The organism is Paenibacillus sabuli, assembly GCF_014705605.1.
GTDB classification, from domain to species: Bacteria; Bacillota; Bacilli; order Paenibacillales; family Paenibacillaceae; genus Paenibacillus_D; species Paenibacillus_D sabuli.
On sequence record NZ_JACXIZ010000043.1, the window covers coordinates 1 to 57,671 of the forward strand.

52 protein-coding genes and 1 pseudogene (1 of these 53 running past the window's edge) are annotated in these 57,671 nt (G+C 62.3%); 13 read left to right on the forward strand and 40 right to left on the reverse strand.

The features are described from left to right. The 5 genes and pseudogenes from IDH44_RS20755 to IDH44_RS20775 form a co-directional block, all read right to left on the reverse strand. A pseudogene (locus tag IDH44_RS20755) lies at positions 1-756 on the reverse strand (spore surface glycoprotein BclB); the annotation flags it as partial. A 21-nt stretch (positions 757-777) separates the two neighbouring features. Next, positions 778-1,119 (reverse strand): hypothetical protein, encoded by a 342-nt coding sequence (locus tag IDH44_RS20760; RefSeq protein WP_190920736.1) that lies wholly within the window; start codon positions 1,117-1,119, stop codon positions 778-780. Continuing rightward, entirely contained in the window at positions 1,092-2,255 is a 1,164-nt protein-coding gene (locus IDH44_RS20765; protein WP_190920737.1) for a glycosyltransferase, read from the reverse strand. The genes IDH44_RS20760 and IDH44_RS20765 overlap by 28 nt, the downstream gene beginning before the upstream one ends. A 29-nt stretch (positions 2,256-2,284) precedes the next feature. Beyond that, entirely contained in the window at positions 2,285-2,947 is a 663-nt protein-coding gene (locus tag IDH44_RS20770) for a hypothetical protein (protein ID WP_190920738.1), read from the reverse strand. 5 nt (positions 2,948-2,952) lie between these two features. Next, on the reverse strand, positions 2,953-3,279 hold the full coding sequence (locus IDH44_RS20775; protein WP_190920739.1) for a hypothetical protein: 327 nt from the start codon (positions 3,277-3,279) through the stop codon (positions 2,953-2,955). Between the two features lie 225 nt (positions 3,280-3,504). Here IDH44_RS20775 and IDH44_RS20780 point away from each other — a divergent pair, with 225 nt between their 5' ends. The 4 genes from IDH44_RS20780 to IDH44_RS20795 are packed head-to-tail and all read left to right on the forward strand — an operon-like array spanning position 3,505 to position 8,620. Further along, complete coding sequence (locus IDH44_RS20780) at positions 3,505-4,617, forward strand: glycosyltransferase (protein ID WP_190920740.1); 1,113 nt, start codon at positions 3,505-3,507, stop codon at positions 4,615-4,617. Beyond that, positions 4,614-6,203: a glycosyltransferase family 2 protein gene (locus tag IDH44_RS20785; protein ID WP_190920741.1), complete on the forward strand. Its 1,590-nt coding sequence runs from the start codon at positions 4,614-4,616 to the stop codon at positions 6,201-6,203. Before IDH44_RS20780 ends, IDH44_RS20785 begins: the two co-directional genes overlap by 4 nt. A gap of 15 nt (positions 6,204-6,218) precedes the next feature. Next, positions 6,219-7,067 carry a hypothetical protein gene (locus IDH44_RS20790; protein ID WP_190920742.1) on the forward strand — a complete coding sequence of 283 codons (849 nt, stop codon included), beginning with the start codon at positions 6,219-6,221 and terminating at the stop codon, positions 7,065-7,067. Continuing rightward, positions 7,064-8,620 carry a methyltransferase domain-containing protein gene (locus tag IDH44_RS20795; RefSeq protein ID WP_190920743.1) on the forward strand — a complete coding sequence of 519 codons (1,557 nt, stop codon included), beginning with the start codon at positions 7,064-7,066 and terminating at the stop codon, positions 8,618-8,620. Before IDH44_RS20790 ends, IDH44_RS20795 begins: the two co-directional genes overlap by 4 nt. 13 nt (positions 8,621-8,633) lie before the next feature. Here the strand turns inward: IDH44_RS20795 and IDH44_RS20800 are convergent, their stop codons facing one another. After that, the gene (locus tag IDH44_RS20800) at positions 8,634-9,194 is read right to left on the reverse strand and encodes a DUF309 domain-containing protein (protein ID WP_190920744.1); all 561 of its coding nucleotides are present in this window, start codon (positions 9,192-9,194) and stop codon (positions 8,634-8,636) included. Positions 9,195-9,456: 262 nt separating this feature from the next. Between IDH44_RS20800 and IDH44_RS20805 the strand changes: the two genes are divergently transcribed. The 3 genes from IDH44_RS20805 to IDH44_RS20815 all read left to right on the forward strand — a co-directional run bounded on the left by IDH44_RS20805 (position 9,457) and on the right by IDH44_RS20815 (position 12,281). Beyond that, on the forward strand, positions 9,457-9,903 hold the full coding sequence (locus IDH44_RS20805) for a hypothetical protein (protein WP_190920745.1): 447 nt from the start codon (positions 9,457-9,459) through the stop codon (positions 9,901-9,903). A gap of 2 nt (positions 9,904-9,905) precedes the next feature. Beyond that, positions 9,906-10,184 (forward strand): YxcD family protein, encoded by a 279-nt coding sequence (locus IDH44_RS20810; protein WP_190920746.1) that lies wholly within the window; start codon positions 9,906-9,908, stop codon positions 10,182-10,184. A gap of 192 nt (positions 10,185-10,376) precedes the next feature. Further along, positions 10,377-12,281, forward strand: coding sequence for a glycosyl hydrolase family 18 protein (locus IDH44_RS20815; RefSeq protein WP_190920791.1), 1,905 nt, complete (start codon positions 10,377-10,379; stop codon positions 12,279-12,281). A 240-nt stretch (positions 12,282-12,521) separates the two neighbouring features. Here IDH44_RS20815 and IDH44_RS20820 read toward each other — a convergent pair whose 3' ends face one another. The 11 genes from IDH44_RS20820 to IDH44_RS20870 form a co-directional block, all read right to left on the reverse strand. After that, a complete protein-coding gene (locus tag IDH44_RS20820; RefSeq protein WP_190920747.1) occupies positions 12,522-13,859 on the reverse strand; it encodes a 6-phospho-beta-glucosidase in 1,338 nt (445 codons plus the stop codon). Between the two features lie 378 nt (positions 13,860-14,237). Beyond that, positions 14,238-15,206 carry an N-acetylglucosamine kinase gene (locus tag IDH44_RS20825; protein WP_190920748.1) on the reverse strand — a complete coding sequence of 323 codons (969 nt, stop codon included), beginning with the start codon at positions 15,204-15,206 and terminating at the stop codon, positions 14,238-14,240. A gap of 99 nt (positions 15,207-15,305) precedes the next feature. Continuing rightward, positions 15,306-16,175, reverse strand: a complete 870-nt coding sequence (locus IDH44_RS20830; protein ID WP_190920749.1) for a helix-turn-helix domain-containing protein — start codon at positions 16,173-16,175, stop codon at positions 15,306-15,308. A 34-nt stretch (positions 16,176-16,209) separates the two neighbouring features. Then, a complete protein-coding gene (locus tag IDH44_RS20835; protein WP_190920750.1) occupies positions 16,210-16,599 on the reverse strand; it encodes a winged helix-turn-helix transcriptional regulator in 390 nt (129 codons plus the stop codon). Positions 16,600-16,789: 190 nt separating this feature from the next. Further along, positions 16,790-17,338: a 6-phospho-3-hexuloisomerase gene (hxlB, locus tag IDH44_RS20840; protein ID WP_190920751.1), complete on the reverse strand. Its 549-nt coding sequence runs from the start codon at positions 17,336-17,338 to the stop codon at positions 16,790-16,792. Between the two features lie 2 nt (positions 17,339-17,340). Beyond that, on the reverse strand, positions 17,341-17,976 hold the full coding sequence (gene hxlA, locus IDH44_RS20845) for a 3-hexulose-6-phosphate synthase (RefSeq protein ID WP_190920752.1): 636 nt from the start codon (positions 17,974-17,976) through the stop codon (positions 17,341-17,343). 128 nt (positions 17,977-18,104) lie between these two features. Further along, positions 18,105-19,388 (reverse strand): proline--tRNA ligase, encoded by a 1,284-nt coding sequence (proS, locus tag IDH44_RS20850; protein ID WP_190920753.1) that lies wholly within the window; start codon positions 19,386-19,388, stop codon positions 18,105-18,107. Positions 19,389-19,751: 363 nt separating this feature from the next. Further along, positions 19,752-20,126, reverse strand: a complete 375-nt coding sequence (locus IDH44_RS20855; RefSeq protein WP_190920754.1) for a VOC family protein — start codon at positions 20,124-20,126, stop codon at positions 19,752-19,754. Between the two features lie 5 nt (positions 20,127-20,131). Beyond that, on the reverse strand, positions 20,132-20,593 hold the full coding sequence (locus IDH44_RS20860; RefSeq protein ID WP_190920755.1) for a MarR family winged helix-turn-helix transcriptional regulator: 462 nt from the start codon (positions 20,591-20,593) through the stop codon (positions 20,132-20,134). A gap of 115 nt (positions 20,594-20,708) precedes the next feature. Beyond that, entirely contained in the window at positions 20,709-22,313 is a 1,605-nt protein-coding gene (locus IDH44_RS20865) for an ABC transporter permease (protein WP_190920756.1), read from the reverse strand. After that, positions 22,313-23,209 carry an ABC transporter ATP-binding protein gene (locus tag IDH44_RS20870; protein WP_190920757.1) on the reverse strand — a complete coding sequence of 299 codons (897 nt, stop codon included), beginning with the start codon at positions 23,207-23,209 and terminating at the stop codon, positions 22,313-22,315. The genes IDH44_RS20865 and IDH44_RS20870 overlap by 1 nt, the downstream gene beginning before the upstream one ends. A 146-nt stretch (positions 23,210-23,355) precedes the next feature. Between IDH44_RS20870 and IDH44_RS20875 the strand changes: the two genes are divergently transcribed. Then, positions 23,356-23,955: a TetR/AcrR family transcriptional regulator gene (locus IDH44_RS20875; RefSeq protein ID WP_190920758.1), complete on the forward strand. Its 600-nt coding sequence runs from the start codon at positions 23,356-23,358 to the stop codon at positions 23,953-23,955. Here the strand turns inward: IDH44_RS20875 and IDH44_RS20880 are convergent. Continuing rightward, on the reverse strand, positions 23,952-26,291 hold the full coding sequence (locus IDH44_RS20880; RefSeq protein ID WP_190920759.1) for a hypothetical protein: 2,340 nt from the start codon (positions 26,289-26,291) through the stop codon (positions 23,952-23,954). The two genes, IDH44_RS20875 and IDH44_RS20880, sit on opposite strands and share 4 nt — an antisense overlap. 161 nt (positions 26,292-26,452) lie before the next feature. Here IDH44_RS20880 and IDH44_RS20885 point away from each other — a divergent pair, with 161 nt between their 5' ends. Next, the gene (locus IDH44_RS20885; protein ID WP_190920760.1) at positions 26,453-27,223 is read left to right on the forward strand and encodes an AraC family transcriptional regulator; all 771 of its coding nucleotides are present in this window, start codon (positions 26,453-26,455) and stop codon (positions 27,221-27,223) included. A 76-nt stretch (positions 27,224-27,299) separates the two neighbouring features. On the opposite strand, the gene IDH44_RS20890 is transcribed toward IDH44_RS20885, so the two are convergent. Beyond that, positions 27,300-27,953, reverse strand: a complete 654-nt coding sequence (locus IDH44_RS20890) for a restriction endonuclease (RefSeq protein ID WP_190920761.1) — start codon at positions 27,951-27,953, stop codon at positions 27,300-27,302. Between the two features lie 321 nt (positions 27,954-28,274). Here IDH44_RS20890 and IDH44_RS20895 point away from each other — a divergent pair, with 321 nt between their 5' ends. Beyond that, entirely contained in the window at positions 28,275-28,949 is a 675-nt protein-coding gene (locus IDH44_RS20895) for a polysaccharide deacetylase family protein (RefSeq protein WP_317890228.1), read from the forward strand. Here the strand turns inward: IDH44_RS20895 and IDH44_RS20900 are convergent. From IDH44_RS20900 to IDH44_RS20920, 5 genes are all read right to left on the reverse strand, one after another. Next, entirely contained in the window at positions 28,939-30,018 is a 1,080-nt protein-coding gene (locus IDH44_RS20900; protein WP_223869892.1) for an ABC transporter substrate-binding protein, read from the reverse strand. The two genes, IDH44_RS20895 and IDH44_RS20900, sit on opposite strands and share 11 nt — an antisense overlap. Before the next feature lie 165 nt (positions 30,019-30,183). Then, the gene (locus tag IDH44_RS20905) at positions 30,184-31,293 is read right to left on the reverse strand and encodes an AraC family transcriptional regulator (RefSeq protein WP_190920763.1); all 1,110 of its coding nucleotides are present in this window, start codon (positions 31,291-31,293) and stop codon (positions 30,184-30,186) included. 29 nt (positions 31,294-31,322) lie between these two features. Further along, the gene (locus tag IDH44_RS20910; protein ID WP_397326817.1) at positions 31,323-32,426 is read right to left on the reverse strand and encodes a PAS domain S-box protein; all 1,104 of its coding nucleotides are present in this window, start codon (positions 32,424-32,426) and stop codon (positions 31,323-31,325) included. Further along, positions 32,419-33,069, reverse strand: a complete 651-nt coding sequence (locus IDH44_RS20915) for a response regulator transcription factor (RefSeq protein WP_190920765.1) — start codon at positions 33,067-33,069, stop codon at positions 32,419-32,421. The genes IDH44_RS20910 and IDH44_RS20915 overlap by 8 nt, the downstream gene beginning before the upstream one ends. A 76-nt stretch (positions 33,070-33,145) precedes the next feature. Further along, a complete protein-coding gene (locus IDH44_RS20920; RefSeq protein ID WP_190920766.1) occupies positions 33,146-33,619 on the reverse strand; it encodes a hypothetical protein in 474 nt (157 codons plus the stop codon). A gap of 223 nt (positions 33,620-33,842) precedes the next feature. Here IDH44_RS20920 and IDH44_RS20925 point away from each other — a divergent pair, with 223 nt between their 5' ends. Both IDH44_RS20925 and IDH44_RS20930 read left to right on the forward strand, forming a co-directional pair. Continuing rightward, positions 33,843-34,031 (forward strand): hypothetical protein, encoded by a 189-nt coding sequence (locus IDH44_RS20925; protein ID WP_190920767.1) that lies wholly within the window; start codon positions 33,843-33,845, stop codon positions 34,029-34,031. 95 nt (positions 34,032-34,126) lie between these two features. Next, the gene (locus IDH44_RS20930; protein ID WP_190920768.1) at positions 34,127-34,675 is read left to right on the forward strand and encodes a DoxX family protein; all 549 of its coding nucleotides are present in this window, start codon (positions 34,127-34,129) and stop codon (positions 34,673-34,675) included. A 219-nt stretch (positions 34,676-34,894) separates the two neighbouring features. On the opposite strand, the gene IDH44_RS20935 is transcribed toward IDH44_RS20930, so the two are convergent. Next, complete coding sequence (locus IDH44_RS20935; protein WP_190920769.1) at positions 34,895-35,881, reverse strand: phosphotransferase; 987 nt, start codon at positions 35,879-35,881, stop codon at positions 34,895-34,897. A 198-nt stretch (positions 35,882-36,079) separates the two neighbouring features. On the opposite strand from IDH44_RS20935, the gene IDH44_RS20940 reads away from it, so the two are divergent. After that, the gene (locus IDH44_RS20940) at positions 36,080-36,667 is read left to right on the forward strand and encodes a GntR family transcriptional regulator (protein ID WP_223869900.1); all 588 of its coding nucleotides are present in this window, start codon (positions 36,080-36,082) and stop codon (positions 36,665-36,667) included. 265 nt (positions 36,668-36,932) lie between these two features. Here IDH44_RS20940 and IDH44_RS20945 read toward each other — a convergent pair whose 3' ends face one another. From IDH44_RS20945 to IDH44_RS21015, 15 genes are all read right to left on the reverse strand, one after another. Continuing rightward, positions 36,933-40,394, reverse strand: coding sequence for a golvesin C-terminal-like domain-containing protein (locus IDH44_RS20945; RefSeq protein ID WP_190920771.1), 3,462 nt, complete (start codon positions 40,392-40,394; stop codon positions 36,933-36,935). Positions 40,395-40,399: 5 nt separating this feature from the next. Then, on the reverse strand, positions 40,400-41,872 hold the full coding sequence (locus IDH44_RS20950) for a sulfatase-like hydrolase/transferase (RefSeq protein ID WP_190920772.1): 1,473 nt from the start codon (positions 41,870-41,872) through the stop codon (positions 40,400-40,402). 16 nt (positions 41,873-41,888) lie between these two features. Next, positions 41,889-43,037: an alpha-L-fucosidase gene (locus tag IDH44_RS20955; RefSeq protein ID WP_190920773.1), complete on the reverse strand. Its 1,149-nt coding sequence runs from the start codon at positions 43,035-43,037 to the stop codon at positions 41,889-41,891. Next, complete coding sequence (locus tag IDH44_RS20960; RefSeq protein WP_190920774.1) at positions 43,034-44,050, reverse strand: sulfatase-like hydrolase/transferase; 1,017 nt, start codon at positions 44,048-44,050, stop codon at positions 43,034-43,036. The genes IDH44_RS20955 and IDH44_RS20960 overlap by 4 nt, the downstream gene beginning before the upstream one ends. A gap of 91 nt (positions 44,051-44,141) precedes the next feature. Further along, on the reverse strand, positions 44,142-45,716 hold the full coding sequence (locus IDH44_RS20965; protein ID WP_190920775.1) for a response regulator: 1,575 nt from the start codon (positions 45,714-45,716) through the stop codon (positions 44,142-44,144). 23 nt (positions 45,717-45,739) lie between these two features. Beyond that, positions 45,740-47,506, reverse strand: coding sequence for a cache domain-containing sensor histidine kinase (locus IDH44_RS20970; protein WP_190920776.1), 1,767 nt, complete (start codon positions 47,504-47,506; stop codon positions 45,740-45,742). A gap of 51 nt (positions 47,507-47,557) precedes the next feature. Continuing rightward, positions 47,558-49,150 carry a type 2 periplasmic-binding domain-containing protein gene (locus IDH44_RS20975; protein WP_190920777.1) on the reverse strand — a complete coding sequence of 531 codons (1,593 nt, stop codon included), beginning with the start codon at positions 49,148-49,150 and terminating at the stop codon, positions 47,558-47,560. Positions 49,151-49,246: 96 nt separating this feature from the next. Further along, positions 49,247-50,119, reverse strand: a complete 873-nt coding sequence (locus tag IDH44_RS20980) for a carbohydrate ABC transporter permease (protein WP_190920778.1) — start codon at positions 50,117-50,119, stop codon at positions 49,247-49,249. Between the two features lie 12 nt (positions 50,120-50,131). Then, the gene (locus tag IDH44_RS20985) at positions 50,132-51,022 is read right to left on the reverse strand and encodes an ABC transporter permease (protein ID WP_223869894.1); all 891 of its coding nucleotides are present in this window, start codon (positions 51,020-51,022) and stop codon (positions 50,132-50,134) included. 94 nt (positions 51,023-51,116) lie between these two features. Further along, positions 51,117-52,364 carry a staphylopine family metallophore export MFS transporter CntE gene (gene cntE / locus IDH44_RS20990; RefSeq protein WP_190920780.1) on the reverse strand — a complete coding sequence of 416 codons (1,248 nt, stop codon included), beginning with the start codon at positions 52,362-52,364 and terminating at the stop codon, positions 51,117-51,119. Beyond that, positions 52,361-53,488 (reverse strand): PLP-dependent cysteine synthase family protein, encoded by a 1,128-nt coding sequence (locus IDH44_RS20995; protein WP_190920781.1) that lies wholly within the window; start codon positions 53,486-53,488, stop codon positions 52,361-52,363. Before IDH44_RS20995 ends, cntE begins: the two co-directional genes overlap by 4 nt. Before the next feature lie 26 nt (positions 53,489-53,514). Further along, complete coding sequence (locus IDH44_RS21000) at positions 53,515-55,116, reverse strand: ABC transporter ATP-binding protein (RefSeq protein ID WP_190920782.1); 1,602 nt, start codon at positions 55,114-55,116, stop codon at positions 53,515-53,517. A 162-nt stretch (positions 55,117-55,278) separates the two neighbouring features. Next, a complete protein-coding gene (locus IDH44_RS21005) occupies positions 55,279-56,172 on the reverse strand; it encodes an ABC transporter permease (protein ID WP_190920783.1) in 894 nt (297 codons plus the stop codon). Further along, positions 56,159-57,130, reverse strand: a complete 972-nt coding sequence (locus IDH44_RS21010) for an ABC transporter permease (RefSeq protein WP_190920784.1) — start codon at positions 57,128-57,130, stop codon at positions 56,159-56,161. The genes IDH44_RS21005 and IDH44_RS21010 overlap by 14 nt, the downstream gene beginning before the upstream one ends. A gap of 7 nt (positions 57,131-57,137) precedes the next feature. Beyond that, a protein-coding gene (locus IDH44_RS21015) for an ABC transporter substrate-binding protein (RefSeq protein WP_190920785.1) crosses the window boundary here: on the reverse strand, positions 57,138-57,671 show its 3' end. The gene runs 1,086 nt beyond the window's last position; 534 of the gene's 1,620 nt are visible here — the last part of the coding sequence; its start codon lies beyond the right edge, outside the window; the stop codon is at positions 57,138-57,140.

Sequence of the window (57,671 nt, forward strand, 5' to 3'; positions counted from 1 at the left end):
TCCCGTCGCTCCCGTCGCTCCTGCCGGTCCTGTCGCTCCGTCGGCTCCCGTCGCTCCGTCGGCTCCCGTCGCTCCCGTCGCTCCTGTCGCGCCCGCTGGCCCCGTCGCTCCTGTCGGGCCAAGAGCGCCTGGAGCATCGATCGTCACAATAGCCGAGCCCGGCGTCACAAAAATATCCAGCGTGCTCGTCTCGAATGTCAGATCCTCGCCCAAGGCAACAGTCGCAGTACCGGTCGGGCCGATTACGTTGAACAGCGCTTCTTCGGGATCAAACGTACCAGTTGGCCCGGTTGCGCCAGTGGCTCCTGCGGGTCCGGTAGCTCCGGTAGCTCCGGTCGCCCCGGTGTCCCCGGTCGGGCCTGTTGCCCCGGCGGCGCCGGTTGCCCCAGTCGCACCTGTTGGACCGGGCGGTCCGCCCGACGGCCCTGTCGGGCCAGTCGCTCCCGTCGGCCCGATCGAGATCGGGGTTGAGAGAATGCTCTCCAACTTTGTCTGGAGCAGCCATTCTTTTTTGGTCAGATCGCGAATCGTGTCTCTGACACTCGAATTGACGGTCAGGATATCGCTGATCGTCGCAGCCGGACCTGACAGCCCGGGCAGCGTGCCCAACACGTATTGCAGCTTTTCTCCTTCGGCGTTGATAATATGGCTGAGTCCCAGTTCCTCCAGTGCGATCGAGGAGAGCAACAGATTGACGGCGTCATCCCTCGTGATCGTTATGACCGGGGTGATATTGGGGATGTTCGATTGTGACATCGATAACCTCCTGTTCGTTGGCTAGACCAGTCCGCCTTTTCCCGGCGTATGATTTCCCTCATGCAACAGCTCCAACACATGCTCGAATTTCATATAAAGTAATATTTCCTTCAGCACGACATCTTGCAGCGTTTTGCGAACCGAGGCGTTTACCGCCAGCAATTGATCATGTCTGAGTGCCGCCGGACCCGTCGTTCTGGTATCAAGCGTGCCCAATACAAACTGCAGCTTCTCAGCTTCGGCATTCATGATATGCGCGAGCGCCATTTCTTCCAGCGCGATGGAAGAAAGCAGCATCGTCGCGCTCTCGTCTCTCGTTACGGATATTATCGGGGTTATGTTCGGAATATTGGCTTGCGACATCCAGCCCCACCTCCATCAGTCGATGATCGCTCTCCCGACTCCAGGCGGGCGAGCGCTTCCTCAAGCTGCGGATAACCGTCCAGAGCACGTATATAAGCCCTTCTGGCCGCATCCGACTCGCCGCTATGCTCATGACAGAGTCCGATGTAATATTCCGCCAGGAAGCTGCCAGCACCCGCTGTCGTCAGGTGAACCGAATACCCCTCGCCCAATCGAAGACAAGTCTCAAAAGCCGCGAGCGCTGCTGCACTGTCTCCGCGCGCGAGTTGAACGATCCCGCAGTAAAAATGAAGATCGACATAGTCGGGATAGAGCTCGATCGCACGCTCAATCGCCGGCCACACGCTTCTCCAACTCCCCGATTCGAGCAGAGAGGCGTATTTCAACTTGTATAGCAAAGACGGCGGGATCTGCCCGAGGCTCAAAAAACCACGCATCGCGGCATTCACTTGTTCGAATGCGCTCCGATAATCGCCCACACGATACAGCTCTCCCGCCAGATGAAAGTCGATCCAGGGATCGTCGTTCCTCCTTTCCTTCTCGCCGCGCAGCAACGCCATGTTCCGTAGATGTTTTTGCTTGCCGGTCACTGCTTCGTCCATATAGCCGAAATGATGGACGCGGACCTCGGCCTCGCCGACCCGGATGTCGCCGGGCATCACCTCCCCGAAATCCAGTTGCTCGTGAATCCGGCCTTTGAACCGCAACCCGAGTCCGTTGCGCAATAGCCGATGGTGAAGCAGCTTGTGCGCGCGGTACGGGTCAGGCGGCTGAGCCCCATAATAGTTAATCAGCTCGACGAGCATGACGGTCTCCTCGCTTGTTCGCAGTGCATCGCGCAGCCGCGCGCAATCTTCGACCTGCAAGGTCTCGTCTGCATCAAGCCATAGCACCCATCGCCCGCTCGCCTCCTTCAGCCCGTGATTGCGTGCCTCTGCGAAGTTGTTTTGCCAGGGAAAGTGCAGCACTTTGGCACCGGCTGCCGCGCACATTTGCGGTGTGCGGTCCGTCGACCCCGTATCGACGACGATCATCTCATCCACTGCCGCTCTGGCGCTTTTCAGACACCTGGCGATCGTCGCCTCTTCGTTTTTTACGATCATGCACAGTGACAGCAGCCGTTCTTGAGCTTTCACGCCACACCTCCACAGAGTTCCGCCTTCTGTTACTCCCGTTTTTTCGAGCTGCGGCGCCGGGGCTTGCGGAGCTTGGCGCCTTTCCCGGTGAGCCGCACCGCCTCATCGGCGGCCCGATCGGCGCGCTCATATGCGCGCCGGGGCCGACCCGCGCCGTTCGAATTGCGCCGCGGACGCCAGACCGCGCTTTTTGTTGCAACCGGCGTCCAGATCCGCGCCGGGGCCGGCGACGCCGATGTTTTGACTGCTGCGCCCTGCAGATCCGTCGCCTTGCGATACACACGGCGTTTTGTGGGCCCGCGCAGTGGGATTGTGCGAAGTGCGCGCATATCCGGATCGCGATCGGGACGCTTGCCGGCTGCGATGAGCACGCGCTGCAATTCCAAGCCCAAGCCCCGTGCCCGACGCGCATCGGCAGCACGCGCGCGCAGCACATCATCGGCTCGGTTCGAAGCCGCATAGGCTGCACGGCAATGCTCGTTTTTACGTGCGTAGTCCTCCAGCAGCCGCTCTAGCGGTTGCTGGAGTTGGCGCACCCGATGGCCGGCGTTGCGCGGCAATCTGACTTCCATGCCGCGCAAAAGGTCTGTTAGCGCGCGCATATAATGAAGGTACGCCTCGTACACGTCCGGCCACACCTGTTCGTCCAGATGCTCGATCTCCGCCAGCCAATCATCCTGCCGCGCCGCCATGCCCGCTACTCCTCTTCCTCGCAGTGATGTTCGTGGCCATGCGGCTCGCAGAGCTCCAGCGCGGCCTCCAGCTTGCGCAGCAGCAGCCACTCCTTCATGACGATCACATCAAGCAGCTTGAAGGTCTGATTGCCAATCTTCATCATTTCCACCGTGGAAGGATGGGAAGGAAATTGCAATCGCTCACCTACGAACGCCTGGATCTTCTCCGCCTCCGCATTCATCAGGTGAGAGAGTGCGGTCTCTTCCATCGCGATCGACTTGAGCAGATCGATGGCGACCTCGTGTCGGCTAGGCCGGTGGAGCTCCTCCGGTATATTGGGCATGCTCATGGACTGGGGCCTCCTTAGCTCATACTCTGCTTGGATGGACTTACGCGGGAATTCCCTGATTATCACTTCTAGCTATACGTACGGCGCACCAATTCGCATTATGCATGTCCGCTATATTTTTCGAATTCAGATTGTGGACTTCGCCTTCAATCTGTCATGTTGACAGCCGCGCTGAATATATATCGGGTAAGACAGCACCATGAAAGGATGGGGGAGCCAATAGCAGTGATAAGCATTAGCCTGTGCATGATTGTCAAAAACGAAGAGGCCGTGCTGGAACGTTGCCTGTCGTCGGTTAAGGAGGCCGTAGACGAGATCATCGTGGTCGATACGGGGTCCGGGGATCGTACCAAAACGATTGCCGAGCAGCATGGCGCCCACGTGTACGACTTTGAATGGATCGACGATTTTGCCGCCGCGCGCAACACCGCCTTTGCCAAAGCGACCTCTACATACATCCTGTGGCTGGACGCGGACGACGTGCTCGAAGCGGACGACCTCGCCAAGCTACAGTCGCTCAAACGCACGCTCGATCCATCCGTCGACTCGGTCACGATGCGCTACGATCTGAGTCACGACGAATTCGGCAATGTCACCTTCAGCCTGCGTCGCAACCGGCTGGTGAAGCGTAGCCGCGGCTTCCGCTGGATCGGCGCGGTGCACGAGTATCTGGAGGTCGGCGGCCACATTATCAATAGCGATATCGCCGTCAAGCACCGCAGCGCCGGCAAGGAGAAGGATCCCGGCCGTAATCTTAAGATTTATGAGCGCCGGCTCGTAAAGGGCGACGCCCTCACGCCCCGCGATCAATACTACTATGCCAATGAGTTGAAGGATCACGGCAGGCACAGCGAGGCCATCTCCTATTACGACCGCTTCATCGGCGGCGGAGCGGGCTGGATCGAGGATGTCATTTCGGCATGCGGCAAGCTCGCCGACTGTTATCATGCGCTGGGGGACCGGCAGGCTGAGCTGGAGGCGTCGCTGCGCGCCTTGCAATACGGCGCGCCGCGCGCCGAATTTTGCTGTCGCATCGGCTACGCCTTCATGCAGCGCAAGGACTACGAGGCCGCGAGCGTCTGGTACCGACTGGCGACCACGCTCGTGCCGCCCGCCGAGCACCTGGGCTTTCACAATCCTGCCTGCCACACCTGGCTCCCGCGCCTGCAACTGGCCGTCTGTCTGGACCGGCTCGGACGAATCGCGGAGGCCAGTGTCTGGAACGAGCAGGCGCTGAGCTATCGGCCCGAGGACGCGGCGATGCTCGGCAACCGGACTTACTTCCTCAAGCGGCTGCAAGAGGAAGAAGCCGCGGCCGCTAGCGGCGGGCAGTCATGACCGAGCGGCGGCTGCGCATCCTCGTCGGCAGTCCGGTCTGCCAGAAGCCGCAGATTCTCGCCCGTTTCCTGACCGGGCTGGCGCGGCTGCGCCAGCAGCGCGTCGCGCTCGATTTTTATCTGATCGACGACAATGAGGACCCCGCGTCGAGCGAGCAGTTGCAGGCATTCGCGCGCGCACAGGAGCGCGCTTCCATACTGCCTGCCGCCAGACAAGACCGCTACGTTCGCGATGAGCACACCCACTACTGGAATGAGCGGCTCGTCTGGAAGGTCGCGGCCTTCAAGGATGCCATCATCGCGCGCGCGCGCGAGCTGGATTACGATCATCTGCTGCTGATCGACTCCGATCTGCTGCTGCATCCCGATGCCGTCGAACGGCTGGCGGATACGGGCAAGGCGATCATATCCGAGCTGTTCTGGACGCGCTGGCAGCCGGATGCACAGCCGCAGCCGCAGGTCTGGCTGCAAGACGAATATACGCAGTGGGAGCAGCAGCGCGGCGAGACGCTGACCGCCGAGGAGCAGGGCGCGCGCTATGCCGAATTTATTGCCAGGCTCAATCAGCCCGGCGTCTATCCGGTCGGCGGACTCGGGGCTTGTACCCTGATCAGCCGCGGCGCGCTCCAAGCAGGCGTCAGCTTCAGGATGATTCCGAATCTGTCATTCTGGGGAGAAGATCGGCACTTCTGCATTCGCGCGGCGGCGCTCGGCCTGGAACTGTACGTAGATACCCGGGCCCCCGCCTATCATATCTATCGCGACAGCGATCTGGAAGGGGCCGACGATTATCTGCAACGTACGGAGGCTTCCGGTGGAGCAGATTCGGCGGACACGGCCGGGAGTATCCTCCGCCCCTCCTTGATCCGTGAGCGCCCGACACTCACGCTGTCGATGATCGTGCGCGATGAATGCGGCCGCTATCTCGAGCGCGCGCTTGCGCGGCATCGCCGCTATGTCGATCAGGCGGTCATCATTGACGACGGCAGCTCGGACGAGACGGCGCGCTTATGCATGGAGGCGCTAGGCGAGGTGCCGGTCACTCTGATACGCAATACGAACTCCCGCTTCGCCGACGAAGTGCGGCTGCGGCAGCAACAGTGGCAGGCCACCGTACGCGCCGGACCCGGATGGATGCTTAATCTGGATGCCGACGAATGGTTCGAGGACCGCTTTGCGGACGAGATACGCGCGATGCTGCTGCGTGACGACGTCGATCTGTACTGCTTCCGCTTGTATGACATGTGGAGCGAGACGCACTACCGGGAGGATGCATGCTGGCAGGCCCATCGGAGCTATCGTCCCTTCCTGCTGCGTCATCGGCCGGCATTCGACTATCGCTGGAAGGAGACGGCCCAGCACTGCGGCCGCTTCCCGGACAATATCTTCGAGCTGCCGCACGCGCTCTCCGAGCTGCGTCTCAAGCATTACGGCTGGGCGCGTGCAGCGGACCGCGAGGCCAAGGCCGCACGCTACCAGGCACTTGATCCGCAAGCGCTCTTCGGCTGGCAGGCGCAATACGATTCCATCCTTGACGCGCAGCCGAATCTGCTGCCCTGGCAAGAAGAGCCGTCCGCCCTATTCTGAGGAGGTGAACCCGTCATGAAGGTCGTTCATACGCTGCCGCTCCTCATTCGCGAGCAACATCGGCAATTCGATCTGGAGATGGCGCTGTCCGCGCTGACAACGCTGGCCCGCTCAGGCGAGCGCCGCGTCGTGCTGTACAATCAGGGCAGTCTGCCCAATGAAGAGCTCGATGCCATCACCGTCGCCGCCGGCGTCGAAGCGGTCGTACTCGGCAGCGGCGTCAACATCGGCATCGCTCAGGCGCGCCAAGCCTGCTTCGACTACATCTGGTCGCACCTGCCGCAGACGGCCTATATCTCCGAGGTGCACGTCGACATGCTCTTCCCGCCGAGCTGGCATGCGCCGCTTATCGACTATCTCGAACGCAGCGGGGAGCCGATGGCTTGCCCCGGCATCCTGACCGCGAGCGGAGAGCTGCAGCCGCTCGGCGAATGGATCCCGCCGCCCCCGGATGCCCCGGCGATACTCGAGCGGCTGGCGGAGCTGCCCCGCAGCGGCGTGCGAGCGGGCTTCGTGCACCCCGTCATTCATCGTGCGGCTGCGCTGCGCGCGGTCGGCGGTTATCCGGTGCGAGAGATGCCAGGCAAGCAAGGCTACGAGGATGACGCCCTGCTGCTTGCCTACCATTATTACATGGGCACGCGCGTCGATTGGCGGCCCGTCTGCGTGCTCGGCAGTTGGGTCTATCATGCGACGATGGCGCAGCGGATGTCGCTGCCGGGCAAGGAAGCGGAATTTCAGGTCAACGAGCGGGCGCTCGTACGCCAGTACGGCGTGCAGGGACTACGCCGACTCGAGCATATTCACGGGCGCCCCGCGGCATTCGCGCATCTGGGCGACCCGGATCGGGGGAATGAAGGTTGACAAGTGCACAAGCGCAAAAAGAAGTGTGGGATCGGCTTTGGTCCAATGGAGTCAATTACAGCTGGGACGCGCTGAGTCAGACGATCTACGACAAGTTGCAAGCTATCGTCGGAGAGCCGGAAGGACGAAGCTTCCTGGAAGCGGGATCAGGGACCGGCAAAATCTCGCTAAGACTCGGACGCGAGGGCGCAACTGTGTTGCTCGTCGATTATTCCGAGCAGGCGATCGACAATAGCCGCGGCGCCTTCGCGCGCGCCGGCGTGCGGGCATCCTTCGTGCAATCGGATATCCGCAGCATTCCACTGCCGGACGCAGCCGTCGACGTCGCCTGGAATGCCGGCGTGCTGGAGCATTTCGACGACACCGAGAAGGTCAGGATTGTACGGGAGATGGCCCGCGTGACCAAGCCCGGCGGTCACGTGATCATCCTGACGCCCTGCGCCGCGTGCCTGCCGTACCGGATCGGCAAAGCCTATGCCGAGCAGCAGGGCAGCTGGCCTTACGGCATCGAGAATCCCGTCGCCTCGCTCGGCGACGTATGTGCAGCCGGCGGCGTGGAGCTGATCGAGGAATCCAGCATCGGCTTTACCGACGGACTGGCTTTTCTCGACTTTATCGGCGGCGCTCAGCCGGTCAAGCAGGCGTTACAGGAATGGTATGCCGAGCTGTCGGAGGAAGAGCGGTCCGCCTTCCCGGGCTACCTGCTCGTGAGTGCGGCGCGCACGCCGATCGCCGCGGAGCGAGCTGACGAACCGTCGGCTGCGACGGAGCAAGCGCCGAGGCCGGACGCGAAGACGCAAAGGGCGGATGAGCCGATCGCAGAGGGCTCCTCCCTGCCAGATCAGACTGCGGCTTCGCGCGCCGAGGCCGCCCTACGCGGGCTCGCTCTCAGCGAAGCGCTGGAGCGCCTGCGGGAGGTGCAGGAGACGTTGAGCCGTTACCATAAAGCGCGCGCGGGGGGCAGTCACTACCTGGAGGCCTATCGCGAGCAGGAAGCTTCATACTGGCTGCCGCTGCTCCCGATCCTCGACGCCCTGCTCGCCCGTCCCGGCGCGCGCGTCCTGGACGTCGGCGCGGCCTACGGCACCTTGATCCTGTACAGCGCGCTGGCCGGCGCCTCCTGCCGCGCCGTCGATACGACCGACGCCTACTGGTCGCCGGAGCTGGAGCGCGAGCACGGGATCGGCTGGTCGCGCTGCAATATCGAGGCCGACGAGCTGCCGGGCGACGAGCCTTGTGACATCATCTTGTTCACCGAGGTGCTGGAGCAGCTGCGCTACAATCCGATTCCAGTCCTCCGCAAGCTGACGGATCGGCTGACGCCCGGCGGCAGTCTGCTCCTCTCGACGCCGTGGAAGCGATATTTCGCGCCGAATCAAGCGTCTCCCGACCTGCTCGAGATGCCGCTCTATTCCGCTGACACGCCGCCGGAGACGATAGGCAAATTCTACAGCAGCGACGAACTGTACGCCCTGGCCGGAGCGTGCGGCCTCGCTGTGCCGACCCTGCAGATCTACAACGGCCGCCTGTTGGCCTGGCTCAAAAAGGCGTAGCGCTGCAAAAAACCTAGTTCCGAATGGCACCAGGCCTGTCGTCTTGGCCGGACCGGCGTCGCGCCAGCGCCGCCTCGCGCGCAGCGATGACGTCGGTCCGGTCCCGCAGCGTATGCCGATGCACAAGCGCGACATCGTCAATCCGGCTCGGCAGCCCCCAGGAGGCCCGGATCTCGTCGCCGCGCGCCAGGCAACGGGCGACCAGGTCCGGATCGGCGAGCGGCAGATTAAGGTCTCGAAACGGACAGCTCCGGCCCCCTCCCTCCAGCTCGCGCGCGCGCCCGCGCACCATCTCTTGCAGACGTCCCCCGTCGAGGCCGAGACCGGCCAAGGCTTCCTGATCGAAGCCGCGCAGCGCCTGACGCAGCATCTTCAGCGCCCCCGATGCATTGCCGCGCCGATGATGATACTGCCCGACAGCCAGCTGAATGAGCGCCACCCACGTCCGGGCAAGCGGCGCCGCCGGGCCTTCTTCCTTCCAATGCTCCTCTAGCAGCTCATGACACTCGAAATAATCCCGAGTGGCGTGAAATTCTATTAAATAACGTACATAAGCCTCCGGATAATGCTTCACGTTCAATTCACCTCCACAGGCAGAAAGTTGGCGGGATGGGGCCGGCCGCACCCCTTTGCCTTACGGACATTTTTGTCCGTTACAATTCGCATGAGGCACAATCGGGGTTCTAACGGCCGTTTTTGTCCGTTGCGTTCAGCGTACAGCCGTGCGCATCGTGCTTCCATTTTCAAAAAAATTTGAAACCTACTTTCATACTAGACGTATTTGGAAAGGATGGCAATCCAGCCGTCGACAACGATGCAGGAGGAGAAGGAACGAAATGAAGAAATTAATGCTGTTCATCATGGGGGTTGCCCTGCTGTTCGTATTCATCGTCCCGGACGATGCCGATGCGCGACGCGGCGGCAGAGGCGGCGGCTTCAGCTCGCCGAAGCAAGGCATCACGAGCAATCCGAGCCGCTCTGCCGACTCGTCGCAGTCCAGCAGCGTCTCGAGCACGCGCAACACATCCGGCACCAACACCGCCGCCACCAGCGCCAACCGCGGCTTTTTCAGCGGCGGCAGCCTCATGAAGGGTCTGATGATCGGCGGCCTGGCCGGCATGCTGTTTGGCGGAATGTTCGCCGGCATGGGCGGACTTGGCGAATTCATGGGCCTGCTCGTCAACGTGCTCGCCATCTACCTGCTGTTCATCGCGATCCGCGGCATCATCCGCTACTTCCGCGATAATCGCGACAAGACGCACGATCAGCGGAGAACCTACTAAGCATGCGCATCTACATGGATGAGGTCATCAATGCGGTCTGCTATCATATGGCTGATCGCAAGGATGTGCCCCCGACCTCCGTCGAGGCGCAGCTGTCCTGGGACGAGGAGCTCGGCTTCACTGCGGAGGTATGGATACAAGGCCGCAGCCAGTATCTCGTCGAGGCCAACCTGCTGGAGGCCGTCGAGCAATATATGTACAAGCACTACAACCGGCGCGTCTTCCGCTCCCAGATCAAGCTCGGTCTGGACGACGAGATCTGGGCGGACATCGAGGACTGACCTTGTACGAGTACGACGCCATGATCTGCCCTATGATCTCCCGGACGGCGCCTCCCGCGCCGTCCGGTTTTTGCATGTCCTCTGTCAGCTACTGGCACATCCTGGAAGGGTTGTCCGCGCACCGCAACCTCTCGCTACCGATTGCGTCTAATCTAGCAGACCGTATCGCAGAGGAGAGTGATCGTGCACATCATGAGAAAAAGTTGGATATGGCCGCTGGCCGCGCTCCTGCTGCTGCAGGCCGCACTCGGCGTGCCCGCCGCCGCAGCGAGCAGCGGCATGACGCAATACCGCGTCTACCAGAATGACAACGCGCTACGCGAATTCGCTACGCGGGAGCAAGCCGTCCGCTATGCCGCTAGCTATGCTTATAGCCATGTGGAGCGGATCGCGGATCGCGCCTGGATCTGGGACAACCTGCCGCGCTACAAGGTGTACCAGAGCGGGAAGAGTCGGCCGCAGTGGGAATACGCGGAATACGCGGACGCGCTGGCCAAGGCCAGAACGCTCCGGGACGCGCACATTCGCGATCTCCAGCGCCCGGGCTGGGTCTATAGCAATCATACGCAATACCGTCTCTATCAAGGCGACAAGACGATGCCCGAGTGGGAATTCGCTGCGCTGGACGACGCCAAGGCCGAAGCGCAGCGCTGGAGCAACGCGCACATTATGAAGGTGTCTTCGAACAGCTGGATCTGGGACAATCTCAGCGAGACGCAGAAGGAAGCGCAGCGCAGCGGACCCGAGATCTACGAGCTGCGTCAGGACGGGAAGCCGGCCGGCGAGCGCTACAGCTTCCTGCTCGACGCGATTCGCGCCGCCGCCGGCGTCAAAAATAGCCAGGTCTACAACACCGTCAGCGGTGAGCAGGTTCATTCCAATGTCGCCCCATACCGGGTACTGCAGAACGGGCGCGAGATCCGCACCTTCTTCGGCCTGGACAATGCGGTGCAATACGCCAAGCGCTATGCCGGGGCGCAAATTGTGAGGGACGCGCAGGTATGGTGGACGAACATCCCGTATCTGCAGGTCAAGCAAGGCGACAAGTCGCTGCGCTACGTACATACGCGCGAAGCCGCAGTGGAGCTCGCCGCGCGCTACGCCGACAGCCGCGTGCTCACTGAGGACGGCCGCACGATCTGGAGCAATCTGAAAAAACTGCTGTATCTCGGCTGGAATGGCTCCTCGCGCAGCGACACGATTCGCGATCAGCTCGTCCGGACCCAGGGACTGGACATCGATTCGCCGACCTGGTTCGAGCTGGCGGCCGCCGACGGCTCCCTGCGGGATACCTCCGACGCCGAGCTCGCGCGCGAGCTGCGCGGACAAGGCATGCAGGTGATGCCGCTCGTGCACAATCAGTTCGACCCCGAGCTGACGGAGGCGTTCCTCGCGGACAAGGCGGCGCAAAAGCGCTTCGTCGACGCCTTGATCGAGCGCTTGACCGCCTTGCAAGCGGACGGTGTGAATCTCGACTTCGAGGCAATCAAAGCCGACGACCGTGCTCGCTATACGGCCTTCGTGGGCCGGCTCAGCGCCGCGGCCAGGCAAGCCGGCCTCACGCTGTCGATCGATCTGCCGCGCGGCAGCCTGTCCTGGAATCACAAGACCGCCTACGATCATACGGAACTTGCCGAGCTCGTTGATTATGTCGTGATCATGGCGTACGATCAATTCTACAAGGGCAGCGACTCGCCCGGCTCCGTATCGGGCCTGCAGTGGACCGAGGAAGGCGTCAAGCAGTTCCTCTCCTACGGCATTCCACGCAGCAAGCTGGTGCTGGGCATCCCCTACTACATGCGGGAGTGGCAGCTCGACGCGAGCGGTCAGCTGATCGGCAACCGTACGCTGCTGATGAAGGATCTGCCGGATCTGCTCGCATCTGTACAGGCCACCTCGCAATACGATCCGGTGTACGGGCAAGACAAGTACACGTACCAGCAAGGCGGCTCGACTTACGTCTTCTGGGCGGAGACGCCAGACACCGTGCTGGCGCGCATCGATATTGCCAAGCAGTACGATCTCGCCGGCGTCGCCGCCTGGCGGCTCGGCTACGAGCCCTCCAATCTGTGGACCTCGATGCTGCGAGAGAAATAAGAAAGGGCCTCCGTTCGTCGCAAGCCGCGACAACGGAGGCCTTTTTTGGGGTCCCACCCGAGCGCGGGTCAGCGTCAGATCGGTGCGGTTGGACCGGGTATGCGCGAGCAGGTGCAGATAGGCGCAGTTGGACATGGTTAGGCGCGAGCAGGTGCAGATAGGCGCAGTTGGACATGGTTAGGCGCATCTGGGCGCGGTTGAACGCGGGCGAATGGCGACTCTAGCGGACACCAGCGACGCTTAGCGGTCATTTGCGCCCGTTTCCAAGGCTATATCCCCGCAGAACTGCGGCAAATACGATCGGTTCGCGTCCAGCATTTCGTGCAGCAGCGCCTTGGCGACCGCCACGCTCGGCACGAGCGGGTGTGCCGCCATTGCCAGCAGCGCCACGTCTCGATCACCCGTGACCGCAGCTTCGACGGTCAGCGATTCGTACGCCTTCACCGCCTGCAGCAGGCCCTTGATCGATTCCGGCACGCGCTGCGGTCGCAGCGGCATCGGCCCCTGAGCGGCAACAACGCAATTGACCTCGATGCTCGCATCCGCAGGCAGGAAATCGAGCATCCCGTCGTTAGCCACATTGAGCGTCTGAATATCGCGGCGGTCCGTATAGAGCGCATGCATCAGCCGCACGGCCGCCTCGGAATAATATGCGCCGCCGCGTTGCTCGAGCTGGCGCGGCTTCTCCCGCAGCTGCGGATCACGGTATAGCTCGAACAGCTCCCGCTCGACCCGGCCGACGATGTCAGCGCGTGTCCCATCTGCGGCTAGCGCGGACTTCATGTCGGCGAGCATCTGGTCCCGCATGTAATAGTAACGCAGATAGTAGCTGGGGATCGCCCCAAGCGCACGCAGGAAGTCCGGGTCCCAGTCCAGTGCCTTCACATTGGCTGCGGTGTGGCTTGCCCCTCGGGCAATCAGCTCCTGCAGCTTGTCCTCGCCATTGACATACGCGGCCGTGACCCAGTGCAGATGATTGATGCCTACGAATTCCGGCAGCGTCTCTTTCTCGGCGACGCCGTATTCGGCGGCAAGCATCTTGGTGAAGGCGAGCGGCGAGTTGCACAGGCCGACGCTCTTGACGCGACTGTGCTTGTGCACCGCTTCGGTGACGATCCCCGCCGGATTGGTGAAGTTCAGCAGCCAGGCGTCAGGCGCCAGCTCCTCGATATCCCGGCAGATGTCCAGGATGACCGGCACGGTCCGCAGCGCCTTGAGCATGCCGCCCGGCCCGGTCGTCTCCTGGCCGATGACGTCGTGCGCAATCGGAATATGCTCGTCCTGACGGCGCGCCGCCAGCAATCCGACGCGCAGCTGTGTCGTGACGAAATCCGCACCGGCGATCGCCTCGCGCCGGTTAAGCGTCAGATGCACCTCCATCGGAACGCCGGCCTGCGCGACCATTCGGCGGGCCAGTTCCCCGACAATGTTCAGCTTGTCCTTGCCGGCTTCGATATCGACGAGCCACAGCTCGCGCACCGGCATGTCCGCGTACCGCTTGATCAGACCTTCCAGCAGCTCGGGCGTATAAGAGGACCCGCCCCCGATTACGGCTAGTTTCAACGCTTTCCGTTGCATGATAACTCCCGCCTTTCTTGTCTTGCCTTTCTTGTCTTGCCTTTCTTGTCTTGCCTTTCTTGTCTTGCCTGGATCGCCCTTCTGCGCCTGCCCGTTCCCATCAGGCGGGCAAACGGATGCACCTCAGCTAACGGTTGCCAGCGCGCTTATTTCGATCGATTTCAGGTGATTTCCAGGCTAGCGGTTGCCACAGCGCTTATTTGGCCACAATCGCGTTTTTTCGATGGATTTCAAGAAAATAAGACCTATGGCAACCGTTACAATTCAAGCGGCGCTTTTTTGGGCGCAATAGCCGCTGTGGCAACCGTTAGGTTCGTTGGCGGATGGTAAAGGGATAATGACGGTTTCAATCGCACCAAGTTATTCTGTAATGGACACTTACTCCACGGCAGCCGACTGCCGCAGCCGCTGCTCCAAGGCCTCGTCGACCTTCTCTCCCGCGCTCTCCAGCGCGCACAATGCCGCGCCGACGACCGGATCGGCCGTCAGCTTGACGACGCGGGCAGCCGGCGCGACTGCCGCCACGCCGGTGCGGATCGCCTCGACCATGTGCGGCGACCCGCCGCGCATCAGCACGCTGCCGATCAGCACGACATCGAAGGCCTCGTCCTGCATCCCGAGCCTGCGAATCAGCGCGCCTACGGCATTGGCATGCTCGGCGCCCTCGGCCTCCAGGACGGCGATGGCTGGCGGGTCGCCTTGCGCCGCCGCCTCGAACATCAGCTTGGCGAGCTCCGCCGGCGGCCGCACATCCCCGTCGAGCAGCGCATCGTACATCGCCTCCATCGTCGCATGACCGAGCGCATCCGGCACGAGCTCGCACAGCAGCGACGGCGCCTCTCGCCCCTGCCAGCTGCGAATCGCCGTCCGCAAGGCGTGATTGGCCAAGTCCTTGCCGGTGCCGAGACCGTCGCCGTATACGTAGCCGAATCCGCCATATTGCAGCTCCTCGCCATGCCGGTTGCGGGCGGCGGCATTGAAGCCCGTCCCGCTCACGATCGCCGCCCCGTAGGGCAGGCGCGTCCCGGCGCGCATGCCGATCATCGTATCGCACGCGATCGCATGTCGCCTGTAGCCGAGCGCGCCGACCAGCGGGCGCAGTACAGCATAGTCGGGCTCGCGGTCAGCCCCCGCAAGGCCGAAATACGCGTAGGCCACGTCGCTGCGCATCGCGCCGGCCTCGCGAAGCGCAGCCTCGCAAGCCTCGGCGATGCTCGCGCGCGCCAACTCGACCGAGAGCTGGTGATTGCCGCAGCCGCCGCGGCCGCGGCCGCGCACGGTTCCGGACGCATCGACCAGCAGCGCGTCGGTCTTGGTCCCGCCGGCGTCAATTCCCAAATACAACACCGCGCTCGCCTCCTTTACTATATTGTTTACAATATACAAAAAAACATCGCCGTTCTTGTAGAAAACGGCGGTGTTCTGATACAATCTTACGTTTCGAACTTACGATTCGGCGGATATGGCTCTGCGCAGCTCGGAGGGCGGCTTGCCCAGGTGCTGCTTGAAGAGCCGATTGAAATTGGATAAATTGCGAAAGCCGCAAGCCCCCGCAATATCAATCAGCTTGCGGTCGGTCGTCTCGATCAGCTCCACCGCTCGGGCCAGGCGCAGCTGGATCAAATAATCCATCGGCGAGGTGCCGACAAAGCGGACGAACAGAGCGCTCAAATGCGACGGACTCAGATGCGCCGCCTCCGCCAGCGCAGCCAACGTCCACGGCCGACTCGGCTGCTCCTCCATCAGACGCAGCAGCTCGCGGATCGTCTCCATCCCCTTCGTCCGCGGCTGCTCACGCCCCTCCCCGCTGCCAAAAGTGCGGCCGGCATACGCGAAGAGGCGTACCAGCTGCGCACGAATCACCGCTTCGTAATGCAGCTCGCGCGCCTCATACTCCCGCTTGATATCGCAGACGAGCTCCATCAGACGCGCATGGGCCGGGTGGCCCGGCCGGATCACGTGCCCGAGTCGGCTGCCCAGCTCGCGCAGCGGCAGCAGCAGCTCGGGATCATAGCGCTGCTCCAGGCTGAGATAGGCCGGTTGCACCATGACGATATCCATGACCAGCCCCTCCGTCTCGAATGCGCGATGCAGGTCGTTGGCATTGATCAGCACGAGATCGCCTTCGTCAAAGTCGTACCGCACGCCGTTGATTAAATAATAGCCGCTCCCGGCGGCAATTGCGTTGATCTCCAGCGCCGTATGGCGGTGCAGCCGCTGAAAAGGCGGGCTCACGCCCGCAGTACGCGCGACCAGGATCGGCAGCCCCTGCGGCAGGTCCAAATGATCCCGCAAAGGATCGGAAAAAAACGGCATAATCGACATCCTCCAGTGTGGATTCAAGCGAGTCTCAGCGCGAATCCGAGGTGACCGGCTCTGCGGCCTTGTCCTTCCAGATCACTTCCTCGCCATACGCCTTGCCCCAATCGTACATCATGCGCAGCACCGGAAACAGGCTCTCGCCGTGCGCAGTCAAGCTGTATTCGACCTTGGGCGGTACGACGGCGTAGACCTTGCGGACGATGAGCCGATCCTCCTCCAGCTCCCGCAGCTGGTTGGTCAGCATCTTTTGCGTAATGTTCGGGATCTGCTTTTTTAGCTCGCCAAATCGCTTCGTGCCCTCCAGACCGAGATGCCACAAAATAATCAGCTTCCATTTCCCGCCGATGACAGCGAGCGTCAGCTCTTTTTCGCAATTGATCGCCTGGAGATCGATCCGCTCCTTGATATCTGCAGCCATGCGGCATAGCCTCCTTCCTCTTCCTCGCCAAGGCGGTCGCGGCTGTACGCTTAAGCCATGGCATGGCCAAGCGCGGCCCGCATTCGAATTCGCGCGATGCAAGGACGTCCTTCCCGCAAGCGGAAAGGACGTGTGTCGGGTTCCTATTCTATTGTACACCACCTGGGCAAGGTTACTCCACCCCGAGGCGCTACTCCAGATTGGCATGGCTGCCGTACATGCGCTCCGCGCTCATGCCCCGCCGCTCCATCAGGCAGATCACGGCGGCATCGTAGGCGAGCAGCAGCGTCTGCTCGAAGAGCGACGCCATCGGCTGGATCGTGCCGCGTTCGCCGGAGTTATGCTCCTTGGCGGAGCCGGGTAGCGTCAACGTCAGCCGGGCCTTGCGGGCCAAGGTCGATTCAGGCCTGGTCGTAGCCACGGCAACGGCAGCCCCTATTTCTCCAGCCTTATCCGCCATCCCGACCAGGCTAGCGGTCTCGCCCGAGCCGGAGCCGATCAGCAGCAGATCGTCCGGACCGATCGCCGGGGTGATCGTCTCCCCGACGACGTATGCCCTCAGACCGAGATGCATGAGCCGCATCGCCAGCGCCCGGCCCATCAGCCCGGAGCGCCCGGCACCGGCGACGAATACCGCGCCGGCGCGGTCGATGGTCTCCACCAGCCGGGCGAGCTCGCGCTCGTCGATGGCGGAGACCGCGTCGGCCACCTCCCCGACCACCCGCATGGCAGCGTTCATGCTCAGGCCCCTGCGCCGACGAGCCGCTTCATCTCGGCCGCTGCCGCCGCTTGGTCCTCGGCACCGGTGATGCCGCCGCCGACGATGACCAGGTCGGGCTGCGCCGCGATCACCTCGGGCAGCGTCGCCAGCTTGATTCCGCCCGCGATTGCCGTCTTCGCCCGCTTCACGACCTGCTTGATCGCCGCCAGATCGGCGAACGAATTTTTCCCTTCGGCCTGATGATCATAGCCGGAATGGACGCAGATGTAATCGACGCCCAGCGCGTCGATCTCTTGCGCGCGACCGGCGATGTCCTTGACATTGATCATGTCGACCATGATTTTTTTGCCATGCTTACCTGCCTCGGCGACTGCACCCTTGATCGTGGCGTCGTCGGATGCGCCGAGCACAGTGATGATATCCGCACCGGCCTCGGCAGCCTTCATGACCTCGTAGGCGCCGGCATCCATAATTTTCAGATCGGCCAGCACGCGCAGATGCGGGAAGGCCGCTTTGATTTCCTTGACTGCACGCAGCCCTTCGTTGATGACGACCGGCGTGCCGATCTCGATAATATCGATATGCGCGCCGACCTCCTCGACGACCTGCTTGGCGCCGGGGATATCGACCAGATCAAGTGCAAGTTGCAGTTCCATCTTATTAAGCACACTCCTTCGTGGGGGCATTGGTAGGACTACACCCATTGTAGAGGGGAACAGGCTCGCTTGGAAAGTAGGCACTTTGGCGTCAGATAGTTACCTGCAGGTGACTATGAATGCGCGCTTCAAGGTGCGAATCGGCGACCGCAGCGGGCGACGACCCGAGCCGCCGCCTCCTCTATTGTCAGTACCTCCCGGATACCGCTGCTGTGCGCCACGTACTCTACGCTGCCGGCTTGCGCATGCTTGCCGGCCACGATCCGATGCGGCAAGCCCAGCAGATCCGCGTCCCGGAACTTCACACCCGCTCGCTCGTCCCGGTCATCCAGCAGCACATCGATGCCGTGCGCGCGCAGCTGTTCGTACAGGCGCTCGGCACATTCGCGCTGACGCGCATCCTGGATTGCGACAATCACGATGTGTACGGCATAAGGCGCGACAGCAGCCGGCCAGACCATACCCGAGGCGTCGTGATGCTGCTCCAGCACAGCCGCCATCAGCCTCGAGATGCCGATGCCGTAGCAGCCCATCAGGCTGGCCCGCTCGCGGCCGTTCGCATCCAGATATAGGGCGCCAAGCGCCTCGGTATACTTCGTACCGAGCTTGAACACATGCCCGACCTCGATGCCTTTGCACAACTGCAGCCCCCCTTCCATACAGCGCGGACACGCATCGCCTGTCGCAGTATGACTGACGTCACTGAGCTCCACATTCGCCGCATACCCGCATGCACTGCAGCTCGCAATCGTATCCTCGCCGCTCTCGGAGAGCGCGACGAATTCATGGGAGCCGCCGTCGCCGCCGATGGCTCCGGCATCCGCCTCCACCGCACGATAATCGAGTCCGCAGCGCGTGAATATTCGTTCGTAGGCCTCATACATCCGCTGGTAGGAACGATCCAGCCCCTCCCTATCCGTATCAAAGGAGTAAGCATCCTTCATGAGGAATTCGCGGCCGCGCAGCAGTCCATAGCGCGGGCGCCGCTCATCGCGGAATTTCGTCTGTATTTGATACAGGGTCACGGGAAATCGGCGATAGGATTGCAGTTCGTTTCCTACGAGCGATGCAATGACTTCTTCATGCGTCGGCCCGAGTGCGAACTCCCGGTCGTGTCGGTCCCTCAGCCGGATCAGCTCCGGTCCGTAATCCCGCTCCCTGCCTGACGCCTGCCACAGCTCAAGCGGCTGCAACGCCGGCATGAGCAGCCGCTGCGCGCCGGCGCGGTCCATCTCTTCGTTGACGATCGACTCGATTTTTTGCAGGACGCGCCAGCCCAGCGGCATGTACGTGTAAATGCCGCCCGCCAGCTGCCGGATATACCCTGCCTTGAGCAGCAGCCGATGGCTGGCGAGTTCTGCATCCGCAGGCTCCTCCCGCAGCGTCGTTGCAAATAATTGAGATTGTCGCATTGCTGTCGCCTCCTCTGTCAATGGCTTTCCAAACGCAAAAAGACACATTCGTCCAGGGACGAATGTGTCGTGGTACCACCCTGATTCAACCGCCGGCGTGCGGCGATTCTCTTGGCGAATAACGGCCGCAGCCGGCAGCGGATACTTAGCGATTCACCGCTGCAGCGTACAAGGCGGGGGAACGGCCTCGCTTCGGGAAGCGTCCCAGCTAGCCGCTCCCTCTCTGCACCCGCGTCGGGCCGTTTCGTGTCCTTGATTCTCGCTGTTTTATTATGGAACGACTATATAGCAAGCCTTCCATGTTGTCAAGAAATAAGAGCGCTCAAAACACTTCCAAGTCGCGCCTGTGAAGCGATCGCCCGGCTAATCCTGCACCCTGTAATAAGACAGCACCCAACACACCTCGTTTCTATCGGTCACAATAGCCAGCAAACCATTGAATGGAGCCTCATACAGCTCCGTAAGAATGCGCCCTTCTCCAGCAAATTGTTCGTAAATTCTCCGAAACGCCGCCTCCGTGTCGATTCGGAGAAACACTCTCACGTAATCGCCTTTCATGCGCGGTTTTGCAGCTGCAGTATCCGCAAATTTCAGAACCATCTCCTCGACACGCAAGTCCGCGTTCAACACGTCTTCCCCCTGTTGACGCAATATGTCTACCTCGCCGCCCAGGACACTCTGGTAGTACTTGATTTCCTCTTTGCAATTACTTAACACGATAAATGGACTTGCGATCATAAGATTCAGCCTCTCTTTCCAATCAGGTTATGAAGTGTAATTTTTAGCAATTGCAAAAATTGATCGTACTGCTCCTCGGTAATCCCCTTGCGCGTTTGTTCCTTCACTCGCTTCAGCGCTGCTTGCACTTGGGGGACGGCTTCAACCCCGGATTCTGTCAAATAAAGCTGATGGTACCGTTTGTCAGCAAGATCGACTTCCCGCCTTACGTAGCCTTCCGCTTCCAACTTGGCAATAGCCTTTGCAGTAGTGGTCTTGTCAATAAGCAGCCTCTCGCTTAACATCTTCTGCGTAATGGGTTGTTGAGATGCGATCGCCATGAGGAAGGTATATTGCCCGCTTCCTATTCGTAATGGCTCCAGTTCGGCTGAGATGAGAATCTGCATGTGACGATAGATCGCTGAAATGTACTGTCCATGTGACTCATTTCCCGCCTTTCCTTCCTTTGACTCCTCAGGCTTACACATAAGGCACCTCTATATAGAATGTCATTGCAACTAATTTCATTGTATCACAAATAGTTGCAATTGCAACTATATATTTGGCACACTTGACTTGAATCCAATCAAGACCGTGATTGATCTATGACGCATCCAGGTCTCGCCTGTTGAATCCGATGAAGCCGGCCGCCGTCAGCGCAAGCGCAAGCACGCCAAGTCCGATCAGCGGCAGCGGCGCCATCTCCTCCATCGGCGTACGCGGAACATGGCCGTACGGCGTCAGCTGTCGCATCCATTCCGGCAGCTGGAACAGATCGCCCATATACAAGACGACAAACGAATACAGCAAAAAGAGCCAGTTGAGCTGAAGCAGCTTCGGAAACCAACCCGTCAGCAGGACCGAGAGGCCGATCATCACGAGCATGGCGGGCACATACGCCGCTGCTGATCCATACAGCGTCCCGAATGGCAACCCGTCCGCCAGTACCGCATTGCCCGCGGTCCACAGGCCGAGCGTAGCCATCGAAAGCATGAGCATCCCATTGCCCGCTCCGGTCACCATATAACTGCCCAACAGACGGGAGCGGGAGACCGCTCCGGCAAGCAGCGAATCAAGGCGTCCCTTCTTCTCTTCGCCGCGTAGCCGGTGTACAGTCAGGAGCGGCGGAATCGTGGCCGAGAGCGCCAGGACGATCATGAGCATCGCGATGAATTGGTCCGTTATCGTCACGCCCTCGGCCTCGCCCAACAGTTGGCCCAGCATCTCGTTATTCCCGAGGAAGCGCTCCAGATCGCCCAGAATCGAGCCGTACGAGATGCCGAGCACGTACATGCCGACCGCCCATGCCCACAGCCCGGCGCGCTGGAGACGAAGCACGAGTCCGAGCGGACGTTGCAAAAAACGGGAAGCTCGCGGCCGGCCCGGCCTGGACGGCAACAAGCCTTGATTCATATCCCGATTCGCATTCAACCCGTGAGCCGCGAGAAACAGCAGCATCGCCAAGGCGATCAACAGACCGACCGGCCCCCAGTTGTTGGCGGCATAGACGCTCGTCTTCGTGACCCAGCCGAGGGGAGAAAGCCAGGATAATGCCATATCGCCGACATCGCCGACCGCACGCGCCAAGTAACACAACAGAAGCACGGCGACGGCATAGCCGACCGCGGCGCGGGAGCTGTCCGCCAGCTGCGCGCATATCGCGGCCACGCCCGCAAAAACAAGTCCGGTGGCGCCCAGCACGGCCCCGTACAGCAGCGAGCCTTCCAGATCCATGCTGTCGACTCCGAGCAGCGCCAGTCCGAATCCCGTAACCGACGCCAACAGCGTAAAAACGGCAAGCTGCACGACCAGGACGGCGCCAAGCCAGGAGAGTCGCCCGACCGGGAGCGAGCGTATCAATTCCAGGCGCCCCTCTTCCTCATCCCCTCGCGTATGGCGCGCCACCAGCAATATGGCCATCAATCCGACCACCAGCGCCGTGATCAGCAGCATCTGGTGCGCCGTCATCGCCCCGACCGTATAGCGCTCGAGCGCTCCGGGGCCCAGCATCGCCGTCATGGCCGGATTGGTCATCGTCGCAGCCATTTCGTCCCTCAGCGCCTGGGTGCCGTAAAGCTCGGACAACGCGGGCGGTACGATCAAGGTAAAAGCCGCAATGCCGAGCAGCCACAGGAGCGCACGCAGCCGATCCAGTCGCGCAATTATTCCGATCAAGCGCCCCGTGCTTGCCCACAATGGATGGAGCATTACCGCACACCTCCCCCGGCGCCTTCATAGTGGCGCATGAACAAATCCTCGAGCGTGGGCGGCGAGCATTCCAGCTTGACGATTCCGCACTGGCTCAGCTGACGGATCGCGGCGTCCATCGCTTCCGACTCCGCTTCAAATGACAGGATACTCCCTTCCGCTGCGAGCGCATGAATGCCGTCCAGCTGCGCAAGCCCGGGAACGGGCTGACGGAGCTCCGCCTTGACGTGCGTGCGCGTGAGGTGGCGCAATTGGCGCATCGCCCCGCTTTCGATGATTTTCCCTTGCCGAATAATGCCGATTGTATCGCAGAGGCGCTCCACCTCGGACAAGATATGACTGGATAACAGCACGCTTTTGCCCTGCTTTTTGACGTCCATGACGCAGTCCTGAAAAACCTGCTCCATCAGCGGATCGAGACCGGAGGTCGGTTCGTCCAAAATGAACAAGTCCGAATCGGAAGCAAACGCCGCGATCAATGCGACTTTTTGCCGATTTCCTTTCGAATAGGTGCGGCACTTTTTCGTCGGATCCAGGTCATATTGCTGCACGAGCAAGTCTCGCTTTTGCCGGCTGCCGCCGCCCTTTAATTTGACCCACAGATCAATGACCTCGCCGCCTGTCAGATTAGGCCACAGATGGACATCCCCCGGTACGTAAGCGATTCGCTTGTGAATGTCCACCGCATCGCGCCACACCTCCTTGCCGAAAATTTGCGCCTGACCGGATGTGGCGCGCAGGATGCCGAGCAGCACCCGGATCGTCGTCGACTTGCCGGCGCCGTTCGGGCCGATGAAGCCAAAGATTTCGCCCCCGTTTACGTCCAGGTTCACACCGTTTAGCGCCTGATACGTTCCAAATTTTTTGGTTAATTCCCGAATTTCCAACACAGCCATCGGGCCACCTTCTTTCTTATGTTTTGAACTAATATGATTCATATTGTTCATTTTATAGAATTCTTTCACGATCTGCAATAGTTTTTGAACTGAATTCATTGTATAACTTCAAAACATAAGCTAAACTAAGCGTTGAGGTGGATGAAATGGATGGATATCAACGGCGAAGCGAACAGAAAAAGAAGGACATTTTGCGCAGCGCACTCAAGCTATTCCTGGCCTATGGCATCGAAAAAGTGTCCGTCGCGGAAATTGCGCGTCAGGCCGGCGCCTCGCAGGTGACCATATACAATTACTTCGGCAGCAAGCAAAAGCTCGTCGAGGAAATGCTTGTGCATTATCTCGATCAAATCTGGGCGGAGTATGAAAAAATGCTGAGCGCCGACATGCCGTTCATCGCAAAGCTCAAACGCATCATGTTTGCCAAAATCAATACCGCAAACGAATTGCATCCCGAGGCCTTCACGCACTTCATGAAAAAATATGCGACCGGCGTCCCTCATCTGGAAACCATGATGCAAGAAAAAATTTTGCCGACGCTGATGGCGCTGATTGAGCAAGGCAAGCGTGAAGGGGAGGTCAATCCTGAATTGTCGGACGAGTCAGTGCTGGTGTTCATTCAAATGTTTCGCGACTATATGCAAAAAGAAGAGGCCTACCCGCAGCTGCAAAAGCTGACGGGCGACCTCACAAAGCTGTTCTTCTATGGATTGGTCGGAAACAAACAGAATGGAGACAAGTCCTAGGCTTCGACCTCGATGACCCGTGCCGTGCCGGGCGACACCGCAATCTCCAGCACGCCCTGGCCCCCCGTAGCCGTCGACGCGCCGTCGGCCAGATCGCGGCCACGCTCCCCTCGCAGGCGGTGCACGACCGGCGCCGCGCCGAAATTGGCAAGGACGGCGTAGGTCCGGCCATCCGCGCCGCACACGCGCACGCCGCGGAGCCCGTCCGCCGAAGGACTCAGCGAGTCGGCGTCTGCGGCCAGAGCAGCCGTCGCCATGCGGTCCGCTCCGGCCCGCAGTACATATCCGGCGTCTATCATGATCGCATCGGCCTCGAATGCCTGCTGCTCCAGCGAGAACGGCCCGCACAGCTCGTCGGCGTAGAGCATTCCCTCCAGGCCAACATTGTTCGGCTTGGCACGAAGGCCAATCTGGCGAGAGGCCGGGCGATGAATCGAGAGCTCGCTCGCTCCGTATGCCGCCGCCACGCCGAGCTCGTCGTCGACGTTGAGCCAGCGTGAGCCGGTATGCACGGTCTCCTCGACACGCCCGGGCGGGACTGCTCCATGCGGCGCAGCCTGCGACGTCTTCGACGCACCCGCCCCCGGCAGGTAGAGCCGCCGCATCCCGTGCTTCGCCTCGTCCTCCGTATAATACGTACGCGTGCCGCCGTTGAATAGATCGTTGGGCATCAGCAGATGCAGGCCCCGGATCGCATTCACATAGACGCGGCGCTCCAGCGCTACCGCCTGCTGCAGTACAACCATAGTGGCGCCGTCGGGCAGCGCCGCGCAGACGATCCGGCTGCGGGCGATATCGTGATCCTGCTGGCCTTCCGCGAGCTGCCCCTGCGTGCGATGCAGCGTGCTGCCCCAAGTCGCGAAGCCGCCGTCGAAGCGATAGCCGCCGTGGCCCTCCAGCGTCTGTTCGGTGATGCGGCCGACGCCGTCTATGCGTACCGACAGATTGTGCTTCCACTCTGCCATATCGCTGCGGCCGGGCGGCAAGCACAAGCCTTGCGGCTTCTCCGCCGCATCCCATACCCATGAAGCGATGCGACGCGGACCTACATGCAGGTAGGCGCCGTGCGCCTCGTCCTGCCAGCCCTGTCCCTGCACGGCTGGATCGCCGCCAGTCGTATCCCGCACCGTGACGGGTGCGGGCGGCTCCGCCTCGTCGAACGGCTCGCCGCCGATCAGACCGTGCCAAGCGAGGCCCATCGACAGTGCTACGGCGCGATCCGATTCGAGCCGTGCGTAATAGAGCGGCGACTGACGCCGCAACGCCCCGCAGCGAGCCGCCAGGAACGAGCCGTCCTCGCCGGCCTCCTGCTCGGCTCGTACGAGCGCGAGCCACCCGGCTTCGAAGGCCGCACAGTCCGGATCCGCCCACAGATCGCGCGCCATGTGCCAGACCGGGACGACATAGTCCTGACAGTAGGTATAGCGCGCCCGCGTGTCTCCGCCGATGCGCAGCAGCCGCCCATCGGCAAATGTGCACAGCTTGACAAGCTCCCACAGCTCCCTTCCGTGATGGTAGAGTGCATCCGGGGCACGCTGACCGCGGCGGCGATAATCGAAATGCAGCATCGCCATATTCGACAGGCAGATCACCATATAGCCGACGTTAAGGTAGCCATGATGATTGAGCGCCATCGATTCAAAAAAATTCGCTCCCACAAAGCGTGCGGCGACCGTCGTCTGGCCGTCCGTGAGCGTATGATCCCGCTCATCCGAAGGTACGGAAATCGAATTGATCAAAAACGTCAGCGCCTTGTCCCGGTACGCCGAGACGCGCGCGCCATCCGGGTAGCGCTGCGCGGCTCGCAGCAGCACGGCGCCGTTCCACAAATTGCTCTCTGGCTTGTTGTGCCCGTCCCTCGCATACAGCCCTCCTCCGATCTCGTAATGGTCGAGCAGCCAGTCGCATTCGGATAGCAGCACGCGGCGCAGCAGCACGCGATCCTCCTCCGTCAGCTCCTCCTCCAGCGCATCGACGCCGTGCATCATCCGCTCGATGCCGAGCACACTGATCCAGGTATGCCCCCAGGACTGCCCGTCCGCACAATGATAGTCGCCGTCAATGTGCGATTGCAGCGAGTAGCGCAGCATGCGCAGCGCAAGCGTTTTCAATTCGGCGCGGGACAACGCGCAGCGCTGCTCATCGAGCTCGGGAGATGCGGCGAGCGCAGCAATTGCCGCGAATGCTTTCTGATTCGTCTGCACGCCCCAGCCGTTCTCCCCGCTGCCGTAGCAGGCCAGTTCGGGTCGGTCCTGCGGCTCGTACAATTCGTTCCGGACTGTCCCGGCCCAGCGCTCCAGCAGCGCGGTATAATCGCGCACCGTTTCATTCGACATTTCAGCCACCTCTTTTTCGCGTATGTATTGAACTATATTTTGTTCCTTGACTGCAGTATAACAGCCAAGTCTGCGAAGGAATAGAAACGATACTTGGATTGGCTTGTATATTATTTGGATTTATAATGGGAGGGAAGCAGCGGGAGGAGAGCGATGAAGGGATGGAGATCAAAAACGTCATTCAACTGAGCTACGGCTCTGCGTGGAAGGGGTACCGCGACCTGCGCGATGTGCCGTATCATCTGCTCATGTATATGGACAACGGCAGCTGTACGTATCGAGTCGGCGAGCATCGCTATCCGGTTGGAACCGGGCAATTGCTGTTCATCCCGGCCGGGCTGCCGCGCTCGGCGGAGCCGCAGCCGGAAGCGCATATCAAGTATTCGGTGCATTGGACCGGGGACGGATTGTTTCGCCATTTTCCACAGCTGACGGGAGCGGCGCAGCTGTGGCGGATCGCCGCGCTCACGCCTTACCTGAAGCAAGCCTACGCACAGATGCATCAGCACTGGACCCGCAAGGACCCGTATCATGCCGCACAGTGCGAGAGTCTGCTGCTAGACGTCTGCGTGCAGGTGCATCGTGCGCAGGCCGCAGGCGCGGCCGGCGGCGCGCAGGCCCGTCTCCTTCGGCAGGTGCGGGACTATATCGTGGAGCATTTCAACTCGCCCTTGACAATCGACGAACTGGCGGCGCTGGTCGGACGCAATACGTCTCATCTGATTACCAGCTTCGGCAAGCATTATGGGATTTCACCGATTGCGTACATGCACCGCCTTCGTATGACGCGCGCGGAGGAGCTGCTGCTGACGACGGATGCGCCGATCGAGACGATCGCACTGGAGCTCGGCTATTGCGACGCCGCCTATTTCAGCCGCATGTTCAAGCGACAGGCCGGAATCGCCCCCGGAGCCTACCGTCGTCAGGAATAAGCACCTTGCGGCAGGCGCGCGTGCGACTGACATATCTGCCGGCTCGCCCGCCGACGCTCGACCGACCCTGAGCGATCTACTTCCGGGCGAGCCGCTGCGCATATTCCTCCGCCTTGTAGTCCTTGCGTATAGCCCCTTGAGCGTCGCCGCCAGTTGCTTCGTTCCAGGATGCGAGGATCAGACGCGGCTCCGCCTCGATGCGATTCATGACCGCCTCCGGCCGGCCGGCCCGGAAGTCTGCGATCATCTGCGCCAGGTCGCCGCGGTCGAGCAGCTTGACATGGTTGATGCCAGCCAGCGTCTCACAGGACGCGGTGTACGTCGAAGAAGCGATTACGATCGCCTTCCGGGCGTTGTAATAACGCATACAGGAATAGACCTCCTGCACCGCCCCGATGCCGACCGGATGATCCTCGGCGTAGCGCTTCGCCTGCACGACGTTGCGGATGCCCTCGCGATCCGTGAATACCAGATCCGCCCCGTAATCCCGGCTTCCGGTCGTTTTGTACACCTCGTCATACCCCAGCTCCAGGAATAACCGGTACAGATACATTTCAAATGCGGAGCCATCCTCCATCCGATCGATGTCCTTGAGCCGAACGGAATCGACGTCATAATCGTCCGCATACGGCCGATATCGACGCCTGCCAAGCCGACGCGCGGCTAAGAATAGCAGACCCAGGATGATAATAATCCCGGCAAGCGCGGCTGTTATCCACAAATCTGTCATGCTCTACTCCTTTATGTACGAAAAATCGGTCACTCAGATCGTACCATACTCCACAACATTCGAACATCACAAAGCAACGATTGAACCGCACGCAACTGAAATTGGACAACATCCAAAAACATAATTGTTGTTCTTGAAGTCCATACTATACGAAATGTTGTACTTTTTACAGAAATGAGGGATAGCTTGAAAAGAATATGGCGGGGAGTACCATTCATATGCGCGTGTATGCTCGCGGCGGGCATTGTCTCAGGATTCGCAGATGCGCCTGTAAGGCGCGATCGCGCCTATTACGAATCGCGCGGCGAGGTGGTATGGGAGGTGCCGACCGACGAAAAGCTGATAGCCCTCACCTTCGACGACGGCCCGAATGCCAGGACGACGCCGCAAATTCTGGACTTATTGCAGCAATACGAGGCCACGGCCACTTTTTTCGTCGTCGGCAATCGCATCGACCGCTATGCCGAGCTGATCAAGCGCGAGGCGGCCGAAGGCCATGAGGTGGCCAATCACACCTACAACCATACCTTCTTTACGGGCCAAATATCAGCCGATAAATTGGCCCGCGAAATCGAGTCGACCAAATCCAAAATTGAGGAGGTCGCCGGTCAGAGTTGCGACTGGTTCCGGCCGCCCGGCGGCATCTTCAACGAAGCCGTCCTGAAGGCCGCGCGGCGCAGCGGCTATACAATTGTCCTCTGGTCCTGGCATCAGGACACCAAGGATTGGCGTAGCCCCGGCATCTATGCCATTGCCAACCGCGTCTTGAAACATGCTCGAAACGGCGATATTGTACTCATGCACGATCATGTGCACGGCTCGACCCAAACCGTCGAAGCGTTAAAAATCATTTTGCCGGAATTAAAAAAAAGGGGGTTCCGACTCGTCACCGTCACGGAGCTAATGAAATATCGCAAGTACGCCGAGGCCTCGCCATTCGGTTCAAAACACGACGAGCCTCCAAAAAAGGACAAATTGTTATTCCCTACGGGTTAATGGAATGACCCGTGAGCATCGCGGCAATCGCCTTCATCCCTTCCCGGATGGTGACGATGTCCGAGCCGTAGTACGTCTCCGTGTCCAGCTTGTGCACCTGTCCGTTCTGAACAGCCGGCAGCGACTTCCACAGCTCCAGCTCCTCGATATCCGTCATGGCGGCAGCATCGTCGCCTTCGCCGCGCACGATCAGCAATAGACGATCGCCGGCGTATTCCGGCAGCATCTCCAGCGAGATTTGAATCGCCGAACCGTAAGGCTGTTCGGCGATCTCGTCCGCTACCGCGACCGGTGCATTCGCCTGCAGACTGCTGTGCAGCGCATACCCGCCAAAATTGCGATTCAGGTAAATGCGCAGCCGTCCATTTTCCACTCGGAAAATCGACACCGTCTCCTCGCCCAGCGCTTCGTCGACCTGACCTTGCGCCGTCGCCGCCTCCTGCTCGTATGCCGCAATCCACCGGTCCGCTTCGTCCTTCTTGCCGACCAGCTCCGCCAGCCGCACGAAGATGCCGTAGATCGGATCTTGCTCGAAGGAAACGTAATAGACCGGCGCAATCTTCTCGATCTGCTTCATCGGTTCCGGATAGATCTCCTGAAAGACTGTGGGCACAATGACCAGATCCGGCTGCAGGTCGAGTATCACTTCCGCATCGGGCGGATCGCCAATAGGCGCGATGCCTTCCATTTTATCTTCAATAAACGGAATTTTGAAGCTGTTATTGCCCGCACCGACCGGCTTCAGCCCAAGCTCCAGCAGCTCGACGGCAAATTCGCCGGCCACGATGCGCTGCGGTTGAAGCGGTACTTCGATCACTCGGTCCAGGTCGTCGGTGACCTGCTTAGTATCAGCCCCTGCTTGCTCCGTAGAGGACTCAGCGGCCTCGTCAGCCTCCACTTCTTCTCCGGATGCTCCCCCTCCGTTATTCGTCTGAGCGGTCTGCTCCGCGCCCTGGCCGTTCTTGTCCGGCGCCTCGGTCACCCGCCCGCTGTCGCCGCATGCCGCCGCCGCCAGGACAAGCAGCGCCATCAGTGCGAGTGCGATGATCGTCTTTTTCCATCCGTGCATCCTCTTCGTCCTCCTGTTGCATCAATTGATAATGAGAATTATCCTCATTCACAATTGTAAACGAGACGCGCGTCACCCTCCATGGACAAGTAGTGCGCCCCGGATGGATAATTATGCGCGGACGAGGTGCACCGAGCACCGCACAGGCCTCAACTTGGCGAGCGTTCAACGGCTATTGAGCAGTATCTCCGCCGCCTCTTGCGCTTGTCTCTCCAGCGATGAAGGATCGTTGTCCAGCCAATCGGCAATTGCCAGCTGGTGCACATTGCCGCGCCGAACAGCCGTGAATTCGCGCCACTGGGCCGTGTGCTCGATTTCCTTCCACCGTCGAAGCGCCCCCTCGTCCGGCTGCACGAGAACAAACAAATGCTCGGCATCGTAATACGCCAATTCCGCCGGGGTGATGACGCTGGAGTGAAAATGTGCATTGCACAAGCTCTGAACCGCGACGCGCTCGGGCGGGCGAAGACGTAGTGATCGATACAAGACATACCCAATGTTCAATGTCCCGTAAATCTGCAGCAGTTGCTCGCGTACGCGCAACACCGCGACCCGCTCGTCGCCAATGGTCGCGGACAGCTTCTCCCGCAATCGCTCGCAGGATCGCGTATAACGCGTCGTCCAGTCATCCGCCTCACGCTTGCGTCCGAGCATGCGTGCGATCTGCTGCAACTGCGTCGTAATCGGGTCATCGAGCGGGTCCAGCATTGCGACTTCGGCCACGGCGCTCCAGCGCTCGGCTTCCCGGGCATCCGCCGTAATGATCAGATCGAGGGAAAGCTCGCCGTCGTACGGATCGGTCGCTGCATCGGACTGCCCCTGCGCCCATGCGACCGGCTCTACGCCGAGCGCCAGACAATGTCCCCTTCCGGCCAGGGCGAGCACCCGGGGTACAGCCTCCTGCTTGAAGCGGCTCGGCGAGCGGCCGGTCGCCTGCTTGAAGCGTCGGCTGAAATGGTACGGATCGGCATACCCCACCAAGCGCGCCACCTCGGCTATGCTGTGCCGCTCTGCTCTGAGGAGCCTCTTCGCCGTCTCTATCCGCAGATTGGTCAAATATTGCATGGGACTGACGCCTGCATAATGGCGGAATCTGCGCGAATAGTGCTCCGGATTGAGGCCGGCGATTTCCGCCAGCTTCTCCCGGGTGATAGGGTCCTTGTAGTGGCTGCGCATATATCGCGCCGTACGCTCCAGTCTGCTATACGGTTCGAACTGCTCCTGCGAATCGTCAGGCCCAGGCTCGATCTCTTCCACCGGATGCGAGACTTGCATGGATGATCTGTCCTTTCTCGTTGGGTTGGTTAAGGAAGCGTCAGCGTGACGCACGTTCCCCCGCCCGGACGCGAATCGACCGACAGCCTTCCGCCGACGGCATGCGCCCGCTCCTCCATGCTGCGCAGCCCGACCCCCTTGGCGCCCGGCTCGCGCACGAAGCCCGCGCCCTCGTCCTCGATCTGCACGCGCACCCCGCCCTGACCGTCCAGCACGCTGACGCGCGCCGTCTCGACATGGGCGTACTTGCCGATATTCGTGAGCGCCTCCTGGATCGTACGGTAGATCGTCGTCTCCCGCTCCGGACCGAGCCGACGCTTCAGCTGCAGCTCGGCCTGCACCGTGATGCCGTAATGCTCGGTGAAATTCTCGATACAGGTGCGGATCGCCGGGACGACGCCGAGGTCGTCCAGCACCGACGGCCGCAGCTCCCAGGCGAGGCTGCGCACGTCCTCGATCAGCTCCGACACCTGAGAGCGCACCGCCTCCAGCTTGTCGTCGGCACGCTCCTGCAGCAGCCTGTCCATCTGAATCAGCAGCGAGAACAGGCTCTGGCCGATGCCGTCGTGCAGCTCGCGCGAGAGCCGCTTGCGCTCCTCTTCCTGCACGTGCATCACCTTGTTCATCGTGTGACGCAGCTCCTCCTGCACGCGCTTGAGCTCGGTCACCTCGTTGCGGATGGCCAGGTATTGATACGGCTTGGCGTCTTCGCCGAGCAGAGGCACGATCGTGGTGTGTACCCAGTAATACGTACCGTCCTTGGCTCTATTCTTGATCTCGCCGCGCCATACCTGCCCGGAGCCGATCGTCCGCCACAGCTCGCGCATGAAGACGCGTCCATGATGCCCGGAGTTGATAATCCGGTGATCCCGGCCCATCAGCTCCTCGCGGCTGTAGCCCGAAATCGAGCAGAACTTGTCGTTGACGTATTGGATCAAGCCCCTGCGGTCGGTGACCGCGACGATCGACGATTCGTTGAGCGCGAACTTGAGATCGGACAGATGCAGCAGCGCATGCTTGAGATTCGTCTTGAACGCCTCGTCCGCCAGCCCGCGGTCCAGCCCGGCGACCAGCTCCTCCACCTGACGGCGCAAGAGATCCGGCCGCTTCTCGCCCCAGCCCGGATTATTCAAAGTGCAGCAGCCCCTTCTCCATCGCATACTTGACCAGATCGGGCCGGGTCTTCAGGCCGAGCTTCTCCATAATATTCGCCTTGTGCGACTCGACCGTCTTGACGCTGATCACGAGTTGATCCGCGACTTCCTTGTTGCTGTATCCCTTCGCCACCAGTGCGACGATCTCCTTCTCGCGCTCCGACAGCGGGCCCGCCGCCTCTGGTCCGCCAGTGTGCGCCTGCTCCAGATACTCGCGCATCAGTCGCTTGGTCGCTGTCGGATACAAGTATGCGCTGCCCGCCGCGACCATGCGAATCGCCGTCAGCAGCTCCTCGTGCGGCGCATTTTTGAGAATATAGCCGGAAGCGCCCGCCTGGATCGCACGGAACAGATATTCCTCGTCGTCGTGCATCGTCAGGATGAGCACCTCCACCGACGGCACCTCCCGGCGAATCTCGCGGGTTGCCGCCATTCCGTCCTTGCCGTGCGGCATGCTCAGATCCATCAGCATCACGTCGGGACGCAGCTGTCGCGCCAGCGCGATTGCCTCCTCGCCCTCGGACGCCTCGCCGACGACGCGGATCTCCTCCTTCTCATGCAGCAGCAGCTTGAGCCCGGACCGGACCATCGCGTGGTCGTCCACGATGCACAGCTTGATCATTGCCTCGCTCTCCTCCTCTATACCACACACTCGCCTGACCTGCTGGCATTAGCATATCAGATCTCGCCCGATCCGGCTACGCGCGCTCGCCGGTTCGCGGCTCGATAGCTTCAAGTGCGCCGAGCCTGGCGGTCAGCCGGTCCGCTTGCACCGCCAGCTCCAGCAGCCATGCGGTCAGTTCGCAGCCCGGCGTACGCAGTCCGGCCAGCAGCACGGCGCGCCGGTCCGCTACGAGCGGCAAGGGCAACGCCGCCGCTGCGAGCAGCCGCTCCGCCAGCACGATCGGGCTGTCGCCCAGATGTCCTTCGCCGGCGTCCCCGTTGCCGTCCCACACGACGAGACGATCGAGCAGCAGCGCTCTGCCCGGCAGCCCCTTGCCGCGTCGCACCAGCATCTGACGATAGCGCATATTGAGGTTGCCGCTCGCATATTGCCAGCTGTACCGTCCGCCGCCGGGCAGCGGAAGCGCCAGCGCTGCGAAGTCGCTCGCCGTCCGCTGTCGAACCTCTTCTATATAGGCGCCTAAGTCTGACACATCGCGATCCTTCATCACGATCTACTCCTTCCTCCTGCCGTTGACACACGCTTCCTATGTCTATTGTAAACGCATGCGCGCGCGTTGTATGTCGGGGAATTCCCTGAATTCCGGGGTGCAGCGAAGCCGATCTCAGGGAATTCCCCTGCCGCCAAGATGGGGGAGCCCCCCGATATGCAGCGGGCCTGTCCGAGGCGTATGATTAAGCCAACAAGAACGAGAGAGGGGCGAACGAAACATGAAGCGCGAGACGAACGAAGGACGGCTGCAGCGAACCGGCGCTCCAGGCAATCTGGCACGCGAGATTGCGGCTCAGCGGCCGGGGAATCAAGACGAGGAACGCGCCGCCTCCGCCGAGAATGGTCGGGCATCACAAGGCAGTGTATGCCGCTGCGCCGATTGCAAGGGCGGCAATTGCCGCGACTGAACGGCTGCGAAGCGAACGGCGATTGTACAATGCACCACCGACTGAGCTGATGTATGGCATGCAACGCGAGTCAAATAAAATGGGGAGTGAGTAAAATGTTAATGAAATTCTGGAGAGAAAATCGCTGGGCCGCCGGACTGCTGACTGTGCTGCGGGTGATGCTGGGTTGGCAGTGGCTGACCTCGGGCTGGGGCAAAATTACCGGCGGCGGATTCGACGCCAGCGGCTATCTGAACAATGCGGTCACCAACCCGGTCACGAGCGGCGGCACCGGCGAAATCGCCTACCCGACGTACAATGCCTTCATCGAACATTTCGCGCTGCCCAATGTGAAGCTGATCAACGTGCTCGTGCCGTGGGGCGAAATGCTGGTCGGCCTGGGCCTCATCCTCGGCACCCTGACCGTGACGGCCGCATTTTTCGGGATGATGATGAACTTCATGTTCATGTTCGCCGGCACGGTGAGCACGAACCCGTGGCTGATCCTGCTCGGCACGCTCGTCCTGGTGGGCGGCGCCAACGCCGGACGCTTCGGACTCGACCGCTACGTCCTGCCGATGCTGCACACCCAGTTCGACAAGCTGACCGGGCGCAAGGGTAAAACCCGCACCCCCGGCGGCGATCTGCAGCACAAGCAGGCGTAACGAAACGCAGCAAGCCCCTCGTCCTTTGCGACGGGGGGCTTGCTTGCGTGTTGCCATTACCGAGCGCCCGGCGCGGATAACCCGGGAGCCGCAGCGGACGCGGGCGTCCAGATCCATCCACCACTCCCACTTCGGCGTGTCCACACCCGGCCTACACTTGGCCTGCGCTTCGGTGTGTCCACCACACCTGGCCTGGCCTGGCCGCCCGACCTTCATAGCTCATAGCCCGTCCACCTGATCCGGAATCGCCTCCCAATTGTCCTCGATCCAGTGCAACTCATCCACGAATCGCCGCAACAGGCTGCGCAACTCGCCTTCGCGGCGCACCTCCGTCCGCAGCCACCACAGCGACTCGATCACATACAGCAGTCGCAGCGCCCGAGATACGACCAGCCGTGGCGCATCCGGTCCGGCGGTCGCGCGGTAAGCCGCAAGGAATGCGCGAGCCGCATTCGCTCTCAGTCCGCCGTCCTGCAGCCCAACAGAAAGCAGCGCCCGCGCCACGTCGATCTCCGGATAGGCGGCAGCCATCCGGTCAAAATCGACAATCCCCGACAACCGATCGCCATCCACCAGCAGATTGTCTGCCCACAAATCCCAATGCAGCCAACCGCTCGGACAATCTTCGAAGCAAGCGAAATCCAGCGAGGAAACAATGCGCCCGGATCGCTCGATCCACTGCAGCGCGAGCTCGTCGCCTGCCCTTTCCGCCGCTTCGCGATTGGCAGTCCAGCCTAGCCAATAAGCGGATGGGTCAGGCGTCCAGACCGGCTTATTCGGCAGCGCGCGACTGCGAAGCCAACGATGCATCCGCCCCGTCGCTGCGCCGAGCGAGCGGCATTGCGCTTCGCTCATGCTCCCTGCGACCACCGACTGCCCTTCCGTCCAATCCATCGCGTTATAGATCATGCCGCACGGGGTCTCATGCAGATAAGCTTCGCGGTGCCTGTACACACCCGGGCAGGGCACGCCCGCCGCATGCAGCCCGTGCTGCAGCTCCAGCGTGCGCGCGATCGCACGCCGTCTATCCGGTTTCGCGTGCAGCTTGTAGCGCTCGGGATGATAGGATTTGACAAACATCGGCCCCTCGGCCGAGTCCATTCGCCACTTGACATTGAGCCAGCCTTGCGGGAGCACGCGCACGTCCGTGACCACACGGCCAAAGCGGGTGCGAATGTCTGCGATAAGGGGCTGCGGATCGGTCACTATACGTCCCTGCCTTTCCTTCATGAAAGTTGGCGGGCAGCGCCCATGCGCTGCTAAGCTTTATTATTCGACGATCCGCAGACAGCTTCCTTCTCCAACCGTGCGGCCCGCTCTCAGCCGCCTGCCCGCACCTGCGGCGCCAGCTCCACCGCGGCGCCGAAGCTGTACTGCGGGAAGCCGGCCGACTGGAATCAGAAGCTGTCCATTCCGGAGCTGGCCGAGCAGCTTGGCGTCAGTCGCACGCCGATCCGCGATGCGCTGAACCGGCTGGAGATGGAGGGGCTGGTGAAAACCGTCTCCATAGTCGGCACCTTCGTCAATGCAATCGACGAGCAAGCGCTGCTGGACATTATGGATACGCGGCTGATGCTGGAATTCTGGGTGATCGAACGATTGCCGACCGTGGGACGGGAACAGCGGGAGGAGCCGCTGGCCCGCATGACTTCGATATTGGCGCAGACGTCCGAGCGCATTCGCACCTCGGCCTTCGATTCCAATCTGCACGCGAACGCGAACCTGGCCTTCCATCTCGAATTCATCGGACTCGGCGGCAACGAGAAAAACAAAACCATCTACCAGGCGCTGATGGACTACCGCTTCCTCGCTGCCAAAAACGCGCTCATCTCCAAGGAGATGGTCGAAAGCGCGCAGCAGCAGCATCACGCCATCGTCGACGCGGTTCGCGAGGGCGAGCGCGAGCCGCTGCGCCAGGCGATCGAGACGCATCTCAACGATTCCAAGACGCGGCTGCTCGACAACATCAAGCGCAGCGGGGGGATGATCTGAGGACAGCGGCGGCATCTGTGACGGGAAGCATTGTCTGGCGGAGCGCCAGTCGGCGCGTGATGCATTCAATGGCTGGCGGAGCGCAGAGGCGGCATGATCGAACAGCGCCGGATGCGTGAATTGCCGGACACGAGCAAGGGCAGCCCCATGCGGGCTGCCCTGCGGTCATACATAAGAAGTTGAATAATGTACACACAACCAGACCTGCTGACCGGACCGGATCGGACCGAGTTGATCGACTCGCGGCGTGCCATAGCTGCGGCAGTTACGGAGCCGCAGGCTCCCATCTGACCGCGTCGGCACGGGCATTTCTCCATGCGGTCTGGTGCCACAGGCGGACATAGCCCTGTTCGCCTTCGTCAAACGCATACGTCCCCAGCTCCACCCAGCCCGAGCTGCCTGCGCTATAATCCAGTACATGCGTATCCGTACCGCCGCTGTGCACGACTTCGATCAGCGTGTTCGGATCCGAGGTGGCGTGTACGACTTGGTAGATCGAAACCGTATACAGGCCGTCTCCCGGAAAATCCGGCCGCCAGGTGGCAGAGTGCTGCTGCACAGTGCTCGTGGCGGAGAAGCGCGTGCCGGTCCCGTTGTAGCCCGTCAGTCCGCTGGATTGCCACGAACCGCTCTCGCTGTAGCCGACATCGCCATTGTCCACAATGATCGGCCGTTCCACCGGCTCGAAGCGGACGGCATCGGCCCGTGCAACCGCCCAGTCGGTATGAAGCGAGCTCTCCACATACCCTTCCTCTCCCGCGCGAAACGGATAGCGTCCCAGATACACCCACTCCGAGTCGCCCGAGACGTGATCGAGCTGGTGCACCGACTCGCCGCCGTCGTAGTGCACCTTGACCTCCGCAGCCGGATCGGAGCCCGGTCCTGTCACCTTGTACAGATAGACATCATACATCCGCGCCGCGGCAATCGTCGGCGTCCATCTGACCGAGGCGCTGCCGGCGCTGCCAGGATCGGCATAGCGCGAGCCGTCTCCGTCGTGTCCGGCGAGGCCGCTGGCATGCCAGCCCCCCTGCTCGAGATAGCCGGAATCGCCGTAGTCAATCGTGATCGGCGCGACCGGCACCAGCTTGACGCCATTGGCCAGCAGATAAGTCGAAGCGTCGGGATCCGACGGATCCTTGCGGACGCGTATCCGGTCGTCTTCCGTGCCGGAGAAGGCGAACGTGCCCAGATAGTCCCAGCCGCTGTCCGGCGTCTTGCCGAATTGGCTGCGCATCACCTCCACCGTATCCGTACCGTTGGCAATCGTGTACCTCGCTGCGGTCGTGCCCTCCATATGCCTGGCATTCCAGACCCACACCTCATACGTCTTGGCCTCGACGCCCGTGACCGGCGCCCACTCGAAGTACGCGTCCGGACCGTACTGCTGCGTCACCGTGACGCGTCCGAACTCGCCGCGCTGCCACCACTTGATCCAATCGCCGCCGCGCGTATACCCGGACAGCTCGGTCGCATAGGCCGCGATATGCTGCTCGATCGGTGCGGCATTGACCGCTGCGGTCGGCGCCGACTCATTGCCCTCCATGTCGACGGCCGTCACGGTGATGGCGTATCGCTTGCCGTTCGTCAGTCCATCCACCGTGTAGGTCCGTCCCACGGGCGTGCTGTTGTGCCGGACGCCGTCTACATAGTAGTAATAGCCCTGCAAGTCATACTCCGTGTTGGCCGCCCGCCAATAATCGCCCAGTGTGCCGAGCTCGGCCAGCAGCGTACCGCTGGCGCCGGGACGGGCCGTCAGTTCGCCGCCGGGCACGGCGGGCGGCGTCGCGTCGCTGGCGCTCGTGACCGACAGCACGGCCGGCGCGGAGACGTTGCCCGAATAATCGACGGCACGCACCGCCACAGCAAAGGTATGATCCGGCAGCAGTCTCTCCAATGTGGCCCGGGAGCGATGACGCAGCGTCTGGTAGATGCGGTAGCCGTTCATCTCCACGATATACCCGGCCAGATCGTCCTCCGTATTATCCGCCCAGTCCAGCGCGATCCTGTAATTGCCGCTCGTCCCGTCTACACTCGCCTGCGCGTCGAGACCTTGCGGCTGGGCAGGCGCCACGGCGTCCTGCGGCACGGACGGGATCAGCTTGACCGCATCGGCGCGCACGACCCCGTAGCCGAGCGCATTGGCGATCTCCACTCGCACTTCGCCTTCTTGCACCGTGTACGTCCCCAGATCGAGCCAGCGGCTGCTTCCCTGCGCGGCATTGACGACGCGTTCGCCGCTCTGACCGTCGGCGTAGACGCTGTAGGTGACCGACGTCGAATTGTTGGCATGTACGGGCAGCCATACCTGCACGGCATATGTGCCCGGCGCGGCGACCTCCGGCGACAGGCGCGCCGAGGCGCGGCCGGACGCATAGCGGCTCAATCCGCCATCCCACCCGGCGACCGCAGTCGATGTGCCCCAGGTTCCTTCGAGCTCGGCGTACGCGCCCGGCTGCTCATGCGCAGCAAGCGCGGCCACGGGGGCAAGCATGACGCTGTCCGCTCGGATGTAGCGGCCGTCGTCGTCCGGCTTGGCGATCGCCACCGCTTCGCCGGACTCGCCCGCGAAGGCATAGATGCCGAGCGAGACCCAATTCTGTCCGGCGGCGCTCTGGTCAAGGATGCCGCTCGCCGTCCGGCCGCTGTGGCTCACCGTGTAAGCGGTAGCTGCCGACGTATTGTCGAAGTAGCTCGGATTCCAGAGGAACACCTCATACTCGCCCGCCTCCACATTGACGTCCCAGCTCGCCTCGGCTCCGGGGTCGTTGGACTGGCGCGTCGCGCGATCTTCATAGCCGAAGGGGATATCGCTCCCGCTCCACGTCCCGCTCTCCGCATACGCCGCATCCGCGTTGTCGATCAGGATCGCGCGGGGCGGAGGCTGGATGAGATCGGCCTGTGCTTTGCGATAATACCGGAAGTAATCGACCCACATATGGCCAGGCAGCGTGGCATTATCCACCTCCAGCGCGTCGTGGGACAACTGGAGGGCCGTAATCCACAGATTCTGCATCGCATGCGGCCCCTGATACGGATACGTCTTGATCACTTCCCCGTCGACGTACCAGACGACGCGATCCGGCAGCCATTCGAAGCCGTATACGCGGTAGCCGGCGCTCGGGTCCGCGATGGCGACGATCGACTCGCTGCCCTCCGGCTTGACATGCCGTCCATACGGCACATGGTGATAATGCGAGGTCGCGTACAGCTCGGTCGGACTGTCCGAGTCCACTTCGAACATATCGATCTCGTTGATCATGTTCATGAACGGCAAGTAATTGGCATGATCCGCGGCGTAGTTCAGCCCCATGTTCCAGAAGGACTGATGCAGTCCGTTTCCGTCCGCCCACAGCTTGGCCCGGATTTCGTAATAGCCGTAGCCGAGCAGCTCCTTGCTGATGACGCCGCCGCTCGTATACGGCACGCCGCCGTTCGGCTGATTGGCCTGATCAAAGGTCAGCCGCAGCGCGCTTGTCGCCGGCTCATCCGGATCGATGAGAACGTTTACATTTTCAGGGACATTGCGCCCGAAAAAGCGCGTGTCCTTGCGGTAGAGCCACTTGCCGGTATCGAGTGCGGAGCCGTCGAACTCGTCGCTGACCTCCGGGACCAGCACATACTCGTCTGCGGGCAGAGCCGCGGCCGCCTCGTGCCGCTGGAGCAGCAGCACGAGCACGGCGACGGTCGCAAGCAAGAGAATGCGCCATTTTTTCGATTGATGCATCGCCTTCACCTCCGTGATGGTTGCCAGGGCACGACGTCGCTCGTCTCCTGGTAATAGCGCAACATGCGCTGCTGCATCTGCATGACAGCCCCGGCGTATTCCGGACGATCGATGCAATTGACCAGCTCGCCGGGATCGCGCGCCAGGTCGTACAGCTCATCCTTCTCCGCCAGTCGCCGCACATACTTGTACGCCTTGGTCCTGCACATGGTCGCCTTGATATGCGCCGGACCGCTGCTGCGATGCAACTGCGCCCGAGCGTAATAGAGGAAGGCCGGGTCCTGGTTCTCCGGCGTCACGTCCATGCAGTGCGTCTCTTCCGGCAAGCGGCCGCCCTCGGCGAATACGGCGTCCCGGTGCTCTGCCGCCTCCCCGGTCAGCAGCGGGACGAGCGAGCGGCCGAACTGCGTGTAATCGAGCGGCAGCCCGGTCAGCTCGGCGACCGTCGCCGGAAGATCGATCAGTTCGACCAGAGCCTCGTGAATGCCCGGCTTGACGTCAATGCCGCGCTGCGGCTTGATCAGCAGCGGCACCTGCACCAGGCAATCCTCGAAGGTGTTCTGCGCTTTTTCCACCAGATTGTAATCACCGGTGTAATCCCCGTGGTCGCTGAAGACGAGGATCGCCGTGTCCTCGTAGATGCCCGCTTGCTTCAGCGCCTCCACCAGCATGCCGAACTGATGGTCGACCCGAGCGCACATGCCGTAATACGTAGCCCTCAGCTCCCGCCACCGCGCTTCGTCCCAGCCGCCCAGTCCGAGCGCCTCGCGAAGGCCGCGCGTCATCGCCGGCTTGTCTTGCAGCGCTGCCGCTTCGAGGACGCGGCGCGGCGGCAGCCGATCGCGATCAATCAGGCTGAACCACGGCTCCTCCACCGCATAGGGCGGATGGGGATAGGTCAGCGGCAGATAGAGACAGAGCGGACGGTCCGCGGGCCGATCGCGGATGACGCGCACGGCTTCGCGGATATGCGCCCAATCGCTGTCCGGGTACGTACCGCTCTCTCGCTCCGCCTCCAGCCGGCCGACGTAGAAGGAATAATATGCGTCTCCCTCCGGGCTGCCCCGCCACTGGCGTTCCCGATCCATCGCGAACATCGCCCGCACCGGTCCAGGGTCGTGCTTGACGTCACAATAGCGGCTGAAGTCGGCATCGGACGGCACGAGATCGTTTTTGCCGCCCCACCATACGTAATAGCCGTTGTCCTTGAGATGGCGTAGCAGCACCGGCTCGTCCGGTCCCATCATGTGGAACATCGAGCGGTGTCCCCGCACATGCGGGTACCATCCGCTCATGAACGCGCAGCGGCTGGGCGTGCAGACCGGATTCTGCGTATAGGCGTGCCGGAACGATACGCCGCCCTCGCCGAGCAGACGGTCCAGATGCGGCGTCGCGGCCGCCGGATCGCCCATGTGACCGAGGACGTCCCCGCGCCACTGATCGGGGTTGAACAGAATGAGATGCGGCTTGGCTGTCATCTTGTCCCCTCCTCCATCAGACCGCTCCCGCTCCGGTATCGTCCGCCGCGGGAGGAGTCGAATCGCTCGTCGCCCCCGGCCAGCCGCGCTTGCGCACGCGCTCGCCGAGCGCCAGCAGCGTCTGGCAGTCCTGCGGATGGACGGCGCCGTCCGGCAGCAGCCCGGTATTGAGCAGCAGATTGCAGCGGTGAGCACCGGCATACGCCAGCCGCTCCCACGCCTCGTCGGCGCCGATATGCGGCTCGTCCTTCACGTAGCCCCATCCCTTGCGCTGCAGGATCGTGCACACCTCGTTCCACTTCGTCTCGTGCCGGCGCCAGACGCGATTGGAGAGCGCGATCGCTTGCTCGTCGGCCCCTCCCCGGCGCAGCCGCTCTTCCAGCGGGACGAAGCTCATCTCCTGCGACATGTAGTCCTCGTCTCCCGTGACGCCCTGCTTGAACGAGATCAGGCACTGCGGCTGCAGCTCGCGGACGAGCGCATACGTCTCGGCGACGGGGAACAGGTCCGGACGATAATAGCAAGCCGAGATGAGATCGAACCACACGCCCGCGACCGGACCGTATCCGGTCAACAGCTCGCGTAGCTGGTCGTGCATGAAGGCGATGTAGCGCTCGAATTCGCGCTCGTCGCGCAGCAGATACGCCGGCTCGTCGCGCTCGTATTCCGGACGCGCGCACAGCACGCCCGAGGCATTGGACACGAAGTATGGATGATGCCAGTCCGCGCCGTAGCTGTAGTACAGGAACAGGCCCACGCCCCTGCGCGCGCACGCCTCGGCCAGCTCCTGGACCAGGTCGCGTCCGGCCGGCGAATGGCCGCTGTGGTAATCGGTCGCCGCGCTCTCGAACAGGCAGAAGCTGTCGTGATGGCGCGTCGTGAACGCGATATACGACATGCCGGCGCGCACGGCCAGATCGACAATTCGATCGGCATCAAAGCCCTCGGCCGTGAATTGCCGCTGCAGCCGCTCATATTCGCGGACCGGGATCCGCTCGTGATACATCACCCATTCGCCGCGTCCGAGCAGACTGTACAGGCCATAGTGAATGAACAGGCCGCTGCGGGCATTGCGGAACCAGGCCAGTGCGGCCTCCCGCGGATTGCGCGCGTACAGGCTCTCGTAACCTTTGAGATATGAAGGTACATCCGGTGTCGTCGTCATAGCGCCTCCTCCATGCTGATTGCGGTCCAATAATCCAGCAGCGGATCTCCCGTCTCTGCCAGCCAGCGCTTCATCGCACGGCTCAGCTCCGCGACCCGCCCCCGCTGCCCCGGGTCCGCGGCCAAGTCGCGGCATTCCCAGGGGTCCTCGTCCAGATGATAAAGCTGGACCCGATCGGTGCCCGCTCCGGTATGCGGATCCTGCCAATATCGGATCAGCTTCCAGCCGTCCGCCTTGATCATCCGCTGCAGATAGCGATAGGCGGCACCGACATACGGCCTCGCCGCCTCCCGCCGTCCCTCGGCGAACGGCAGCAGACTCCGTCCCTCCACCGTGTCCGGCACAGGCGCGCCGGCCAGCTCGCATAGCGTCGGATACAGGTCGCAGGTGCACGTATAGGCCTCGACCGTCCGGCCCTGCGGCAGCCCCGGACCGCTTGCGATGAGCGGAATGCGGACGCTGTGATCGTACAGATTCTGCTTGCCCAGCAGACCGTGACTGCCGAGCGCGATGCCGTGATCCGCGGTATAGACGACAACGGTCTCCTCACGCTGGCCGGTACTCTCGAGCGCCGCCAGGACCGTGCCGATCTGCGCATCCAGATGCGAGATCATCGCGTAGTAGGCGGCGAGCTCCTCACGCACGTCCGCCTCCCGGAGCGGACTGACCAGCAGCTGCTCGTCGCGCACGCCGAGCTCCCCGTTGTCGAACGGATGTGCGGAGGCGAGATTCGGCGGCCACTGCGATCGGATCGACATCGCGCCTTGCGAATCCACATCGCAAGCGCTCTGTGCCGCCCGGAACGGACTCATCCCCGTATGCAGCGCCGCGCGCGCAGGTGCGCATACCGCCTGCAGCACGCCGCCGTGCATATGCGACTGGCGAAAACATACGCCGCTGTGCGCCAGCGCGTCCAGCACCGGCGTGCGCACCGGCTCAAGACCGGCCGCGCCGAGCGCCGAGTGGCGGTGATCGTCGGCGACGATCAGAACAATGTTGGGTCGTTTCGACATGGCTGCCTCCTTTCTTTCTGATTCTATCCTAGCACGCGGCAATAGCTCCGCTTTCCGATATTTTACGAGGTTCCTTCAAATTATTAAGGCATTACACGCGCTTGACTTTCTTGCGGAATTGCTGGGGAGAGACGCCGGTATATTGCCGAAAGAGCGTGCAAAAATAACGCTCGTTGCCGATGCCTACATACTCACTGAGCTCGAAGTTGCTCCAACCGCGCTGCATCAGCAGCTCGCTGGCAAGCGCGATTTTTTCCCGGTTGATGTATTCGACCAGACTCACCTGCTCCTCGCGCTTGAACAACGCGCTGAAATAATTCGGGGACAGCCCTACCGCATCGGCCACCTGGCGCAAGGTCAAGCGCTCCCGCAGATGACTGCGAATGAACGCCTTGGCCTGCTGCAGCTCGCGACGGTCAGACGCTTCGCCGCGCAAGAACAGCTCGCGAATCAGCTCCTCCAGCAAACCGACCTGCTCGTGCAGCCGAAGCAGGGCGAAGATGCCGACTTGCCAGCATGACGTCTCAAGCTGCCGCGCCGCGACAGCCGGGCTCCATAGCGCCAGGTCGTCGGCCGCCTCGCGCAACAGCGCCCCCGCGCGCTGGACGGGCAGGCGCACCTGCCGGATGCGATCCGCGATCGCCAACAGCTCCGCGCGAATCGCCTGCTGATCGCCCGCCGCCTTGACCGCGGCGAGCAGGTGCTCGAGCCGCCTGCGGAGCTCAGACTCCGCCTCGGGCGCATGGCCGGGCGCCGGCTGATCACCGGGCAGCAGCGTGAGGCCTTCGCCGGTCACATAGTACAGCTCATCCGCAATACGGCATGCATGCCTGTAGGCGGGCAACAGACCGTCTATGCCTTGGAAGACACCGCTCCATGCTACACTGACGCGCATCCGCAAGTATTGACGGGCGCGGCTGATGATGTCCGCGCTCAGCGCCCCCGCCCGCTTGAGCCGCTCGGCGTGGCTATGCAGATGCGGCCAAGAGACATAACCGGTCAGCGCGGCATACGAATGCTCGAATACGAAGCCCGTACCCGCCGCCTGCAGCAGCTCCTCCGCGACATTGGTCAGGGCGTAGCGCAAAGCGCGCTGATCGGACTTGCTGTAGTCCCGGTGAAAGGCGGCGTAGTCCCCGATTCGAATGAGGCACGCGCAGTAGCCGGGCAGATGCAGCTCCAGCATCATTTCATCGTTCCAGGCAGGGAGCTGCCTGGCCGTCAGCTCGCCGCGCAGCAATTCGCCGAACAATTGCTTGCGCAGCCGGTGCGCGTTTTTGCGCGTCATCCGATCGAGTCGAAGCAGTTCGCCGGAGGTATGCTCCTGCTCCCGCATTTGTTTCGCTGCCTTGTGCAATGCCTGGAGCAGGGCAGCCTCGTCGAGCGGCACCTTCACGATGTAATCGCTCACCTTCAGCTGCATCGCCCGCTGGGCATACGCGAATTCCGAATAAGCGGAAAGGATGATGCAGGGAAGCGCCGGATGCTGCTCGCGCAGCTGTTCAATCATTGCGATGCCGTCCATCTCCGGCATGACAATATCGGTCACGACGATATCCGGCTTGAGCTGCGCGGCGAGCCGCAATCCTTCGGCGCCGGAGTAGGCCTTGCCGACCTGCTCGAATTCCGGGCCCGCTCCATCAAAAAAACGCGTCAGGCGCTCCAAAATCAAATCCTCGTCATCGACGATCAGACAACGGTAGATGCGCAGGTCGACTCACCTCCATGTTCGAATGCTGGCCACGGGAGCGCAATGCGCACGACTGTGCCCTCCCCCGGCGCGCTGGCAATCGTCAGACCGAAGGCCGGTCCGAATCGGAGCCGAATGCGCTGATGGATATTGACCAGGCCGATCCTGTCCCGCGCACGCCCCTGCGACAGCGGGCGCTCCAGGATACGGGCCCGCTTCGCCTCGTCCATCCCGGCGCCGCGGTCCTCGACCGTGATGCAGAGCGTACCCTGTCCGGCCTGTGCGGCGATTCGCACACCGCCCTCAAGGCGTCCGCCCTTGTAGCCGTGGAAGATGCAGTTCTCCACGATCGGCTGCAGCAGCATCCGGATCACCGGAAGCGTCGCCAGCGTGTCCGGCACATCCAGCACAAGCGGAAATTCGCGGTTATAGCGAACACGCTGAATATGCATGTAGTCCATGACATTGTCCAGCTCCTCGCGCAGCGTCACCGGGTGCTCCGCATCGCTCAGCCCGTACTCCATAATGCGAATCAACGCCTGGATAATCGGATCGACCTTGTCGAGCTTGCCGAGGCTCACCGCATTGCTGATCGAACCGAGCGTGTTGTACAGGAAGTGCGGATTGATCTGCGCCTGGAGCATCTGCAGCTCCGCCTTGCGCTTGAGCGCTTCCTCGGCGTGGAGCTCGCTCATCAGCTCGCGTATGCGACCGAGCATCTGGTCGAAGGTCGTGGAGAGCACGCCGAATTCGTCGTTGCGCCGCATCGCCACAGACACATCGAGCTTGCCGAGCCGAATCTGATTCATGCGCTCCATGATCCGCATCAGCGGGCCGCGCAGGTAGCGCGCTACAACGTAGGCGGTCAGCAGGCTGACGCCGGCGCCGCCGATCAGGAACCCGATATAATACATGCGGATCGGAGTGAGCGAGCGGGCGAGCAGGCGCTCGTCGTCGATGGCGAGGATCGACCAGCCGAATTTGGCGGAGGCGTGCTTGCGGATCGTGATCGCCTGGCCATCGGCAGCCGTCGTGCGCAACAACGATTCGTGCCGGTTGACCAGCTCGGACGAGGTGAAGGACGCCAGACGCAAGATTCGCGCTTGCTCGTCCAGCAGACCCTGCAAGCCGGCCTGTCCTGCGACGAGTCGGCCTGCGGCGTCCACGATGGCAATGTTCAGCCCGTTCTCCCGATTGATCTGCAGCAGCCTCTGTTCGATGCGGCGCAGGTCCATATCCAGCGCCGCCACGAGCGAGTCGTCGGGTGTGCCGAGCGCTTTGACGAGCGTCACCGTCCAATCGGAATAGGTCGAGCGGTAGGTCGGACTGGCCGCGACGGACAAGTGGTCCTGCCGGCCAAGCGCAAGCAGGGACGCGCGCTCGGGCAACGGTTCGTTGAACACGCGCGAGAGCACAGACGTCCCTTCAATCGATCGATCCGGGTAGATCAGATACAGATTATGAATGTAATTATAATTGAGCTCGTACAGCCGCTGCATGATCGGCTGCAGCTCGGAGGAGGTATCCATCCCGCTGTCGTATGCGGACTGGACGGCCAGCAGCAACGTCTGCAGGGAAGTATGACTCAGCTCCAGGTACTCATCGACTTTATACAGGATCTCTTCCACGTAGTACGCATTGTTTTTACCGATCTCGCTTTTGACGATGACATAGGCCAGTTGCGTCAATAGCGTGGTGCAGCACAGCACGAATACGAAGCAAATGACAAACAGCTTGAACGTCAGGCTGCTGAACCGCAGATGCATCCTTCATTCCTCCCGGGGCGCATACGGCGCTTCGCCGCCTCCCGCTTCGGCTTACAGCACCTCGTTCGCGCGCAGCAGCTCCTCGACATAATCCCGGTATGCGCCGTAATCGTACTTGCTCTCCAGCGTTTCCTTGTAGGCCTCCCACTCGTCGAGCGGGGCGCGTCCGGTCATGAAGCGCAGCAGCGACTCACGCACATATTTCTGGCGGTCGGCATACAGCCGATCGTCCGGATCGGGGACGACAATCGCATTGGCCGGATTCGGCATGACATGATCGATGTTCACTTGATGGTAGCCTGCGGTGTCCGGATTCTGGAAGTTGAAATACAGCGGGTCGTCGCCGCGGCGCGGCATGTAATAATTCGACGTCCAGCGGTAGTTATTGAGCGTGTCCTCATCGGTCACCTTGACGATCTCGCCGTCCATCAGATTCCACTGAACGCCCTCGATGCCGTACGAGAATACCCTCTGAGCTTCCTCGTCGGTGTACCAATATTGCAGAAAGGCAAAGATTCGCGCCAGCTTCGCCTCGTCCCGCGCAGCCTTGATGGAGACGCCCCACGAGTTGCTCTGCGCGGCGGCGTTGCCGAGCCGGCGTTCGCCGGACGGCCCTGCGACCGGAGGCACCGTAATCCACTCCGGCACGCTGCCGCCGATCTCCTCCATGTTCTTCTGATTCGAAGGCTCCATCTGGCGCCAGCCGGAAATCAGCATGCCCACCTTGCCGCGATACATCTTCTGATTGATCTGCTGCACATCGTTGATCGACACCCAGTCCGGATCGACGACGCCGGCATCGATCATCTCGCGAATGAACGCCAGTGCCTCCGACGTTCGGTCGTCCGTCGCGCCGATGACGAGTTCGCCATCCCTGACATCCACCACCTCCGGGTGCGCGCCGAACAGCCAGAATACCTCGCCCCAGCCGAGATTCGCCAAGGTGCCGTCCTTGCCCACGCCGGCCACGAAGCCATACGTGTCCTGCTCGCCGTTGCCGTCGGGATCGTCGTACGTAAACGCCTTCATATCGTCCAGCAGCTCCGCTGTCGTCTGCGGCCTATCCAGGCCGAGCGCGTCAAGCCAATCCTGGCGCAGCCACCATCCGACTGTGCCGCTCACCTGCTCGTAGGCGGGAACGCCAATCTGCTTGCCTTCGTACATCAGATCGCGCCATTGCTGGTCCGTAAAGCGCGCCTCATAATCCGGATACTGCGCCAGCGTCTCGCCGATGTCCGCCGTCACGCCTTCTTCGTAATACTTGACCGCGCTTGCGCGATCCTTGAAAAAAATCAAATCGGGAATGTCGCCGGATGCGATCAAGGCGTTCAGCATCGCGTCGGCCTGATCGGGCGCCGGGATGACGTAGTCCAGTTCGATATTGACCGCCGCTTCGAGCATCTGCCTCATCGGATCCTCCTCTCGCGGCGGCATCGGGGTGGCCGGATTGAAGGCGCCCGAATTGAAGACCGTCAGCTTCATCTTGTTGGCGAAGGCCCCGCTATCCTGACTCGCTTCCGCTTCTCCATTGTTCGCGGGCGGAGCTTCGCTCCGGGGCGTGTTGCCGGATGAGCATCCCGTCAGCAGCGCCGCGACCGTCGCAGCGGCCAGCCATTGGCGATAACGCATGTGAAATAGGGACATGGATCGACCTCTCCTTTATGATATTGTAATCTATTATTCGGACCAGACGCTACGAGAATTGTCGATTCCCGGACGTCCGGCCCGCAATAACCCCGGTCAGCCCTTCACCGAGCCAAGCAGCACGCCCTTGGCGAAATGACGTTGAAGGAACGGATAGACGAGCAGGATCGGTACCGTGGACAGCATAACCGCAGCCATCTGAATGGACAGGAAGCTGGCCGGCAACGTCGTGTCGCTGACGGCGTCCGCAGTCTGCGTCTGGAAATTCAGCAAAATGTTGCGCAGCACCACCTGCAGCGGGTACAGCTGCTGATCGCGGATGTACATGATGCCGTCGAAGTAGCTGTTCCAGTGAAAAACGGCGTAGAACAACCCGATGGTCGCGATGACCGGCATCGACAGCGGCAATACGATCCGCCACAAGACACGCATGTCCCCGGCTCCGTCCACCTTGGCCGACTCCTCGATTTCCTGCGGCAATTGCTCGAAAAAGCCCTTGACGATAATGAGATTGAAGGCGCTGATCAAGCCGGGCACAATCAGAGCCCAGACGGTATCCAGTAAACCGAGGTAGCGGGTCAGCAAGTACGTCGGAATGAGACCGCCGTTGAACAGCATGGTGAAGATGACAATCATCAGCAGCGGCGCGCGTCCGGGCAAGCTCTTCTTGGAAAGCGCATAGGCCATCAGAATCGTGAACACCAGATTCAGTCCCGTCCCGACCAGGGTGCGGAACAAGGTCACTTGGTACGCATTTCCGAGACCATAGCCTTGCAGCACCTGATTGTAGGCGTAGAGCGTGATCTGTTCCGGAATGAGCACGACCCCTCTGCGCACCACTTCGGCGGCAGGCGTAAATGAGACGCTCAGGACATAAAAGAACGGAAACAGACAAATCAGACCGGCCAGCAGCAGCGCAGCGTAATTGACGCCCTGCAGCAGCTTTTCCCTCTTGCTTGTCGTTGACATGCGCATGCCCCCTTACCAGATTTGCCCGTCGAAGCGTTTGGCGACCTTGTTGGCGCCGACGACGAGTACGAATGCAATGACGGATTTGAAAATGCCTACGGCCGTGGCCAGCGAGACGTTCATGCGCTCCAGGCCTTCGCGGTAAACCCAAGTATCGATGATATCCGCCTTTTCCAGGTTGAAGACATTGGCCATCATAAAAATTTGATCGAAACCGGCGTCCAGAATATTGCTCAATTTTAAAATGAGCAGAATGATCATAACGTTGCGGATCCCCGGCAGCGTCACATGCCAGATTTGTCTTCCCTTGGATGCGCCGTCGATTCTGGCCGCCTCGTACAAGCTGGGATCGATGCCGGAGAGCGCCGCCAAATACAGGATCGCCCCCCACCCGGTCTCCTTCCACACATCCGAGGTCACGATCAGCGGCCGGATCCACTCCGGCTCGGTCAGGAAGGCGATCGTCTGAAATCCCGATGCCTGGAGCAGTTGATTGACGAGGCCGTCGCCTGGCGACAGCAGCGCCACCATCAGCCCGTATACGATGACCCAGGAGACGAAATGCGGCAGGTACGTGAGCGTCTGCACCGAGCGCTTGAACCATTCCGTCCGCACTTCATTGAGCATCAGCGCCAGCACAATCGGCGCTGTGAAGCCGAACAGCAGCTTGTACAACGAGATCAGAAGCGTATTGGCCATGATATCCCAAAAATAGACGCCTTGCATAAATTGCGTGAAGTTGTGCCACCCGGCCCACGGACTATCCCAAAAACCGAGCATCAGCTTGTAATCTTTGAAGGCTATGATCAACCCGAGCATGGGGACATACTTGTAAACAACAAAATAGAGCAGTCCCGGAAGGAGGATCATATACATGAACCTGTGTTTTTTCAAGTTGCGCATCTGCCGCATCTCCTTTGAAGTGGTAGCTTCATTGTAAGATCGGCAATCGCTTCACAGGTTCATAATCCTTCGGGATTGCTCCAATATTTTACGTTTATTGCGTATGGGATGCGCCCAGCGGCACACGTCCCCGCCCGCTCAGCCAAGCCGCGCACGCCGCCAGCAGCGCCAGCAGCGCGCAGACGGCGTACATTGCGCTGTAGGAGACGATATCGGTCAGCGGGCCCAGCGCCATGCCGCCGAGCGCGATACCCAGATCGGCGGTGGCGATGAACAGGCCGAGGCCGACATTGCGCGTGACGCGGGGCAGCGCGAACGTCAGATAGGTCGTCAAGGTCGGATACAGCAGCGCCTGCGCGATGCCGATCAGCACCGGCGCGGCGTAGAATGCCGGCGGGCCCAGCGCCGGACCCGCGACGGCGCCAAGCGCCAGCAGCAGCGCGCCGGCCGCGCCGAGCAGGCAGATGCCGCCGATGCGCGCGCCGCGCCAGCGCCCGTCCGACGGCATGCGGCCGCTCCACAACAGGCGCGCAAGCACGATCACGGCCGCCTGGATCATCAGATACACGCCCGCATGCCCGTGCGTCACCTCGGCCGCATAGAGCGGCACGAACGTCACCACCGCGCCGAACACGACCGAGGCAAGCAGCATCAGCAGCCCGCAGACCCGCAGCGCTCGGTTGTCGCCGAGGGTGCGAAGGTAACCGCGCCAGCTCGTCGCCAGCTCATCGCGCGCCGTGCCGCGAATCTCTTCCGGCAGGGTCTCCGCCATCCGCTCCGGCACCATCTGCAGCGGCATGAACAGCCCGAGGGCGGCCGTCCCGAGCGCCAGGACCGCGATGACGCCCGAGAAGCCGCCCATCCCGCCGTAGGTCCACAGCCAGATCGCGAGCAGCGGGCCGAGCACGGCCGGCAAGTACGTGAAGAGCGAATACATGGACAAGCCCTGCGCGCGCTGCTCCTCCGGCAGCGCGTCGATCACGCCCATCTGCAGCGCCATCGAGAAGAAGGCGGTGCAGATGCCTTGCAGCACCCGCGCCGCCAGATAACCCGTCAGCCCGCTCAATGCATACAGCATGAGCGCCCCGCCGTTCACCACCAGCAGGACCCGCAGCACCCGGGCCGGTCCGTGCCTGTGCACCAGATGTCCCGCCCAAGGGCGGAAGAACATGCATGTGAACATGTAGGCGCCCATAATGAGGCCGATCTCGCCGCCGCTCGCGCCGAGCGCCTCGCTGCGCAGCGGCACGATCACGGTCAGCATCGCATTGGCGCTAAAAAACAGCAGCGTCAGCGCGTACAAACGCAGAAACGGCGCGCTTAACGCCCGGTTCCGCTTCATCCGAGCCGCTCTCTGCGCATGCGGCCGAGCAGCTCGTCGTTCTGCCGAAGCGTGGAAGCCGGCACAGCCAACTCCTCCGTCAGCTCATGCCGGTAATTCGCCATCTCGGCGCTCTGCGTGCTCCACGGCCGCAGCTCGCTCGCCCAGGTGCGGATGCGCTCCGGCTCCGCCTCCAGCGCGAAGCCCTGATCCCGCATCCAGTCCTCGTCGAACAGCGTCTGCAAGTAACGCTCGCCGCCGTCGGCCACCATGCACACGACATATTCGCCGGGCCTCATCCGCTGCGCGAGATGGAGGGCGGCGACCAGACAAGCGCCGCTGGAGGGCCCGACCAGAATGCCCTCGCGCCGCGCCAGCGTCCGCGCCGCGACGAAGGCCTGCTCGTCCGGAATTTTGTACGCTTCGTCGACCAGTTCGACATCGATGTTGGTCGGCGTCCAGCCGAGTCCGATGCCGGGAATGCGGTAGCCGGCTGAAGGGCCGCCGAAGATCGCCGAGCCGACCGCGTCCACGCCGGCGATGCGTACGCCGGGCGCATGGCGCTTCAGATACCGGGAGATTCCTCCGAGCTGACCGCCGGTGCTGACGGCCGTGACGAAGGCGCCCAGACCGGGCGGACAGCCTTCCACAATTTCGCGCGCCGTCGTGCCGTGATGCGCCTCGCTGTTCAGCAGGTTGAAGCATTGATCGGGCCGGTATGCGCCGGGCAGCTCTTCGGCCAGCTTGTTGGCCGCGGCGATGCGGGTTTTGTGATAGCTGCCGCAATCGTCCTTTTCGGTAACGACGATCACCTCCGCGCCGAACGCCTGCAAGACCGCCAGATTGGCGGCAGTCGTTTTTGGATCGGCCAGGATGACGACCCGGTACCCCTTGGCCGCGCCGATCATCGCCAGCGAGATGCCGAAATTGCCGCTCGACGATTCGATGATTGTGCCGCCGGGCTGCAGCAGCCCGGCACGCTCCGCTTCCTCCACAATATACTTGGCGGGTCTGTCCTTGACGCTGCCGCCCGGGTTGTAACGCTCGTACTTGAGCAGCACCTCGCCTTCGCCCGGACGGCCGAGCTTCGGTATCCGCAGCAGCGGCGTGTCTCCTATCGTATCCAATAGATCGGCAATCGCCATCGATGACTCATCCTTTCTTTTTTTCTTTATAAGTGCGCCGCGGAGGAGCCTGCCGCCGCTCCGGCCGCATGCCGCTCGGGCGACGGGCCGCCGGATGCGCGCTCGACGAAGCGCCCCCGCTCCATCACGGCCACGGTATCGCATAGCCGCCTGGCGATCCGCTCGTCATGCGAGATCATCAGCATGGCGAAGCCGCGCTCGGCCTGGAGCCGCAGCAGCAGCTCGACGATCTGGGCCTGCACCCGCATATCGAGCGCGGACACCGCCTCGTCGCAGATGAGCAGCTCCGGCTGCAGCGCGAGCGCCCGGGCGATGGCAATGCGCTGACACTGCCCGGTGCTCAGCTGCGGCGGGCGTCTCACCTGCAGCTCGCCGGTCAGGCCGACGTCGTCCAGCAGCGCCCGCGCGACCGCTGCGCGCTCGCGGCGGCCGCCCATCCGATGGTCGCGCAGCGGGCCGGTCACGAGCTGCAGGGCCGTCCGGCCGGGATTGAGACTGGCGCGCGCGTTCTGGAAGATCAGCTGGACGCGGCGGCTCAGCTCCCGTCGGGGCAGGCTCGCCAGCGCCCGGCCCTCCAGCAACGCCTGTCCGCCGTCGGGCGCTTCCAGCGCGACGATGCACCGGGCGAGCGTAGACTTGCCGCAGCCGCTGCGGCCGAGGATGCCGACGATCTCGCCGCGATGCACCGTCAGGTCAATGCCGCGCAGCACCTCCCCGCCGCGCGCATAGCTTTTGCGCAGCTGCCGCACCTCCAGCAGCGGTGCTGCCGGATCCGGCGCCGCTCCTTGCCGCGGCGCCGGGGCTTCGAGACTGGCGCGCGCAGCCAGCAGGGCGCGCGTATACGCGTGACTCGGGCGCGCCATGACGGTCCGCACCGCGCCGTCCTCCACGATCCGGCCCTCGCGCAGCACGATCACCCGATCGCTGATCGCCTGCGCCGCCGCCAGATCGTGGGTAATGAACAGCACGGTCAGTCCGAGCTCGCCTTGCAACCGGCGCAGCAGCTCCAGCACATGACGCTGGCTGTCCGCATCGAGCGCGGAGGTCGGCTCGTCGGCGATCAGCACATCCGGCCGCAGACAGAGCGCGAGCGCCAGACAGACGCGCTGGCACATCCCGCCGCTCAGCTCGAACGGATAGCTGTGCAGCACCTGCCCCGGCTCCGAGAAGCCGAGCATCCGCAGCAGCCTGGACGCCTCAGCCGCGGCTTCCTTGCGCCCTGCCAGACGGTGAGCGCGCAGACTCTCTTCGAATTGGGCCCGAATCGTCATCAACGGATTCAGCGCCAGCTGGGCATCCTGGAACAGCATGCCGATGCGTCGGCCGCGCAGACGATCCCAGGGAGGCGCATCGCCCGCCAGGTCTACTGCTTCCTCCTCGCCAAGTCGCAACAGGCCGCCTTCAATCCGCGCCGAAGGCGGCAGCAGCCCGGTAAGTGCGCGGGCGATCGTCGATTTGCCCGAGCCGCTCTCGCCGAGCAGCGCCGTCACCTCGCCGCGCCCCAGCGCGAAGGAGACGCCGCTCAGGATCGGGCCTTGCGGGTCGCGCCCGGCGCGGCGTCCGCCATACGACACACGCAGTCCGCCGACCTGCAGCATCATTGCCTCGCTTCCCGCTCCCTGTGTCATAGCGCTCGCCTCCCTCCTTGTCAGTCGTTCCTCCAGCTCGTGGTCTCTCGCTTCCATGCTTCCTACGTCTTGCGTGGCAAGCCCAGCTCCCAGTATCCTTCGTTCGCGCCGTGTCCCACCTCTGCTGCGTCAGCCGAGCTGCCGTCTCCCGCCGCTGTATCTTCACTGCCAGCCCGGCTGCTCGTACGGATCGAGCCGGTCGCGCAGCCCCTCGCCGATCAGATTGAACGCCAGCACAGTCAGCACGATGAACAGCGCCGGCCCGGCCAGGATGTGCGGCGCCTGCAGCATGTGCGCGCGGCCGTCGGCGAGCATGCTGCCCCACTCCGGCGCGGGCGGCTGGGCGCCCAGTCCGAGGAACGACAGCGCCGCGATCGACAGGATCAGGCTGCCCAGCTCGAATGTCGCCAGGATCAGCACCGGACCGAGGGCGCGCGGCAGCAGCTCCTTGACCAGCAGCGCGATGCGCGAGGCCCCCAGCACGCGCGCCGCCGCATAGGACGTCTCCTGCCGGGCCTGCAGCGCGACGCTGCGAGCCAGTCTGGCGAACGCCACCCACCACACCGCGACGACCGCCAGCAGCAGGTGCAGCAGACTCGTCCCGAGCAGCGCCGCCACGACCAGCGCCAGCACCATGAACGGGAACGACATCAGCACGTCGATGATCCGCATGAGCAGCGCGTCGATCCAGGTGCCGTGCATCATCCCGGCTCCTAGTCCGATCAGCAGACCGATGCCCAGCGCCCCGCCGAGTGCGGCGGCCGACGCGATCAGCGTATATTGCCCGCCATGCAGCGTGCGCGCCAGCACATCCCGTCCGAAGCGATCGGTGCCCAGCGGATGCTCGAGGCCGGGCGGCTGCAGCCGCTCGGCGATGCGCTGCTCCAGCGGATCGTATGGCGTGATGAATGATGCGCCGAAGATCAGCAGCGCGAGCAGTCCCAGCAGGATGCAGCCGCCGATCAGGCCCGCGTGCCGCCCTGCTCGGATGCGAATTCGGCGCGGCGCCGCAGCGGGGCCGGCGAGCGGCCCGGTCGCGCCGTCAGACTGCGTCATGGCGTATCCTCCTCCCTTGCCTCCGGATGCGCGGATCCAGCAGCGCGTAGACCAGTTCGACCGCCAGATGCAAGCCGATCATGAGCGCGATCATGACGAGCGCATAGCCTTGAATGACCGGATAATCCTTGAGCATGATGCTGTCCAGGGCGTATTTGCCGACCCCTGGCCAGGCGAACAAACTTTCGATGACGACCGCGCCGCTGATCAGGGCGGCCAGCGACAGTGCGGCCACCGTCACGATCGAAGCCAGGCTGTTGCGCAGCGCGTGCAAGGCGAGCCGTCCGCGCCCGAGCCCGCGCGCCCGGGCCGCGACGATGTACACCTGACCGAATTCGCTCAACAGATTGGCCCGGACGACGCGGATCAGCTGCGGCGCGCCGATCAGGCCGAGCGTCGCGGCCGGCAGCCATAGTCTGGCGAGCGTGGCCGCGCTGCTGATCTCGTACATCCCCAGGCGCACGGCAAAGACGAGCAGCAGCCCGAGCCCGAGCACGAAGGCCGGCGTCGAAGCCAACACGACGCAGACGATGCGGATGAGCTGATCGCTCATCCCGCCCGCCCTGAGCGCCGACGCGATGCCGAGCCCGAGTCCCAGCGCGAGCTGAATCGCCAGTGCGGCCAGCGCCAGCGCTGCCGTCGCCGGCAGCCGCTCTGCCAGCTCGGCGCCGACCGAACGGCCGGTATGAATCGACTCGCCCAGATCGAGCCGCAGCAGCCGCTCCATCCAGCGTCCGTACTGCACCGCGACCGGGTCCTCCAGTCCGAGGCGCTCGCGCAGCTCCGCCGCTTGCCGCTCCTGCATCGCCGTATCTGTGACCCCGGCTTCGCCCGGGCGGCCCAGCAGGATCTGGACCGGGTCGCCAGGGGCGATGCGAATAAGCAGGAACAGCAGCAGTGTCGCGCACAGCAGCGTCGCGAGCGCCTCCAGCAGCCGCAGCAGCGTCGTCTTCAGCATGAGCCGCCTACCGGGCGGCCAGCGTCAGGCCGGCATGCACGATATGCTCGAACTGGCGGAAATGCGGCTCGAAGCCTTGCAGGGCGGTACTGACCGCCGTCAGCTGCGGACGGGGATACAGGCTGATGACCGGCGCCTGCTCGGCCACCCGCGTATTAATCTGAAGCGTCAGCTCGCGGCGCGACTGCTGATCGGCGGCCTCGGCCAGTTGGGCGAGCAGCGCGTTCGTCTCTTCGTCGTTGTAGCCGCCGTAGTTGCCGCTGCCTTCCGGCGCATATTGGCCTTGCAGCAGCGTCAATTCTTCGCCGAAGGTGCTCCACGCTTCAATGGAAGCATCCCAATCGCCGCTCTCGCGCGCCGTCTGGATCAGGCTGTAGTCGCCGTGCTGCACTTCCACCTGAACGCCGATCCGCCCCCACTGGCTTTGCAGCGCCTCGCCGAGCGCCTGGTCCTGTCCCCACGTCATGAGGCGCAGCTGCAGCGGCTCCCCGTCCTTGTAGCGGATGCCGTCTTCGCCGAGCATCCACCCCGCATCGTCGAG

What these genes read in the sequence shown, in the direction of transcription:
- IDH44_RS20760 (WP_190920736.1), bottom strand. Translation starts at nt 1,119, where the DNA reads ATGTCGCAAGCCAATATTCCGAACATAACCCCGATAATATCCGTAACG.
- IDH44_RS20770 (WP_190920738.1), bottom strand. Translation starts at nt 2,947, where the DNA reads ATGGCGGCGCGGCAGGATGATTGGCTGGCGGAGATCGAGCATCTGGAC.
- IDH44_RS20775 (WP_190920739.1), bottom strand. Translation starts at nt 3,279, where the DNA reads ATGAGCATGCCCAATATACCGGAGGAGCTCCACCGGCCTAGCCGACAC.
- IDH44_RS20785 (WP_190920741.1), top strand. Translation starts at nt 4,614, where the DNA reads ATGACCGAGCGGCGGCTGCGCATCCTCGTCGGCAGTCCGGTCTGCCAG.
- IDH44_RS20790 (WP_190920742.1), top strand. Translation starts at nt 6,219, where the DNA reads ATGAAGGTCGTTCATACGCTGCCGCTCCTCATTCGCGAGCAACATCGG.
- IDH44_RS20805 (WP_190920745.1), top strand. Translation starts at nt 9,457, where the DNA reads ATGAAGAAATTAATGCTGTTCATCATGGGGGTTGCCCTGCTGTTCGTA.
- IDH44_RS20810 (WP_190920746.1), top strand. Translation starts at nt 9,906, where the DNA reads ATGCGCATCTACATGGATGAGGTCATCAATGCGGTCTGCTATCATATG.
- IDH44_RS20815 (WP_190920791.1), top strand. Translation starts at nt 10,377, where the DNA reads ATGAGAAAAAGTTGGATATGGCCGCTGGCCGCGCTCCTGCTGCTGCAG.
- IDH44_RS20820 (WP_190920747.1), bottom strand. Translation starts at nt 13,859, where the DNA reads ATGCAACGGAAAGCGTTGAAACTAGCCGTAATCGGGGGCGGGTCCTCT.
- IDH44_RS20830 (WP_190920749.1), bottom strand. Translation starts at nt 16,175, where the DNA reads ATGCCGTTTTTTTCCGATCCTTTGCGGGATCATTTGGACCTGCCGCAG.
- IDH44_RS20835 (WP_190920750.1), bottom strand. Translation starts at nt 16,599, where the DNA reads ATGGCTGCAGATATCAAGGAGCGGATCGATCTCCAGGCGATCAATTGC.
- hxlB (WP_190920751.1), bottom strand. Translation starts at nt 17,338, where the DNA reads ATGAACGCTGCCATGCGGGTGGTCGGGGAGGTGGCCGACGCGGTCTCC.
- hxlA (WP_190920752.1), bottom strand. Translation starts at nt 17,976, where the DNA reads ATGGAACTGCAACTTGCACTTGATCTGGTCGATATCCCCGGCGCCAAG.
- proS (WP_190920753.1), bottom strand. Translation starts at nt 19,388, where the DNA reads ATGCGACAATCTCAATTATTTGCAACGACGCTGCGGGAGGAGCCTGCG.
- IDH44_RS20855 (WP_190920754.1), bottom strand. Translation starts at nt 20,126, where the DNA reads ATGATCGCAAGTCCATTTATCGTGTTAAGTAATTGCAAAGAGGAAATC.
- IDH44_RS20860 (WP_190920755.1), bottom strand. Translation starts at nt 20,593, where the DNA reads ATGTGTAAGCCTGAGGAGTCAAAGGAAGGAAAGGCGGGAAATGAGTCA.
- IDH44_RS20865 (WP_190920756.1), bottom strand. Translation starts at nt 22,313, where the DNA reads ATGCTCCATCCATTGTGGGCAAGCACGGGGCGCTTGATCGGAATAATT.
- IDH44_RS20870 (WP_190920757.1), bottom strand. Translation starts at nt 23,209, where the DNA reads ATGGCTGTGTTGGAAATTCGGGAATTAACCAAAAAATTTGGAACGTAT.
- IDH44_RS20875 (WP_190920758.1), top strand. Translation starts at nt 23,356, where the DNA reads ATGGATGGATATCAACGGCGAAGCGAACAGAAAAAGAAGGACATTTTG.
- IDH44_RS20880 (WP_190920759.1), bottom strand. Translation starts at nt 26,291, where the DNA reads ATGTCGAATGAAACGGTGCGCGATTATACCGCGCTGCTGGAGCGCTGG.
- IDH44_RS20885 (WP_190920760.1), top strand. Translation starts at nt 26,453, where the DNA reads ATGGAGATCAAAAACGTCATTCAACTGAGCTACGGCTCTGCGTGGAAG.
- IDH44_RS20890 (WP_190920761.1), bottom strand. Translation starts at nt 27,953, where the DNA reads ATGACAGATTTGTGGATAACAGCCGCGCTTGCCGGGATTATTATCATC.
- IDH44_RS20900 (WP_223869892.1), bottom strand. Translation starts at nt 30,018, where the DNA reads ATGCACGGATGGAAAAAGACGATCATCGCACTCGCACTGATGGCGCTG.
- IDH44_RS20905 (WP_190920763.1), bottom strand. Translation starts at nt 31,293, where the DNA reads ATGCAAGTCTCGCATCCGGTGGAAGAGATCGAGCCTGGGCCTGACGAT.
- IDH44_RS20915 (WP_190920765.1), bottom strand. Translation starts at nt 33,069, where the DNA reads ATGATCAAGCTGTGCATCGTGGACGACCACGCGATGGTCCGGTCCGGG.
- IDH44_RS20920 (WP_190920766.1), bottom strand. Translation starts at nt 33,619, where the DNA reads ATGAAGGATCGCGATGTGTCAGACTTAGGCGCCTATATAGAAGAGGTT.
- IDH44_RS20925 (WP_190920767.1), top strand. Translation starts at nt 33,843, where the DNA reads ATGAAGCGCGAGACGAACGAAGGACGGCTGCAGCGAACCGGCGCTCCA.
- IDH44_RS20930 (WP_190920768.1), top strand. Translation starts at nt 34,127, where the DNA reads ATGTTAATGAAATTCTGGAGAGAAAATCGCTGGGCCGCCGGACTGCTG.
- IDH44_RS20945 (WP_190920771.1), bottom strand. Translation starts at nt 40,394, where the DNA reads ATGCATCAATCGAAAAAATGGCGCATTCTCTTGCTTGCGACCGTCGCC.
- IDH44_RS20950 (WP_190920772.1), bottom strand. Translation starts at nt 41,872, where the DNA reads ATGACAGCCAAGCCGCATCTCATTCTGTTCAACCCCGATCAGTGGCGC.
- IDH44_RS20955 (WP_190920773.1), bottom strand. Translation starts at nt 43,037, where the DNA reads ATGACGACGACACCGGATGTACCTTCATATCTCAAAGGTTACGAGAGC.
- IDH44_RS20960 (WP_190920774.1), bottom strand. Translation starts at nt 44,050, where the DNA reads ATGTCGAAACGACCCAACATTGTTCTGATCGTCGCCGACGATCACCGC.
- IDH44_RS20970 (WP_190920776.1), bottom strand. Translation starts at nt 47,506, where the DNA reads ATGCATCTGCGGTTCAGCAGCCTGACGTTCAAGCTGTTTGTCATTTGC.
- IDH44_RS20975 (WP_190920777.1), bottom strand. Translation starts at nt 49,150, where the DNA reads ATGTCCCTATTTCACATGCGTTATCGCCAATGGCTGGCCGCTGCGACG.
- IDH44_RS20980 (WP_190920778.1), bottom strand. Translation starts at nt 50,119, where the DNA reads ATGTCAACGACAAGCAAGAGGGAAAAGCTGCTGCAGGGCGTCAATTAC.
- IDH44_RS20985 (WP_223869894.1), bottom strand. Translation starts at nt 51,022, where the DNA reads ATGCGCAACTTGAAAAAACACAGGTTCATGTATATGATCCTCCTTCCG.
- cntE (WP_190920780.1), bottom strand. Translation starts at nt 52,364, where the DNA reads ATGAAGCGGAACCGGGCGTTAAGCGCGCCGTTTCTGCGTTTGTACGCG.
- IDH44_RS20995 (WP_190920781.1), bottom strand. Translation starts at nt 53,488, where the DNA reads ATGGCGATTGCCGATCTATTGGATACGATAGGAGACACGCCGCTGCTG.
- IDH44_RS21000 (WP_190920782.1), bottom strand. Translation starts at nt 55,116, where the DNA reads ATGACACAGGGAGCGGGAAGCGAGGCAATGATGCTGCAGGTCGGCGGA.
- IDH44_RS21005 (WP_190920783.1), bottom strand. Translation starts at nt 56,172, where the DNA reads ATGACGCAGTCTGACGGCGCGACCGGGCCGCTCGCCGGCCCCGCTGCG.
- IDH44_RS21010 (WP_190920784.1), bottom strand. Translation starts at nt 57,130, where the DNA reads ATGCTGAAGACGACGCTGCTGCGGCTGCTGGAGGCGCTCGCGACGCTG.